This window comes from Salmonella sp. 2020_1459, from assembly GCF_043847915.1.
Classification (GTDB): Bacteria; Pseudomonadota; Gammaproteobacteria; order Enterobacterales; family Enterobacteriaceae; genus Salmonella; species Salmonella enterica.
Map to the genome: position 1 here is coordinate 56,817 of NZ_JBCMFA010000009.1, position 43,592 is coordinate 100,408.

The window sequence follows — 43,592 nt, forward strand, 5'->3', positions numbered from 1 at the left end:
AAATTCCAGGGCAAGGTGAAAAAACGCATTCGGCGCGTGCGCGATAACGTGGCGTATACCTCGCATGAGCAGGACTACCTCAATAGCGACAGCGGCGATATGGTAGATGGTTCTTATGAGGCTGTGGTTAAAGCTTATAACGAGCTCATCGATACCTATAATGGCTATCATCTTGAGCGTGAGTTCTAAGCTTTTCACGCTGCAAATCGCGTGCATATGACCGCTGAACTGAGCAAATAAGTCGTTAGCGACTGCCGAAAGAGCGCCCCAGGGGCGCTTTTTTCGTTCGAAGTATTACCGGGTAGCAAGCGCCTCGTGAATGGCTGGAATAAGCTGCGGTCCAGCATAAAAACGATTAAAACCTGTATGGCCTCGCCACTATACGTGATTCCGTTATCAAGAGAGGCTGTAAAATTGAGAAAATATATATTTTACGCAAATGTAGAGGGTACTATTTTAGTCTGCGATTAACCGCTGCGGATGGGTATAAATCGTCGCCCGACCCGGCTTACAGAACCCCACCAGCGTCAGATTGCAGCGTTCAGCCACCTCGACCGCCAGCGTCGTTGCGGCAGAGACGGCAAACAGAATTTCAACGCCGCACATCGCGGACTTCTGCACCATTTCGTAACTCGCGCGACTGGAAACCAGCGCCGCGCCTTGCCGCCATTCCTCACCTTCCGTAGCGCGGCGGCCGAGCAGTTTATCCAGCGCAACGTGGCGTCCGACATCTTCATGCCCCCCCGCCAGTTCACCCGACGGCATGACCCATGCCGCAGCGTGCGTACAACCCGTCAGCTTACCCGTCGGTTGAAAATCATTCAGATGTTTTAACGCGCGATCAAGGTTACCGAGATTAAACGTTTGGCTAAACGGCAGCGGTTGCACCGGCTTACCAATGTCATTGAGCTGTTCCACGCCACACACGCCGCAACCGGTGCGTCCGGCCAGCGCGCGACGACGCGCTTTCAGCCCCATAAATCGACGGCTGGAAAGATCAATCTGCACTTCAAGTCCGTTACAGGACGGCACAACGTCCATGCCATAGATTTCACGCGGGCTGTCAATGATCCCTTCCGACAGAGAAAACCCCATTGCGAAATGCGTCAGATCTTTCGGAGAGGCCATCATAACGACATGCGAAATACCGTTATACACCAGTGCCACTGGCACTTCCTCGGCAACATCATCAAGTTGGGGGGACTGCAAATCCTCGCGTTTCCAGAGAGTCAACTGGCGTGAGGTTGTGAAATCAGTCACATTTAGGACTTCTTCAGACAGTATATTGTTCACTTTCTTTTAACCATATAAGAACACACACACCAACATTATGGTATTCTGTTACAACTCCTCCCGGATGGAGGAAAATTTATCCAATTCTGAACCTTTGCGGGCCCGTCCGCAAAGAAAAATAACAACCACTCCCTGAGCGTTTCAGATAGAGAAATGTGAAAGAGAAGTGACAATGTCGAAACAAGGAGCAAACCATGCAGGTCAGCAGAAGGCAGTTCTTTAAGATCTGCGCTGGCGGTATGGCAGGCACCACGGCGGCGGCACTGGGCTTCGCGCCCGGCGTAGCGCTAGCGGAAACACGGCAATATAAACTGCTGCGCACCCGCGAAACCCGTAACACCTGCACCTACTGTTCCGTTGGCTGCGGGCTGTTGATGTACAGCCTCGGCGACGGTGCGAAAAACGCCAAAGCATCTATTTTCCATATCGAAGGGGACCCGGATCATCCGGTAAGCCGTGGCGCGCTGTGCCCGAAAGGGGCCGGTCTGGTGGACTTTATCCACTCTGAAAGCCGCCTGAAATTCCCGCAATACCGCGCGCCGGGTTCAGATAAGTGGCAACAGATCAGTTGGGAAGAAGCGTTTGACCGCATCGCTAAACTGATGAAGGAAGATCGCGACGCCAACTATCAGGCGCAGAACGCCGAAGGCGTTACCGTTAACCGCTGGCTCACCACCGGGATGCTGTGCGCTTCCGCATCCAGTAACGAGACGGGTTATTTAACGCAAAAATTCTCCCGCGCGCTGGGTATGCTCGCGGTCGACAACCAGGCGCGTGTCTGACACGGACCAACGGTAGCAAGTCTTGCTCCAACATTTGGTCGCGGTGCGATGACCAACCACTGGGTCGACATCAAGAACGCCAACCTCGTCGTGGTGATGGGCGGTAACGCCGCAGAAGCTCACCCGGTCGGGTTCCGCTGGGCGATGGAAGCCAAAATTCACAACGGCGCGAAGCTGATTGTGATCGATCCGCGCTTTACGCGTACCGCGTCGGTGGCCGATTTCTATGCGCCAATACGCTCTGGTACTGACATTGCCTTCTTGTCAGGCGTGATGCTGTATCTGCTGACCAACGAAAAATACAACCGTGAATACACCGAGGCCTATACCAATGCCAGCCTGATCGTGCGTGAAGATTTTGGCTTCGATGATGGTCTGTTCACCGGCTATGACGCCGACAAGCGGCAGTACGATAAAACCAGTTGGCACTATGAGCTGGACGAAAACGGTTTTGCCAAACGCGATACGACACTGCAACACCCGCGCTGTGTCTGGAATCTGTTGAAACAGCATGTCTCACGCTATACGCCGGACGTGGTAGAAAATATCTGCGGTACGCCGAAAGCGGACTTCCTGAAAGTGTGCGAGTACATTGCAGAAACCAGCGCAAAAGATAAAACCGCGTCGTTCCTGTACGCGCTGGGCTGGACGCAGCATTCCATCGGCGCGCAGAACATCCGTACTATGGCAATGATCCAGCTTCTGCTCGGTAACATGGGGATGGCGGGCGGCGGCGTTAACGCCCTGCGCGGTCACTCCAACATTCAGGGACTGACCGACTTAGGACTGCTGTCGCAAAGTCTGCCGGGCTACCTGACGCTGCCGAGCGAAAAACAGACCGACCTGCAAACCTATCTGGCTGCCAATACGCCGAAGCCATTGTTGAAGGATCAGGTCAACTACTGGGGCAACTATCCGAAATTCTTCGTCTCAATGATGAAGGCCTTCTTTGGTGATAAAGCGACAGCGGAAAATAGCTGGGGCTTTGACTGGCTACCGAAGTGGGACAAAGGGTACGACGTGTTGCAGTACTTCGAGATGATGAAACAGGGTAAGGTCAACGGCTATATCTGCCAGGGCTTTAACCCGGTGGCCTCATTCCCGAACAAAAACAAAGTGGTCGCGTCGCTTTCCAAACTGAAGTACCTGGTGACTATCGATCCGCTCAACACCGAAACGTCCACCTTCTGGCAAAACCACGGTGAGTCGAACGACGTTGATCCCGCAAAAATCCAGACCGAAGTGTTCCGTCTGCCTTCCACCTGTTTTGCCGAGGAAAATGGTTCCATCGTTAACTCCGGTCGCTGGTTACAGTGGCACTGGAAGGGCGCGGACGCCCCGGGAATTGCCATGACCGACGGCGAAATCCTCGCCGGTATCTTCTTACGCCTGCGTAAGATGTACTCTGAACAGGGCGGCGCCAACCCGGAACAGGTGCTGAATATGACCTGGAACTACACCAAACCATACGAACCCGCCTCTGAAGAAGTGGCGATGGAAAGTAACGGTAAAGCGCTGGCCGATCTTATCGACCCGGCAACCGGCGCGGTGGTGGTGAAGAAAGGTCAACAGCTCAGTTCGTTCGCGCAACTGCGCGATGACGGTACGACGTCCAGCGGCTGCTGGATTTTCGCCGGGAGCTGGACGCCGGAAGGCAACATGATGGCGCGTCGTGATAACGCCGACCCGTCTGGTCTCGGCAACACGCTGGGCTGGGCATGGGCATGGCCGCTTAACCGCCGCATCCTCTATAACCGCGCCTCCGCCGATCCGCAGGGTAATCCCTGGGACCCGAAACGTCAGCTACTGAAATGGGAAGGCGGAAAATGGGCCGGATGGGATATTCCGGACTACAGCGCCGCCGCGCCCGGCAGCGACGTCGGACCGTTTATCATGCAGCCGGAAGGGATGGGCCGCCTGTTTGCTATCGATAAGATGGCGGAAGGGCCGTTCCCGGAACACTACGAGCCGTTTGAAACGCCGCTGGGCACTAACCCGCTGCACCCGAACGTTATCTCTAACCCTGCCGCCCGTATCTTTAAAGACGATGCCGACGCGCTGGGTAAAGCGGATAAGTTCCCGTATGTCGGAACCACTTACCGTCTGACCGAGCACTTCCACTACTGGACCAAGCACGCGTTGCTTAACGCTATCGCCCAGCCGGAACAGTTTGTGGAAATTGGCGAGAAGCTGGCGAATAAGCTCGGTATCGCGCATGGCGATACCGTGAAGGTCTCCTCGAACCGCGGCTATATCAAAGCCAAAGCGGTGGTGACCAAGCGTATTCGCACGCTGAAAGCGGACGGCAAGGATATCGATACCATCGGTATTCCTATTCACTGGGGCTACGAAGGCGTGGCGAAAAAAGGTTTTATAGCCAATACGTTAACGCCTTTCGTCGGTGATGCGAACACGCAAACGCCGGAGTTTAAATCCTTCCTTGTGAACGTGGAAAAGGTGTAACGGAGACGACCTATGGCTTATCAATCGCAAGACATCATTCGTCGTTCCGCCACTAACGGTTTCACCCCCGCGCCCCAGGCGCGGGACCACCAGGAAGAGGTGGCGAAACTCATCGACGTCACCACCTGTATCGGCTGTAAAGCGTGTCAGGTGGCGTGCTCCGAGTGGAACGACATCCGTGATGAAGTGGGCAATAACGTCGGGGTGTATGACAACCCGGCTGATTTGACCGCGAAATCCTGGACGGTGATGCGCTTCTCGGAAGTGGAACAGAACGACAAACTGGAGTGGCTGATCCGTAAGGATGGCTGTATGCACTGCGCCGATCCCGGCTGCCTGAAGGCCTGTCCGGCGGAAGGGGCGATCATTCAGTACGCTAACGGTATTGTCGACTTCCAGTCCGAGCAGTGTATCGGCTGCGGCTACTGTATCGCTGGCTGCCCGTTCAACGTGCCGCGCCTCAACCCGGAAGACAACCGCGTCTATAAATGTACGCTGTGCGTTGACCGTGTGGTGGTCGGCCAGGAACCGGCCTGCGTGAAGACCTGTCCAACCGGCGCCATTCATTTTGGCTCGAAAGAGGATATGAAAACGCTGGCGGGCGAGCGGGTGGCGGAACTAAAAACCCGTGGTTATGACAACGCGGGTCTGTACGATCCGGCGGGCGTAGGCGGTACGCATGTCATGTACGTGCTGCATCATGCCGACAAGCCGAATCTGTATCACGGTCTGCCGGAGAACCCGGAAATCAGCGAAACCGTTAAGTTCTGGAAAGGCGTCTGGAAACCGCTCGCCGCGTTCGGTTTTGCCGCGACCTTTGCCGCCAGCGTCTTCCACTATGTCGGCGTCGGTCCGAATCGCGCGGAAGAGGAAGATGACAACCTGCATGAAGAGAAAGACGAGGTGCGCAAATGAAACGACGTGACACCATCGTGCGCTATACGGCGCCGGAACGCATCAACCACTGGATCGTCGCCTTCTGCTTCGTGCTGGCGGCGGTGAGCGGGCTGGGCTTTTTATTCCCATCCTTCAACTGGTTGATGCATATCCTGGGCACCCCACAACTGGCGCGAATTCTGCACCCGTTTGTGGGCGTGGTTATGTTTGCCTCGTTCATCATCATGTTTTTCCGTTATTGGCACCACAATCTAATCAATCGGGATGATATCTTTTGGGCGAAGAATATTCGTAAGATCGTCGTCAACGAGGAAGTGGGTGACACCGGGCGTTATAACTTCGGTCAGAAATGCGTATTCTGGGCGGCGATTATCTTCCTGGTGCTGCTGCTAGTGAGCGGGGTAATTATCTGGCGTCCGTACTTTGCGCCTGCTTTCTCAATCCCGGTGATCCGATTCGCGTTAATGTTGCATTCTTTTGCCGCAGTAGCGTTAATTGTGGTTATCATGGTGCATATCTACGCCGCCCTTTGGGTGAAAGGCACCATTACCGCGATGGTGGAAGGCTGGGTAACCCGGTCGTGGGCGAAGAAGCATCACCCACGCTGGTACCGAGAAGTCCGCAAGACAACGGAAAAAGAAACTGAATGAGTATTCGCATAATCCCGCAAGATGAGCTGGGGTCGAGCGAGAAACGTACGGCGGATATGATTCCGCCGTTATTGTTCCCCCGACTCAAAAACGTCTACAACCGCCGCGCCGAACGTCTGCGCGAGCTGGCTGAAAATAACCCGCTGGGCGATTACCTGCGCTTTGCCGCGCTTATCGCGCACGCGCAGGAAGTGGTGCTGTACGACCATCCGCTGGAGATGGATCTGACCGCACGTATTAAAGAAGCGAACGACCAGGGCAAGCCGCCGCTGGATATCCACGTGTTGCCGCGTGATAAGCACTGGCAAAAACTGCTGCATTCGTTGATTGCCGAGCTAAAACCCGAGATGAGCGGCCCCGCGCTGGCGGTGATTGAGAACCTGGAGAAAGCCTCAGAACAGGAGCTGGAGCAGATGGCCAGCGCGCTGTTTGCCTCGGATTTTGCCTCCGTCAGCAGCGATAAAGCCCCGTTTATCTGGGCCGCGCTCTCCCTTTACTGGGCGCAAATGGCCAGCTTGATTCCAGGCAAAGCCCGCGCGGAATACGGTGAAGCGCGCCAGTATTGCCCGGTGTGCGGTTCGATGCCGGTCTCCAGCATGGTGCAGATCGGCACCACGCAGGGGCTGCGTTATCTGCACTGTAACCTGTGCGAAACCGAATGGCATGTCGTGCGCGTAAAATGCAGTAACTGCGAACAGAGCCGCGACTTACACTACTGGTCGCTGGAAAATGAGCAGGCTGCGGTGAAAGCCGAAAGCTGCGGCGATTGCGGGACTTACCTGAAGATTCTCTATCAGGAAAAAGACCCGAAAGTGGAAGCAGTGGCCGACGACCTCGCCTCGCTGGTGCTGGACGCGCGCATGGAACAGGAGGGCTTCGCCCGCAGTACCATCAACCCGTTCCTGTTCCCGGGGGAAGGGGAATAAGTTCTCTGGTATACCGGCTAGCAATCTACGTTAGCCGGATCATTGCTCAATAACGCAATGCTTGTATAACGTTTCTCGGGTCGTTGGCAATGGCGCGAAGTAACGCTTTGGCTGGCCCTGTCGGTGAACGTCTTCCTTGCTCCCAGTTGCGCAGCGTATCCACGTTGACCGAAATCAGTTCTGCAAACTTAGATTGCGACAACCCAGATGCCTGCCGTATTTCTTTAATCTTCATTGCATCAATATGAAAGGTACGAGAAGGCTCACGGGTCCCTTCAATGATTTCATTCATTTGAGACATACTTTGAGTTAATCGCTCAAATAACACTTTATCCATCTACCACCTCTCATTCAGCATACGAAGCACCGCTTTTTCCTGCGGCGTGAGATCATCTTTAATGCCTTTTTGATAAATCAGAAGCAAGCGAATCTCATACCGTTGACTACGGTGAAAATAGATAATTCGCACGCCACTACGCTTTCCTTTGCCTCGCGCTCCCCAGCGCATTTTTCTCAGGCCGCCCGTTTCCTGAATGACATCACCACAATCTGGATACTGAGCCATAAAAACCTGAAGCTTATGGTATTCATCCTCATCGAGCAGTTTTTTAACATCTTCAGTAAAGAGTTCCGTTTCTATAAATTGCATATTCCATACGCCATTGGCTTATAGTAGTGAAAATAATCTATACGTCAATGGCGTATAGCATCATCATTTCACAGTACAAAAATTAAAAACCCAGCGCCAACCGCATTCCATTTTTTGCGAACCTCTATCCAGAATCATCATCCCCTCGTTTCACCACTTTCCATCCCCAACGAACCAGGTTATAAACTGTACATACATACAGTCAAAGGAGCGTTATATGCCACTGGAAAAAGGAATTGCCGAACTGGTCGCTGGGTTTATCGCCGCGGGACGCCCCTCTTCTCGCGAACAGAATATTGATGACCGGAGGGCGGGCTACATCGCCAGCACGACACTGGCAGGAGAAACAGAAACCCGCGTCCAGGTTGAAGATATTAAACTCAATGCCATGACGTTTCGCGTGGTTTCGCCGCTCAATGCCACAGGGAAATTACCCTGCATCATTTATTATCATGGTGGCTGCTTTGTCAGCGGCGGTTTTGCCACTCACGATAACCAGTTAAGGCAGTTAGCTTTTTACAGCCGTTGTCGCGTGATTGCGGCACAGTACCGACTTGCACCAGAGCACACCTTCCCGGCCGCACATAACGATGCCGAAACCGGAGCTAATACTATCTGGAAATATGCCCAGAAACTGGGGATAGATCGCGAGAACATTACGCTTGCCGGTGACAGCGCGGGTGGGCATCTGGCGCTGGTCACCGCGCTACGCCTGAAAGCCGCCCGTCAATGGCAACCTGCACAGCTGATTCTGATCTACCCCATGCTGGACGCAACCGCCAGGTTTGCGAGCTACACCTGTAATGGGCTGGATTACATTATCACGCGTGACACGCTGCTTTCAGGCTACGAGATGTATATGCCGCGAACCGATCCACTGCATCCTGAAGCCAGTCCGCTCTGGCGTGAGGACTTCGCCGGACTGCCATCCACGCACATCATTACTGCCGAATTCGACCCACTGCGCGATGAGGGCGAGGCCCTGTATCAACGGTTCCAGGAACAGGGTGTGGAATGCACTTGCCAGCGCTATCTCGGTGTCATCCATGGCTTTTTCCAGCTAGGAGGCGTGAGCCAGGCGGCACGAAGCGCCATGCGAGATGTGGCCTGGCGTGTTGTAAGCCCATCAACAGGCAAAATGACCTAAAATTCAATTTTGTTTTCAACTTGAAAACTGGATAACGTTGCGCTAAATTGTTTTCAGGTTGAAAACTTTGTAATGGAACTACATTGTGCATGTTATCAGCCGAAAACCGTTCAATGAAGCGATGCTCATGTATCCAAACCATGAGCTTGCCCTCACTGAGTTGCTGAATGTTCTGGAGAAAAAAACATTCACTCAGCCTGAAGAGATGAAGCGGTATATTCCTTCACTGGATAATTTTAAGTACAGAGATAAATGGTGGGTGATTGATGTTTCTGGTAACAGCCTGAGACTCATTTCCTACATAGATTTCAGGTTACATAAGATATTTGTGAAACATATCGTTTCCCATGCCGAATATGACAAACTGACCGCATATTATCGGGGTAATAAAGAATGAGAACTCATCGTCAGATGGATGCAACCAGCGCAAAAAAGATCGTTGATACCTTCAGCGATGCGGTAAAAAGCGTCCCACTGATGGGGGAAGACCGAAATGACAATGAGTATCGCAGGGCACTAGCGCTAGTGGAGTTTCTGGTCGACCACGACGATCTTGAAAACCCACTATTTGAATTGCTCTGTGCCCGAATCAGTGAATACGAAAAACATGCGCCGGAATTCAAAGCACTCAATCAACACCTGGAGAAAACGCCCCCTGGCGTTTCAGTATTGCGAACGCTCATGGATCAATACGGTCTCAAAGCAGCAGATCTTGCCAACGAACTTGGTTCTAAATCGAACGTCAGCAACATCTTAAATGGCCGCAGAGCACTAACGGTTAATCATATTAAAGCGCTTACACAACGCTTTAAACTACCAGCGGATGCCTTCATCGAGTAGTTGGATATGTCCAGCTACTCCTCCTCATTCCCGCCCTCTTCATACGGGCCGAACGGTTTCGCGGGTAGTACGATATAAATGCCTTCGAAAATTGCCCCAGCGGTCTCGCCGCCCAACAGTTCAACCTGCAACTGGACTCGCGCTTTTTTACCCCGCGCCAGCCTGTCCAAATCACCGCTTAGCGACCCCAAATCAGCCACGGCGTTTGGCTTTCCGCTAATGGGTTTACTGTAGCGAATATGGGCGTCAGCAAGAATAATCGTCCCGCCCAGGTGGCGTTCACGGAGCATCAGCCAGATAAGTCCCCATCCGGTCAACGTCGCCAGGGAGAACAGGCTGCCGGCAAACACCGTGTGATGCGGATTTTGATTACCGGTTTCCGGCATCGTGGTGATAAATTTTTGCCCGGTGTACTGCTGAATGCGCACCCCCATCTTTTCACTCAATGGAATGTGCTCATACCAGGCCTGCTGAAGCTGCCCGCACCAGTCGCCGCGATGCAGGATATCATCCAGCGATGCTACCGGTTTAATCATCAGAAAATGGCGGATTGGCGTGGTTGTGGGCGTAGTAATCTCCCCCTGATTGACAAACCCGAGTTTGGCAAAGAACTCAACCGCATCTTCGCGCGCACTGCAGGTGACGCGCTTAACGCCTTCCTGGCGGGCAACAGACTCCAGGGTCATCGCCATTAATGTCCCCAGCCCTTTATCCTGTACCGAGGGATGTACAGCCATAAAACGGATAGACGCCTCGTTATCTGCATTGATATAAAGGCGGCCCACTGCAACTAAATTTCCTTCTTCGTCCACCACCATTTGATGGTGCGCCAACGCATCCCAGCCATCCCGTTCCGACCCTTTCGGCTGGTGCAGCGGTTTACGCAGCATCTCCCAGCGAAACTGGTAGTAACGTTCTAATTCTTCTTCTGTTTGCGGAACTCGAAGGTGATACATAGCCGTACTCTCTCTTGTTATCCGCGGCCACGCCGGAAGCTGACTCATACCTGGAGCCAGAATGTCACGGGACCGTCATTAACCAGCTCAACCTGCATATCGGCAGCGAAGCGTCCGGTTTGCGTGTTTATCGCCTGCTGGCGGCAGCGTTCGACAAAATATTCATAAAGCGCCTGCGCGCGATCCGGCGCAGCCCCGCCGGAAAAGCTTGGCCGCATACCGCGCTCGGTATCTGCCGCCAGCGTAAACTGCGACACCACCAGCACGCTGCCGCCAGCCTGTTGTACATTCAGATTCATCTTGCCGTCAGCATCGCTGAAGATACGGTATCCCAGCACGCGCTCGCACAGACGATTCGCTTTTTGTTCGTCATCTTCTTTTTCGACACCCAATAACACCAAAAGTCCTGGGCCGATTTCACCCGTCACCTCGTCCTCCACGGTGACGCTGGCACGGGTTACGCGTTGAATTAATGCAATCATGGTTGGTCAGCTTCTTCTTGTTCTGCGGCTTGTTTGAGTTTTCGGTATTCCCCGAGAGTGACAGTTATTTCTGCGCCAAGCAAGACTATACACCAGGTCCAGTATACCCAGACAAACAGGATAGGGATCACTGCCAGTACGCCATAAATGAGCTGATATGACGGGAACATGGTGATATAAAGCGCGAAACCTTTCTTTCCGGCCTCGAACAGCAACGCTGCGACAAACGCGCCGACAAGGGCGTCACGGTTCGGTACGCGAGTCGTTGGGACAATACTGTAAAGTAACCAGAATGAGATCCACGAGAGCAGCAGCGGAAGGATGCGCAATACATTGTCGATGACCGTATTCAGATCGCTGGCCCAGCGTAAAGAAAGCAGGTAGGAGCTGATCGCCAGGCTGGCGCCAGCGAGAAGCGGGCCGAGCGTGAGGATCATCCAGTACACCGCAAAAGAGTACACTTTTGGCCGTGTGCGTTTGCTGCGCCAGATAGTGTTTAAGGCGCTATCAATGGCGTACATCAACAGCAATGCCGTCACAATCAGTCCACAGGCGCCCACCGCCGTCATTTTGTTGGAATTAGCGACAAACTGCTCAATATAGCGCTGAATCACGTCTCCGGTGGCTGGCATAAAGTTAGCAAAAATAAAATGGCGTAACTGAATGCTGACATCAGAAAACATCGGAAAAGCAGCGAAAAGGGCAAAAACGACGGCAATAAGCGGTACTAAGGAGAGTAATGAGACATAGGCGAGATTTCCCGCCAGAGTCGTCATATTATCCTCATCAATACGCTGCCATAATAGCTTGAGCCAGGCCCGAACAGGGCGCGTATGGCGTCCAGCTTTTTGGTGAACGGTTTTTAGCATAACAGCTTCGCGAAATAGTCAGGGATGGTGGCTTTATCCTTCACCAGAATGCTGGTGATCCCCAACTGGTTGGCCCCTTCTATATTATCGGCATTGTCGTCGAAAAAGACCGCATCGGCAGCGGAAAAACCTTCTTTCTGCAGGACGTGCTGATAAATACGCGCTTCCGGCTTACGCATTCCCAAATCCTGCGATAAATAGATATGGTCGGCGGCAGCGCGCACCTCCGGGTATTCCTCCGGCCAGAAGTGGGTATGCAGTCGGTTAGTATTGGATAGCACCACCACGCGATGCCCCTGCTCGCGCAGTTTATGCATGATAGCAATCACTTCGGGCCGTAATCCGACAAATACCGCCTGCCAGCCGTGCGCAAATTGTTCATAACTGAGCGATAACGCCATTTCATGACAGAAAGCTTCAGCAAACGCTTCGTCCGTTATCTCACCGCGTTCATGTTGGTGAAAAGTCTCGCCCATCGTAAATTTTTGCTTCAGCGAAGCCAGCGGTACTCGACTCAGATCGCTCCACACACCTAATACGCGGTTAAAGTCGATGTCGACAATCACATTACCTAAATCAAAGATGTAGAGCATGTCATTCTCCTTGCTAACCGGGGATGAATAACTGTAGCGGGAAAGGAGAAGTTTGACTATGTATCCCTTTATAAATCAATTAACAAAAAGACAATAGAAACGCAGGCGATGTTCAATATCGCCTGCATCACAGCGCCGTTTTATTGGCTGGATAAAGCGCTGACGCGACCATCCGGCGCAAGGGCGCTTGTCACGCTGAAACGGCGTCGTCCAGCGAAGGACTCACCTGAACCACTTCGATTTGCTGGGATTGAAGTAAATTCTGTAATGCCGGACCGGGATACTCGTCCGTAAACAGAGCGGTAATCTGTGACACATTGCCGATCTCAACCGCCGCAGAAGCATGGTATTTCGTATGATCGGCGGCCAGCAGAATATGTCGCGAGTGGGCCATCATGGTTTTCACTACGCTGGCTTCGTTGACATCAAACTCCAGTAACGCGCCATCGCTCTCTATCGCGCCTACGCTGGTGACGAGATAGTCCGCCCGGAACCCCGCGACAAACGCCGCCGCGGATGGCCCGATAATGCCGCTATTATGCGGGCGCAGCGTGCCGCCAGGCACCATCACTTCAAAGCGAGGGTTATTATAAAGAATGTGCGCGACGCGCAGGCTATTGGTGATAATGCGCAGATGATTATGGTTGAGCAGCGCGCGCGCCACCTGCTCAACCGTCGTTCCAATCGTGATAAATATCGTGGAGCCATCCGGAATATAGTCAGCCACGGCTTCCGCAATGGCTTTTTTCTCTTGCGTCCAGGAGACCTCTCGCTGCTCAAAGGCGGTATTGACCACACTGGACGCTCTGCCAGCGCCGCCGTGATGACGCGTAATCAGCCCCTGCTCGCTTAATTTACGAATATCGCGGCGAACCGTCTGGGTAGAGACCTCCAACAAACTGGCTAACTCATCGATATTCATATAGCCGCGCTCATCAATAAGCATTAACAGCCGATCGTGTCGCGGATTACCGGTCAGTTCGGTAAGACTCATGAGCATTCCTCTAAAAGCTTCCTACTGCTCATATTATACAAAAAGTGACAAGAAAGATCGGGTTTGCTCACAATCAGGGATACCCGCCCGGCCACCTGGGCGCGTACACTTCAGCGCGGCAACGCCGCTGGCGAATCTGACAGCCTCTTCGATGGCGTATCCGCTTGCCAGGCCAAATGCCAGTGCGCCATGAAAAACATCGCCCGCGCCGGTAGTATCCACCACCTCCACGGTAAAACCCGGTTGGTGGCGTACCGCCGCTTTTTCCAACCAGTTGCAGCCTTCACTGCCTCGCGTGACATAGACATGTCCATTTGTGAGCATTTGTGCTTTTTTTAGCGCATCAATGGCTTCGCTCATCCCCGTCAGGCGTGCCAGCCCTGGCTCGGAGAAGGCGGCGTGGTCGCTTAATGCCACCAGCTCGCTAATATCCTGCGGCGTAATATCGCCATCAAGAACAGTCATGACGCCAGCCTGACGCGCCAGCGTAAACGCCTGTTTTGCGCCGTCATGCCAGCGCACATCCGCCAACACCACATCCCACTGCGAAAAATCGATGTCGTTAAGCCAGTCGGCGTCAGGTAATAAATCCGGGCTGGGATAATTAACGATAATCCGCTCTCCTTTGGCATCCACCATAATCGCTGACTGCGACGACATGGCCTGCGTGTAGCGGCGGGTATAGCGGGTATTTACCCCCAGGGATTCCAGTTCCGCCAGCAGGCTGTTTCCGGTGTCGTCATCGCCCACACGGCCAATAAAGTCCACCTGCGCGCCCAATTTCGCCGCAGCCACGGCAGCGGTCGCCGCAGGCCCGCCGCCCACTTCCGTATAGCGCTTCGCCACATATTTACCCCCTTCTGTCGGTAATCCTTCCACGTAATAGATGCGATCCATCACGGTAATACCTACACAAGCAATACGAACCATGGTCATTCCTCAAGCATTTTCGATGTGCTCATTTTAATTTCACGAAATGTTTAAAAAGTGACGGCTGTCAATTTTTTGACTATAAATTACAAATACGATCACAAACAGACAGAAAAAGGCTCATTAATGACAAAAAATGACACCACCGTGTTCAGGAGAACGATATGGCAGTTATAGCATTTATCGGGTTGGGACAGATGGGCTCCCCTATGGCGAGCAATCTGCTAAAGCAGGGCCATCAACTCAGCGTCTTCGATGTTAATCCCGACGCCGTACAGCGTCTGGTAGACAAAGGCGCGCAACCTGCAAGCAGCCCGGCTCAGGCAACCATCGGCGCTGAATTTGTTATCACCATGCTCTCGAACGGCGATCTGGTTCGTTCCGTTTTGTTTGGCGAGCAAGGCGTTTGTGAAACTCTTTCCCGTGAAGCGCTGGTCATTGATATGTCCACTATTCATCCGTTGCAAACCGATAAGCTGATTGCCGACATGCAGAGCAAAGGGTTCAGCATGATGGATGTGCCGGTAGGCCGGACATCCGACAACGCGATTACCGGCACATTGTTGCTGCTGGCAGGCGGTACGGCGGAGCAAGTAGAGCGTGCTACCCCTGTTCTGATGGCGATGGGTAATGAGCTGGTCAACACCGGCGGCCCGGGAATGGGTATTCGCGTAAAACTGATCAACAACTACATGAGTATTGCGCTAAATGCGCTCTCCGCCGAAGCCGCCGTGCTGTGTGAAGCGCTGGGGCTTTCCTTCGACGTGGCTTTAAAAGTGATGAGCGGCACTGCCGCAGGCAAAGGGCATTTCACCACCACCTGGCCGAATAAAGTGATGAAAGGGGATCTGTCTCCCGCCTTCATGATCGATCTGGCGCACAAAGATCTTGGCATCGCGTTGGATGTCGCCAATCAACTGCACGTACCGATGCCGCTCGGCGCCGCCTCCCGTGAAGTTTATAACCTGGCGCGGGCCGCAGGCCGCGGTCGGGAAGACTGGAGCGCCATCCTGGAACAGGTGCGCATCAGCGCCGGGCTGACCGCCAACGTAAAAAAGTAACGACTGTATAAAGGAAAATTGAATGAACAACTACACCATCAAAGACATTACGCGAGCGTCCGGCGGGTTTGCCATGCTGGCTGTCGATCAGCGCGAGGCGATGCGTTTAATGTTTGCTGCTGCTGGTGCGAAAACACCCGTTGCCGATAGCGTGCTGACGGATTTCAAAGTGAATGCGGCGAAAATTCTTTCCCCGTATGCCTCTGCCGTTCTGCTGGATCAGCAGTTCTGTTATCGCCAGGCCGTAGAACAAAACGCGGTCGCTAAAAGCTGCGCCATGATCGTCGCGGCGGATGATTTCATCCCGGGCAACGGTATTCCCGTTGATAACGTGGTCATTGATAAAAAAATTAATGCGCAGGCGGTAAAACGGGATGGCGCGAAAGCCTTAAAACTGTTGGTGCTGTGGCGCAGCGATGAAGACGCGCAGCAGCGTCTGGATATAGTCAAAGAATTCAATGAATTATGTCACTCCAATGGTTTGCTGAGCATTATCGAACCGGTTGTTCGTCCGCCGCGCTGCGGCGACAAGTTCGATCGCGAGCAGGCGATTATCGATGCGGCCAAAGAGCTGGGCGACAGCGGCGCCGATCTTTACAAAGTTGAAATGCCGCTCTACGGCAAAGGCGCGCGTTCCGATCTTCTTACCGCCTCACAACGCCTGAATGGGCATATCAATATGCCGTGGGTCATCCTCTCTTCCGGTGTGGACGAAAAACTGTTCCCTCGCGCGGTCAGGGTCGCCATGGAAGCTGGCGCATCCGGGTTCCTGGCGGGACGCGCGGTCTGGTCATCAGTGATTGGTTTACCGGATACCGAGCTGATGCTACGTGATGTTTCCGCGCCTAAATTGCAACGTTTAGGTGACATTGTCGATGAAATGATGGCTTGTCGCCGCTAATACGAGGATGAAAGAATGAAATGGTTTAACACATTGAGCCACAACCGCTGGCTGGAGCAGGAAACCGACCGCATCTTTAATTTCGGTAAAAACGCCGTGGTGCCGACAGGCTTCGGCTGGCTGGGAAATAAAGGGCAAATCAAAGAAGAGATGGGCACCCATCTTTGGATCACGGCGCGTATGTTGCACGTTTATTCCGTGGCGGCGTCGATGGGCCGACCGGGCGCTTATGATCTGGTTGATCACGGCATCAACGCCATGAACGGCGCGCTGCGCGATAAAAAATACGGCGGCTGGTATGCCTGCGTTAACGATCAGGGCGTGGTGGATGCCTCTAAACAGGGTTATCAACACTTCTTCGCCTTGCTGGGCGCGGCCAGCGCCGTCACGACCGGGCACCCTGAAGCCAGGAAATTGCTGGATTACACCATAGAAGTGATTGAGAAATACTTCTGGAGTGAAGAAGAGCAGATGTGCCTGGAGTCCTGGGACGAAGCCTTTAGCAAAACCGAAGATTACCGTGGCGGTAACGCCAATATGCACGCCGTCGAAGCGTTCCTGATTGTTTATGACGTTACTCATGACAAAAAATGGCTGGATCGCGCTATCAGAATCGCATCAGTCATTATTCATGATGTAGCCAGAAATAATCATTACCGTGTTAATGAACATTTCGATTCACAGTGGAATCCTATCCGCGACTATAACAAAGAAAATCCAGCACACCGTTTCCGTGCATTTGGCGGTACTCCAGGTCACTGGATCGAATGGGGTCGTTTAATGCTGCATATCCACGCAGCACTGGAAGCCAGATGCGAACAACCCCCTGCATGGCTGCTGGAAGACGCGAAAGGTCTGTTCCACGCTACGGTACGTGATGCCTGGGCTCCGGATGGAGCAGACGGCATTGTGTATACCGTTGATTGGGAAGGGAAACCCGTTGTACGTGAACGTGTACGCTGGCCAATTGTAGAAGCGATGGGGACAGCCTATGCCCTCTATACCGTAACAGGAGATCGTCAATACGAAACCTGGTATCAAACATGGTGGGATTACTGCATTAAATACCTGATGGACTATGAAAATGGTTCCTGGTGGCAAGAATTGGATGCTGACAACAAGGTGACCACTAAAGTCTGGGACGGTAAGCAGGATATATACCATCTTCTGCACTGTCTGGTAATTCCACGCATCCCGCTCGCTCCAGGGCTGGCACCAGCCGTAGCAGCAGGTTTGTTAGATATCAATGCGAAATAAATAAGCCTGGTAACGACGGCATATCAGCAAATGAACGTTGCATATGCCGTTGTTTAGTAAGGGTATCTAATATTAAGGTGATATGTATGCATAGTGGTGGGAATACGATATTACTCGCTGCAGGTGATTACCGGGCGCAAATAGTTTCAGTGGGTGCCGGTCTTGCCGAATTAACCTGGCAGGGCAAGCATCTGGTTATACCTCATAAACCAGAAGAGATGCCTCTTGCTCATCTGGGTAAGGTATTAATCCCTTGGCCAAATCGTATTGCCAATGGTATCTATCAGCATGATGGGCATGAGTATCAGTTGCCGATTAATGAACATGGCTCTAACGCCGCTATTCACGGCTTGCTTGCATGGAGAGACTGGCAAGTCGATGAATTAACAGCCACAAAAGCCTCGTTCTCCATATTTTTACCGCCAAGCTATGGCTACCCATTCGCATTGATTTCGCAGGTTATTTACTCACTGGACGCAACAACAGGGCTGTCCGTTGAAATAATTAGCCAAAATATCGGCGATAAACCAGCACCTTATGGCGTCGGTGTTCACCCCTACTTAACCTGTGACTTAGCACCTGTTGATGATTATACGCTGCAACTTCCTGCAAAAGAGGTTTTTGCTTTCGATACACAGTCTAACTCATCAACGTTACTACGCGTCGATGAGCTGAATCTGGACTATTCCATCCAACAAAAAATTGGTGATAAACGGATTGATCATACTTTCAAAACTTACAGCGAGCGATGGGAGGCGAAAATTATTAACCATCAACAGGAACTGGCTGTTAGTTTATGTTCCGATCAACCGTGGCTTCAGGTCTATAGTGGCGAAAAGTTGAATCGCCGGGGATTAGCTATCGAACCGATGAGTTGTCCGCCGAATGCCTTTAATTCTGGGATCGACTTACTATTACTTAAACCAAAACAACAGCATATATTGTTTTTTAATATTTGTGGTGAATGCATATAGTTCATGTATTTATTTGTGCAGGATACCTATTACCCTGACTTAAAACAGTCAAAGTAATATTTTAGAATTTGATAATGAAGGAATTATAATGGATTTCTTTAATTTATTTACACCTGATGGCGTGATGTTGGAACCTGGTGTTATATACACCGTTATCGCCTTAATGTTTCTTTATACATTCGTAGGAATATGTGCTGGCTTTGGTGGTGGATTGACTACCATGCCGCTCATAACCCTAATGCTACCTGTAAAAATGGCAACACCACTTTCTGTTATTGTCGGAACAGCGACCGCCATTTATGCCACATGGTTATCTCGTAAAGAAACGGACTGGCGATCGGCTGCCGTTCTTATCGGCTTCTCTTTTCTTGGCATTCCGGTAGGTTTATATGCACTTTCCTATCTACCTGATCACATAATGAAAATAGGATTGGGTGGTTTTCTTATTCTCTACTCATTCTACAGTATGTTTATTCCCCGTCTACCCATCTATGACAGACGTTGGATTGCTGCACCGTTAGGGGCGATAGCTGGGGCGCTAGGAGCGGCCTTTTCCACAAATGGACCGCCAGTTGTGATGTATGGAATGCTACGTAACCTTGGCCCAGCCGCTTTTCGCGGTACGCTGAATGCATTCTTTACGGCAAACAACATTGCAGTTGTCGGCGGCCTGGCAACCAGTGGAATATTAACAATTTCAACATTTAAACTGGTTATTTTCTGTATCCCTACCATGATACTCGGTTCCTTAGTCGGGCAATATGTTCATAAGCGTATTTCGGTAAAAGTATTCCGCGTTTTAGTATTTTTATTATTAATTGCTTCGGGTGCAATGTTAATAAAAGGTGCATTAGGTGTTTCAGCGGCTACTGCGCTTCTACCACCATTTGTACTGTTGGCAATATTACAAATACTTTTAGGCAAAAAAATTGCTGAGATTCGTAAAGTGGATGCCAGCAAATAATAAGTGCTTACTTTGTTCAGGCGCTACTTCAAGAGTAGCGCATAACTATTTAAGGCTAATGAATAATAACGAATCATAAACAATCAGTATGCTCGCGTTCCTCAATTTCATGGAGAATATTTTATGAGCACGCAAAGTAAGCATTTATCCTCTGTCCTGATAGAAAAGAACATTGAGGGCTTTACGCTGACGTACCACCAGCGCCTGATTTTACGCCACAGCGCCGAAAACCCCTGTCTGTGGATTGGCGCGGGCGTTGCCGACATTGATATGTTCCGCGGCAACTTCAGCATCAAAGACAAACTTAACGAGAAGATTGCATTAACAGAGGCCACGGTCAGCGAGCTACCCGACGGCTGGCTGGTACAATTCAGCCGTGGCGCAACAATTAGCGCCACCCTTCGCATCTCCGCCGATGAGGCGGGACGCCTGAAGCTGGATCTGCAAAACGACGACCTACACCATAACCGTATCTGGTTACGCCTCGCGGCTAATCCAGACGACCATATCTACGGCTGCGGCGAACAGTTCTCTTATTTCGATTTGCGCGGCAAGCCGTTCCCGCTGTGGACCAGCGAACAGGGCGTTGGCCGTAATAAAACCAGCTATGTCACCTGGCAGGCAGACTGTAAAGAGAATGCCGGCGGCGACTATTACTGGACCTTCTTCCCGCAACCGACCTTTGTCAGCACGCAGAAGTATTACTGCCACGTCGATAATAGCTGCTATATGAATTTCGACTTCAGCGCGCCGGAGTATCACGAACTGGCGCTGTGGGAAGATAAAACTACGCTGCGTTTTGAGTGTGCCGCCACCTACATCGCCCTGCTGGAAAAACTGACTGCGCTGTTAGGCCGCCAGCCGGAGCTGCCGGACTGGGTTTACAACGGCGTCACGCTAGGCATTCAGGGCGGTACGGAAGTTTGCCAGCAAAAACTGGATACCATGCGCAACGCAGGCGTAAAAGTGAACGGTATTTGGGCGCAGGACTGGTCCGGTATCCGCATGACCTCCTTTGGCAAGCGCGTGATGTGGAACTGGAAGTGGAATAGCGACAACTATCCACAGCTGGATAGCCGGATCAAACAGTGGAAAGAACAAGGCGTCCAGTTCCTCTCTTATATCAACCCATACGTCGCCAGTGATAAAGACCTCTGCGCTGAGGCGGCGAAACACGGCTATCTGGCGAAAGACGCCACGGGCGGCGACTATCTGGTCGAGTTTGGCGAATTCTATGGCGGCGTGGTCGATCTGACCAATCCTGAAGCTTACGACTGGTTCAAAGACGTCATCAAAAAGAACATGATCGCGCTCGGCTGCAGCGGCTGGATGGCGGATTTCGGCGAATATCTGCCGACCGACACGTATCTGCACAACGGCGTCAGCGCCGAGATCATGCATAACGCCTGGCCTGCGCTGTGGGCGAAATGTAACTACGAAGCGCTACAGGAGACCGGCAAACTCGGCGAGATCCTGTTCTTTATGCGTGCGGGTTACACCGGCAGTCAGAAATATTCCACCATGATGTGGGCAGGCGACCAGAACGTTGACTGGAGCCTTGATGATGGTCTGGCCTCTGTAGTGCCTGCGGCATTGTCGCTGGCGATGACCGGCCATGGTCTGCATCACAGCGATATCGGCGGCTACACCACCCTGTTTGACATGAAACGCAGCAAAGAGTTGCTGCTGCGCTGGTGCGATTTCAGCGCCTTTACGCCGATGATGCGCACCCATGAAGGCAACCGCCCCGGCGATAACTGGCAGTTTGACGGCGACGCGGAAACTATTGCCCACTTTGCCCGCATGACCACCGTCTTTACCACGCTGAAACCGTATCTCAAGCAGGCGGTGGCGCAAAACACGGCTACCGGTCTGCCGGTCATGCGTCCGCTATTCCTGCACTACGAGAACGATGCCACAACCTACACCCTGAAATATCAATATCTGCTCGGTCAGGATCTGCTGGTCGCGCCGGTTCACGAGCAGGGGCGTTGCGACTGGACGCTGTACCTGCCGGAAGATCACTGGGTGAATATCTGGACCGGCGAAGTTCACCACGGCGGTGACATTACCGTGGATGCGCCCATTGGCAAACCGCCGGTCTTCTATCGCGCGAAGAGCGAGTGGGCTTCACTTTTTGCTTCTTTACGGAATATCTAATACGGCTCGCCCGCAGGGAAACCTGCGGGCAGATGGAGAAAAATAATGAGTCAGACCTCTGCTGATCCGGCAACGCTACGCCTGCCGCTTAAAGAAAAAATAGCTTATGGCATAGGCGATCTGGGTTCCAATATTCTGCTGGATATTGGCACACTCTATTTGTTGAAATTCTACACAGATGTCCTCGGTCTTCCGGGAACCTATGGTGGGATTATTTTCTTAATCGCTAAATTCTTTACCGCATTTGCCGATATGGGCACTGGTATTGTGCTCGACTCGCGGCGAAAAATAGGACCGAAAGGTAAATTTCGCCCGTTCGTTCTGTATGGCTCATTCCCAGTAGCACTGTTGGCTACAGCCAACTTTATAGGAACACCGTTAGAAATTACGGGCAAAACGGTCGTCGCAACGCTGCTGTTTATGCTGTATGGATTATGCTACAGCCTAATGAACTGCTCTTATGGCGCGATGGTGCCAGCTATAACCAAAAATCCAAATGAACGTGCCTCGCTGGCAGCCTGGCGCCAGGGCGGATCCACCTTAGGCCTTCTCATTGGCACCGTTGCTTTTGTACCAGTAATGAATTTGATTGAAGGCAATCAACAATTGCAATATGGCGTAACCGCTGCTCTTTTCTCGTTATGCGGGCTGCTATTTATGTGGCTTTGCTATGCGGGTGTCAAAGAGCGTTATGTCGAGGTCAAACAGGCTGATTCCGCACAAAAAGCAGGAATTTTGCAATCCTTTCGCGCCATCGCCGGTAACCGCCCGTTGTTTATTCTGTGCGTCGCCAACCTTTGCACCCTTGCGGCATTTAATGTCAAACTGGCGATTCAGGTCTACTACACCCAGTACGTGCTGAACGATCCGATTCTGTTGTCCTATATGGGATTCTTCAGTATGGGTTGTATCTTCATCGGCGTATTTTTAATGCCTACCGCTGTACGCCGTTTTGGTAAGAAAAAAGTCTATATCGGCGGACTGCTAATTTGGGCCGTGGGTGATTTGCTTAACTACAGCTTCGGCGACAGTTCGGTGAGCTTCGTGGCCTTCTCCTGTCTGGCATTCTTTGGTTCAGCATTCGTCAACAGCCTGAACTGGGCGCTAGTCTCGGACACAGTGGAATATGGTGAATGGCGTACAGGTGTTCGTTCCGAAGGGACGGTTTATACCGGGCTCACCTTCTTTCGCAAAATGTCCCAAGCGTTGGCTGGATTTTTTCCCGGATGGATGCTTACTCAAATTGGCTACATACCCAACGTGGTGCAATCAACCAGCACTGTTGAAGGATTACGTCAGTTGATCTTCATATATCCTTGTGCCCTCGCAGTGTTGGCCATGATTACAATGGGCTGTTTTTACAACCTCAACGAGAAAATGTACATACGTATCGTTGAGGAAATAGAAGCACGTAAACGTACTGCTTAACAATAATGATGACTGATGCCCTTCGGGGCGTTGTAAGGAGTGGTTATGCCTGACCATGATCCGCTAACGCTAAAACTAAGCTTGAGAGAAAAACTCGCTTACGGTGCGGGTGATATTGGCTCTAATCTAATGCTAAGCATTGGCACATTATATTTGCTCAAGTTTTACACAGATGAGCTAGGAATGCCTGCATATTATGGCGGGGTTATTTTCCTCATAGCAAAATTCTTTACTGCATTTACAGATATGCTAACCGGATTTCTTCTCGATTCTCAAAAAAACATTGGAATCAGAGGGAAATTTAGACCTTTCATTCTGTATGCAGCAGTACCATCAGCAATTATTGCGACAGTTCAGTTTATTGCTACAACATTTAGTCTGCCGATAAAGACCGCTATTGCTACCGGTCTATTTATGTTATTCGGACTGTTTTACAGTCTAATGAACTGTTCATATGGCGCTATGATCCCAGCAATAACAAAAAATCCAAATGAACGCGCACAACTGGCAGCTTTCCGGCAGGGAGGGGCAACAATAGGATTATTAATCTGTACGGTTGCTTTTATTCCACTTCAATCTTTATTCTCTACAACTACCATTGGTTATGGTTATGCAGCCTTAACTTTCTCTATCTTTGGTTTCATTTTTATTATGTTATGTTATAAAGGAACCAAAGAACATTACATTGAACCCCCATCGCCGGGACATAAGGCAAGCATCATCAAATCATTTTGTGCAATTTTTCACAACCCACCACTATTAGTTCTATGCATTGCAAATTTGTGTACACTAGCAGCATTTAATATCAAGCTCGCTATTCAGGTTTATTATACCCAATATGTACTAAATGACATTAACCTATTATCCTGGATGGGTTTTTTTAGTATGGGCTGTGTAATTATTGGTGTTTTGTTAGTTCCCTGGACCGTAAAATGCTTTGGCAAGAAACGCGTGTATTTAGCAGGTATGCTTTTATGGGCCGCGGGCGATGTTTTAAATTATTTTTGGGGTTATAACTCCTTTTATTTTGTCATTTTTTCTTGTATCGCCTTCTTCGGTACCGCTTTCGTCAACAGCCTGAACTGGGCGCTGGTTCCGGATACGGTTGACTATGGTGAATGGAAAACGGGTATTCGCGCTGAAGGCTCGGTGTATACGGGTTATACCTTTTCCCGAAAAATTTCCGCTGCGCTTGCTGGCTTTTTGCCAGGTATTATGCTGACGCAAATCGGTTATATCCCCAACATAGCTCAAAGTGACACCACGTTGCTTGGTTTGCGTCAGCTCATTTTTTTATGGCCTTGCGGTCTTGCCATTATCGCAGCACTAACGATGGGCTTTTTTTATAAGCTCAATGAACAACGTTTCGCTTTTATTATCGAGGAAATTGCCCAACGAAAGAAAACAGGTAATCAAATTGTCGCGACTAATAATAAACAAAGTATTTCTACTGTAAATAATTAAACGACGTTTGCCGCTTTATCCATCCCGATGGATGGCGGCTTCCCTATATTTGAAAAATGGATTTATTATGAAATCTCTGAATACTCTAGTGATATTAACTTCTGTAATATCCACCTCTGTTTTTGCTGGCGCTTATGTAGAAAACCGTGAGGCCTATAACCTGGCGTCTGACCAAATGGAGTTTATGCTGCGCGTCGGCTATAACTCCGATATGGGGGCCGGAATTATGTTGACCAATACCTATACGCTACAGCGTGATAATGAATTAAAGCACGGTTATAATGAGATTGAGGGCTGGTATCCGTTATTTAAACCTACAGATAAATTAACCATCCAGCCTGGCGGGTTAATAAACGACAAAAGCATTGGTTCCGGCGGCGCCGTCTATCTGGATGTTAACTATAAATTTACCCCGTGGTTTAATCTTACGGTACGTAACCGATATAATCACAATAATTATAGTTCAACCGATTTGAATGGCGAACTGGATAATAATGACAGCTATGAAATCGGTAACTATTGGAATTTTATCATTACCGATAAATTTTCTTATACCTTTGAACCACACTATTTTTATAACGTTAATGATTTTAATAGTAGTAATGGTACGAAGCATCATTGGGAAATCACCAATACCTTCCGTTATCGTATCAATGAACACTGGTTGCCCTATTTTGAATTACGCTGGTTAGATCGTAACGTGGGCCCCTACCATAGAGAGCAAAACCAGATTCGTATCGGGGCGAAGTATTTCTTCTGATATTATTGCCTCCATTTTCCGAATCTGCATCACAGCGGGTAGTTGTTCTGCCCGCTCATTCATCCTGAATCAGACTCCCGATATCCCGCCTCTAAGCGCCATGATAATATTCGCAAAGCGTTTTACCATATTCATGCTTATAGAGAAGGGAAACAAATGAATAAGCGATTTAATATTGATTGGGACAATGAATTAACCCAGGAACAGCTCATTAATTTGATTTTAACCGATGAAGATCTGCCAAAGCTTCGCTCACTGACCATTGTCATTGGTCGGCATAATACGCCAGCGATTGCTGATTTTTTGGCAACCTTATCCCTTTCTCAACGTGAATAAAAAAACCCCGCCGAGTTTTCATTTCGGCAGGGTTTTTATCCGTAAGAGCGTTAATTACTCTTCTTTCTGACCACGGTTCGCACGGCGGCGATCGTTTTCCGTCAGGTGACGTTTACGGATACGGATAGAGGTTGGGGTGACTTCTACCAGTTCGTCGTCATCAATGAACTCCAGCGCTTGCTCAAGGCTCATTTTAATTGGCGGAACCAGAATCACCGCTTCATCCGTACCAGACGCACGCATGTTGGTCAGTTTCTTACCGGTCAGGCAGTTTACCGTCAGGTCGTTGGAGCGACTGTGAATACCAATAATCTGGCCTTCATAAACTTCCGCGCCGTGACCCAGGAACAGCTTACCGCGATCCTGCAAACCGAACAGCGCAAACGCCACCGCTTTACCCTGACCGTTGGAGATCAGTACGCCGTTCTGACGCTGGCCCACTTCACCCGGACGAATATCGTCGTAATGGCTGAAGGTGGAGTACAGCAGACCCGTGCCGGAAGTCATGGTCATGAATTCTGAACGGAAACCAATCAGCCCGCGGCTTGGGATCACGTAGTCGAGACGTACGCGGCCTTTACCGTCCGGATTCATGTTTTTCAGATCGCCTTTACGCTCGCCCAGCGCCTGCATGACAGACCCCTGGTGCTGCTCTTCGACGTCCAGCGTCACGTTTTCGTACGGCTCTTGTTTACGACCGTCGATTTCACGGAAGATAACTTTCGGACGGGAAACCGCCAGTTCGAAACCTTCACGACGCATATTTTCAATCAGCACGGACAGGTGCAGTTCGCCACGACCGGATACACGGAACGCATCCGCATCTTCGGTTTCTTCAACGCGCAGCGCCACGTTATGCACCAGCTCTTTGTTCAGACGGTCAAGAATCTGACGAGAAGTCACAAACTTACCTTCTTTACCGCAGAACGGCGAGGTGTTAACGCAGAAGAACATAGACACGGTCGGCTCATCAACGGACAGCGCCGGCAGCGCTTCAACGTTCTGCGGGTCGCAGATGGTGTCGGAAATGTTCAGCTCGCCCAGACCGGTGATCGCAATGATATCGCCCGCTTCGGCGATATCGCTGTCGATACGCTCCAGACCCAGATGCGTCAGCACTTTACCTACTTTCGCGTTACGGGTTTTCCCTTCACTATCGATGATAGTGACCTGCTGGTTCGGCTTCACTTTGCCGCGTTTGATACGGCCGATGCCGATAACGCCAACGTAGTTGTTGTAGTCCAGCTGGGAGATCTGCATCTGCAACGGACCATCGAGGTCAACGTCCGGCGCCGGAACATGATCAACGATCGCCTGATACAGCGGGGTCATGTCTTCCGCCATATCTTCGTGGTCCAGACCCGCGATACCGTTCAGCGCCGAAGCGTAGATGATCGGGAAGTCCAACTGTTCGTCGGTCGCGTCGAGGTTAACAAACAGGTCGAATACCTGGTCAACAACCCAGTCAGGGCGCGCGCCAGGACGGTCAACTTTGTTGATAACCACAATGGGTTTCAGGCCATGAGCAAAGGCTTTTTTGGTCACGAAGCGCGTTTGCGGCATCGGGCCGTCAAATGCGTCAACCACCAGCAGCACAGAGTCAACCATGGACATGACGCGCTCTACTTCACCACCGAAGTCAGCGTGCCCGGGAGTATCAACGATGTTGATACGGTAATCATTCCATTTAATAGCGGTGTTTTTAGCGAGGATAGTAATACCACGCTCTTTCTCCAAATCGTTGGAGTCCATCACTCGCTCTTGAGTTTCGGCACGCGCGTCGAACGTACCGGATTGCTGGAGCAGCTTATCAACCAGGGTAGTTTTACCATGGTCAACGTGCGCGATGATGGCGATGTTACGCAAATTTTCGATCACAACTTTGCCTCAGGCATTAGAAATAGCGCGTTATTGTACACGGATTAATCGCACTACAAAACAGGATCACAAACATCCTCCGCAAACAAGTATTGCAGAGTCTCTTTGTGATCGCTTTCACGGAGCGTTAAAAGGGTGGCTTGCGTTCTATTGCACCAATGTGGTGCTTAATGTTCACATTGAAGCACTATTTTGGTGCAACATAGTCACCGTGGTGCAGCCCTTTTGCACGATGGTGCGCATGATAACGCCTTTTGGGGGCAATGTGAAAGTTGGCACAGATTTCGCTTTATATTTTTACGGCGACACGGCCAGCAGAATTGAAGATCTCGTTACCACGACGACCGACCATGACCAATCCGGGAGAGTACAAGTATGTCCGCTGAACACGTTTTGACGATGCTGAACGAGCACGAAGTGAAGTTTGTCGATCTGCGCTTCACCGATACCAAAGGCAAAGAACAGCACGTCACGATTCCTGCTCATCAGGTAAATGCCGAATTCTTTGAAGAAGGCAAAATGTTTGACGGCTCCTCTATCGGCGGCTGGAAAGGCATTAACGAATCCGACATGGTGCTGATGCCAGACGCATCCACCGCAGTGATTGACCCGTTCTTCGCGGACTCTACCCTGATTATCCGTTGCGACATCCTGGAGCCTGGCACTCTGCAAGGTTATGACCGTGACCCACGTTCCATCGCAAAACGTGCGGAAGACTACCTGCGCGCGACCGGTATCGCCGATACCGTCCTGTTTGGGCCGGAACCTGAATTCTTCCTGTTCGACGACATCCGCTTCGGCGCATCTATCTCCGGCTCACATGTGGCGATTGACGATATTGAAGGCGCCTGGAACTCCTCTACCAAGTACGAAGGCGGCAACAAAGGCCATCGTCCGGGCGTGAAAGGCGGTTATTTCCCGGTTCCGCCAGTTGACTCCGCGCAGGATATCCGTTCTGAAATGTGTCTGGTCATGGAGCAGATGGGCCTGGTCGTTGAAGCGCACCACCACGAAGTAGCGACCGCAGGTCAGAACGAAGTGGCGACCCGCTTTAACACCATGACCAAAAAAGCCGACGAAATTCAGATTTACAAATATGTCGTGCATAACGTGGCTCACCGCTTCGGTAAGACCGCGACCTTTATGCCAAAACCGATGTTCGGCGATAACGGTTCCGGTATGCACTGCCACATGTCGCTGGCGAAGAACGGCACCAACCTATTCTCTGGCGACAAATATGCCGGCCTGTCTGAACAAGCGCTGTACTACATCGGCGGCGTCATCAAACACGCCAAAGCCATCAACGCCCTGGCGAACCCGACCACCAACTCCTACAAGCGTCTGGTCCCGGGTTACGAAGCGCCGGTGATGCTGGCCTACTCCGCCCGTAACCGTTCCGCCTCCATCCGTATTCCGGTGGTGGCGTCTCCGAAAGCGCGCCGTATCGAAGTTCGCTTCCCGGACCCGGCGGCTAACCCGTATCTGTGCTTTGCCGCCCTGCTGATGGCCGGTCTGGACGGGATTAAGAATAAGATTCACCCGGGCGAAGCCATGGACAAAAACCTGTATGACCTGCCGCCGGAAGAAGCGAAAGAGATCCCACAGGTAGCGGGTTCTCTGGAAGAAGCGCTGAACGCGCTGGACCTGGACCGCGAGTTCCTGAAAGCAGGCGGCGTGTTCACTGATGAAGCGATCGATGCGTATATTGCGCTGCGTCGCGAAGAAGATGACCGCGTGCGTATGACCCCGCACCCGGTAGAGTTTGAGCTGTACTACAGCGTTTAATCGTATATTAAAAATCCGACGAATTTCGCGTTGCTGCAAGGCGGCAACTGAGCACATGCCCAGGAGCATAGATAGCGATGTGACTGGGGTAAGCGAAGGCAGCCAACGCAGCAGCAGCGTGAAAGGCGTCAGGAGTTTTTGAGTTGCCGTGGAAACTTTCAGCCCATCCCAGGATGGGCTTTTTTCTCCACCAACAATCTGATCTCACGCGCTTTTTAGTGGTAAAAAGCTATAATGCACTAAAATGGTGCAACCTTTTCCAGGAGACTGCTGAATGGCAAGCGGCATACAGCCCGATGCTGGGCAGATCCTCAATTCGTTAATCAACAGCGTGCTGGTGGTCGACGACGCGCTGGCAATCCATTACGCCAATCCTGCCGCGCAGCAGTTGCTCGCGCAAAGCTCACGCAAACTGTTCGGGACGCCGTTACCTGAACTGTTGAGCTATTTTTCGTTAAACATTGACCTGATGCGCGAAAGTTTAGCGGCAGGGCAAGGCTTTACCGATAACGAAGTGACGCTGGTGATTGATAGTCGCTCGCATATTCTCTCTTTGACCGCCCAACGTCTGCCCGACGATTTTATACTGCTCGAAATGGCGCCGATGGATAACCAGCGTCGTCTGAGTCAGGAGCAGTTGCAGCACGCGCAGCAAATCGCCGCCCGCGATCTGGTGCGCGGTCTGGCGCACGAAATCAAAAATCCGCTCGGCGGCCTGCGCGGCGCGGCGCAGCTACTCAGCAAGGCGCTGCCCGACCCGGCGCTAATGGAATATACCAAAGTCATCATTGAACAGGCCGACAGGCTACGCAACCTTGTCGATCGTTTGCTGGGGCCGCAGCACCCGGGAATGCACATTACCGAGAGCATACATAAAGTCGCGGAGCGCGTGGTGGCGCTGGTGTCGATGGAACTGCCGGATAATGTCCGGCTTATCCGCGATTATGACCCCAGTCTGCCAGAACTGCCGCACGACCCGGAACAAATTGAGCAAGTACTGCTGAATATTGTCCGCAATGCCTTGCAGGCGCTGGGGCCGGAAGGCGGCGAAATTACGCTGCGTACGCGTACCGCCTTCCAGTTAACGCTGCATGGCGAACGCTATCGCCTGGCGGCGCGTATAGACGTTGAAGACAATGGGCCGGGCATTCCTCCCCATTTACAGGATACGCTGTTCTACCCGATGGTCAGCGGTCGCGAAGGCGGCACCGGGCTTGGGTTATCTATCGCCCGCAATCTTATCGATCAACACGCCGGCAAAATTGAATTTACCAGTTGGCCGGGGCATACCGAGTTTTCGGTTTACCTGCCGATTCGGAAATAGAGGTGTTTATGCAACGAGGAATAGTCTGGGTCGTCGATGATGATAGTTCCATCCGTTGGGTGCTTGAACGTGCTCTCGCCGGGGCAGGGTTGACCTGTACCACCTTTGAGAATGGTAATGAAGTACTGGCTGCGCTGGCCAGTAAAACGCCGGACGTCTTGCTGTCGGATATCCGAATGCCGGGAATGGACGGGCTGGCGCTATTAAAGCAGATTAAACAGCGTCACCCGATGCTTCCGGTCATCATTATGACCGCGCATTCCGATTTAGATGCCGCCGTGAGCGCCTATCAGCAGGGGGCGTTTGATTATCTGCCTAAACCGTTTGATATTGATGAAGCCGTCGCTCTGGTCGAGCGCGCGATTAGCCACTATCAGGAGCAGCAGCAGCCGCGTAATATCGAGGTTAACGGCCCGACAACAGACATGATAGGCGAAGCGCCCGCCATGCAGGATGTGTTTCGCATTATTGGTCGGCTGTCGCGTTCTTCGATTAGCGTGCTGATTAACGGCGAATCAGGAACCGGGAAAGAACTGGTCGCCCATGCGCTTCACCGCCATAGCCCACGCGCCAAAGCGCCGTTTATCGCACTCAATATGGCGGCCATCCCGAAAGATTTGATTGAATCCGAACTGTTTGGCCATGAGAAAGGCGCTTTTACCGGGGCGAATACCATCCGGCAGGGCCGTTTCGAGCAGGCTGACGGCGGCACGCTGTTTCTGGACGAAATTGGCGATATGCCGCTGGATGTCCAGACTCGTCTGTTACGCGTGCTGGCTGACGGACAGTTCTACCGCGTGGGCGGGTACGCGCCGGTAAAAGTCGATGTGCGCATTATCGCCGCCACCCACCAGAACCTCGAACGACGCGTTCAGGAAGGGAAATTCCGCGAAGACCTGTTCCACCGCCTGAACGTGATTCGTATCCATCTTCCGCCGTTGCGCGAGCGCCGTGAGGATATTCCGCGCCTGGCGCGCCATTTTTTGCAGGTCGCCGCCCGTGAATTAGGTGTGGAAGCCAAATTATTACATCCGGAAACCGAAACGGCGTTAACGCGCCTGGCATGGCCTGGTAACGTGCGTCAGTTAGAAAATACCTGCCGCTGGCTCACCGTCATGGCCGCCGGACAGGAGGTATTGATCCAGGATTTACCGGGCGAACTGTTTGAAGCCTCGGCGCCGGATAGCCCGTCCCACCTGCCGCCGGATAGCTGGGCTACATTACTGGCGCAATGGGCGGACCGCGCCTTGCGATCCGGTCATCAAAACCTGCTTTCTGAAGCGCAGCCAGAACTGGAGAGAACGCTACTGACCACGGCGTTACGCCATACGCAGGGTCATAAACAGGAAGCCGCCAGGCTGCTCGGTTGGGGGCGAAACACCCTAACGCGGAAGTTGAAAGAGCTGGGAATGGAGTAAACATTACCCGCGAGTGTAAAGATTAATAATTGAGCGCAAAACGCTGCTATTTTGCGCTTTACTGTTCCGATGAGTTCAGTATGATCATGCCCGGCAAACGGGGGGATTCATTATGTTAGAATCTATTATTAATCTGGTATCGAGTGGAGCGGTCGACAGCCACACGCCACAAACTGCGCTAGCCGCCGTGTTGTGTGCCGCGCTGGTGGGACTGTTCAGCTGACAATGTGCCGGATGGCGCTAATGCTTATCCGGCCTACAGGTTGTCGCAACGTGTAGGCCCGGTAAGCGCAGCGCCACCGGGCAACCCGGCTAAATGACGCGCGAGAACTGCTGCATCCGCGCTTTCTGGCGCAGATACGCGTCAAAGCACATGCAGATATTGCGGATCAGCAAACGACCTTTCGCCGTCACCTGAATTCCCTTCTCGCTAATATCCACCAGCCCATCTTTCGCCAGCGGCGACAGTAACTGCAAATCTTCGGCAAAATACTCAGCGAAATGCAAACCCCACTGCTGTTCGACAGCGTTAAAATCCAGGCGGAAGTTACAAATCAGCGCCTTGATAACATCGCGACGAATGCAATCATCACGGGTCAGCGTAATACCACGCCATAGCGCATTGCCCCGCTCATCCACTTGCTGGTAATAACGCTTCAGCTCTTTCTGGTTCTGCATGTAGCCATCGCCAATCATGCTGATAGCAGAAACCCCCATCCCCAGCAGATCGGTATCGCCCTGGGTCGTATAGCCCTGAAAATTACGGTGCAGCACGCCTTCGCGCTGCGCGACGGCCAGTTCGTCGTCCGGACGGGCAAAATGGTCCATCCCGATAAACTGATAACCAGCCTGAGTAAGCGATACGATGGTCTCCTGCAAAATATCCAGTTTCTGCTGCGCGCTGGGTAAATCGGCATCTTTAATTTTACGCTGGGCGGCAAAAAGCGTTGGCAGATGCGCATAGTTAAAGACGCTCAAACGATCGGGGTTCAGTTCCGTCACACGCTTCAGCGTGAAAGCGAAGCTTTCCGGCGTCTGTTTCGGTAGACCGTAGATCAAATCGATATTGGTCGAGGTAAAGCCGATATCGCGGGCGTGATTAAGCAGCGCAAAGATGAATTCTTCATCCTGCTCGCGGTTAACCAGGCGCTGCACCTCTTTATTAAAGTCCTGCACGCCCATACTCAGGCGGTTAAAACCTTCCGCACGTAAATGATCGAGCACATCCAGCTCAATTTCACGGGGATCGACTTCGATCGAGATTTCCGCGTCGGTATTAAAGTGGAAATTTTCACGCAACAGCGTCATTAAGCGGCTGATTTGCGCTTTATTCAGGTAAGTAGGCGTACCGCCGCCCCAGTGAAGCTGGCTGACATGACGGTTTGCAAACAGCGGCGCGCGATGACGAATTTCCTGCTCAAGCGCGTCAAGATACTGGTCAGCTTTATGCTGTTGGCGGGTGACAATCTTGTTGCAGCCGCAGAAATAACACAACTTGTGACAAAACGGGATATGCACATACAGCGAGAGCGGACGTTCAGGATAACGCGCCACAGCCTGCAAGAATGCGGCGTCCTCGAAGTCTTCAGAAAACTCCAGCGCGGTTGGGTACGAGGTATATCGTGGCCCGGAATAGTTATATTTCTGGATCAGGGCCAGATCCCAGTCTATTTGCTGTTCAGACATGCTCACTCCTTCCGATGGCGTCTCTGGCGGGTACGGCGTACCGGCTTCACGCCATGACGGGCGGCAAGCCGGCTGCGCAGCCATTTCTGTCGCCGCGACAATCGCTGTAGTTTAACGAATAACCACACCAGATAACATATAACCGGAAGGGTTATAAGCAGGACGGGCAAGCCCACGGTGTAAACCCGTTAGTTGCCGCCTCTTAGCAGGCGCATCATATCTTCCTGCTTCTCGTCCTCTTCGTCGTCTTCTTCGTCGTCATCGTAAGACAGACCAAGCTTCTGCATCAGTTCATCAATACGATCCAGTTTGGCATCTACCCAGGCTTGATCTTCCGCACTCAGGGTTTCGCCCGCTTCCAGACGTTCTAACAGCGCATCCAGGCGCTCATCCGTTTCCAGTAAATCCAACTCCGTCTGCGGTGAAAGCATAGGTTTCTCACTTTTCGGTTTATGCTGTTGGGTCACTTTTTCAGTCACGCCCAATGGAACAGGTGTTTTACTGCCAATACGTGGATCTTTTTGTTGATTCTGATTGCCGCCGCCCGAAGCGGAATTGCCGCCCGCCGCGCGACTTCCCGGCGCATGACCGCGATGTTTTTTCAGGCGTTTACGGTCGCGCGCCTCCTGGTTTAACTCTTCACGCGTTTTACGACGCTGTTTGCCAAAGGCTTTACTGCGCGGTGCAGAGGTTGGTTTTTTCATGATGTCAGATCTTTAAGCCGTTTTATTCAGTATAGAATTGAGGCGGAATCTAGCAGAAAGCAAGCAAAGAAAAAAGGCGACAGAGTAATCTGCCGCCTTTTTTCTTGACTCACGACCCTTAACGGGTTCCACCATCCCTGTTGGCTATCAACACGCCCTGTTTTTCCCTTAGCCTGGAACATTCCATGTTGTTTCCATTTCCTTTTACTAACGTCTCCGGACGTTTGTCTTCCTGACAATCCTGTGTCTTCGCCTCCTGGCGCTCCTGACCCTCATCCTGAGTCGTTGATCCTGTTAGCGTCCTCGCTATGTGCATTACTTTACTCTTTTGGGGTAAACTCACAAGATACCGACACGGCAAATCCCTTTTTTTCAGACAATTACCTTTCTATAAATTCATGATTTAACTATATTAACTGGCTTTGAGCCTGACAACGACTCTGTCATGTCGCATAAGTGCAATGGTCAATGTCTCACAAAGCGTATGGCTTTTACTTACAGCACCGCCGCGCCGAAAAATCCGTCTTTTGCTGGCGTTCAGGTATAATCGCCACAATGCTTTGACTGACGGAGACGACCGCTTTGACTAACCTGAATTATCAACAGACGCATTTTGTGATGAGTGCGCCTGATATTCGCCATTTACCTTCCGATTGCGGAATTGAAGTGGCTTTTGCTGGCCGTTCCAATGCAGGCAAATCCAGCGCCCTGAACACATTGACCAACCAAAAAAGCCTGGCGCGCACCTCTAAAACGCCGGGCCGTACCCAATTGATTAACCTATTTGAAGTCGTAGATGGCAAACGGTTGGTCGACCTGCCGGGCTATGGCTACGCGGAAGTCCCGGAAGAGATGAAACGCAAGTGGCAACGCGCGCTGGGGGAATATCTGGAGAAACGTCAAAGCCTACAGGGCTTAGTCGTTTTAATGGATATCCGCCATCCGTTGAAAGACCTCGATCAGCAGATGATCCAGTGGGCTGTAGAGAGCAATATCCAGGTTCTGGTTCTGCTGACCAAAGCGGACAAACTGGCCAGCGGCGCGCGCAAGGCGCAGTTGAATATGGTACGTGAAGCCGTGCTGGCTTTTAATGGCGATGTGCAGGTAGAAGCGTTTTCCTCGCTGAAAAAGCAGGGAGTGGATAAGTTACGTCAGAAACTGGATAGCTGGTTTAGCGAACTGGCACCGGTCGAAGAGATTCAGGACGGGGAATAATCACCCGCTATGCCGGATGGCGCCGCTGCGCGTCTTATCCGGCCTACGGTGTGAGCGAAATTTTTCTTACGCCCAATAAAAAACGCCCCAGTCATAAACTGACTGGGGCGGCTAAAATATTCAGCCAAATCCGATTACGTGAAGTAAAAGGTCTGAAAGATAGAACATCTTACCTCTGTACCCTACGTGAATAACTTTACTCTTTTTTGAGCAACACAGAAAGACCTTTTCGTAATTTTTTTTCATTCTTTACATAGGGAATTCTAATACCCATCACAAAACCCCCGTGCTTATGTTGCTTAATTACGAAAAAAGCGCGTTATTCCTTAAATGCTTAGTGCGCTTGATCCCAATTTTCCCCGCTACCGACTTCCACCAGCAACGGCACATCAATACGCGTGCAGTTTTCCATCAACTGATGGATACGTTTTGCTACCGCATCTAAGTCGTCTTTATGCACCTCGAACACTAATTCATCGTGTACCTGCATAATCATCCGCACACGTGGCTGCTCGGCCTGTAGCCAGGCATCGACGGCAATCATGGCGCGCTTGATGATATCGGCAGCCGTTCCTTGCATGGGAGCATTGATCGCCGCGCGTTCCGCCCCCGCGCGCCGCGCCGCGTTGCTGGATTTAATATCCGGCAGGTAAAGGCGGCGCCCCTCCAGAGTTTCCACATAGCCTTGTTCTTTTGCCTGAGCGCGGGTGCGCTCCATATATTCCAGCACGCCAGGATAGCGTTCGAAGTAGAGATCCATATACTTCTGCGCCTCTTTACGCGGAATATTAAGCTGGCGAGAAAGACCGAAGGCGCTCATCCCGTAAATCAGGCCAAAGTTAATGGCTTTCGCACTTCGGCGCTGTTCCCCGGTCACGCTATCCAGCGGCAAGCCAAAGACTTCCGCCGCCGTTGCGCGGTGAATATCTTTCCCTTCGGCGAACGCCGTGAGCAGCCCTTTATCACGGGAAAGATGCGCCATAATACGCAGCTCAATCTGTGAATAGTCCGCAGATACGATGAGATAATCCTCAGGCGCAATAAATGCCTGACGAATGCGGCGGCCTTCTTCATTGCGCACCGGAATATTTTGCAGGTTCGGATCGGTGGACGATAAACGTCCCGTCGCCGTTACCGCCTGATGATAGGACGTATGGACGCGCCCGGTTTTCGGGTTAATCATCAGCGGCAGCTTATCGGTATAGGTGGATTTTAGCTTCGCCAGACCACGATACTCCAGAATCACTTTCGGCAGCGGATAGTCCAGCGCCAGCTCTTCCAGCACCTCTTCCGACGTTGACGGCGCGCCGCCAGGCGTTTTCTTCAGCGGCTTAATACCCTGCTTTTCAAACAGGATAGTCTGCAACTGCTTCGTCGAGGACAGGTTGAACGCCTCGCCCGCAATGTCATGCGCTTTCTTTTCCAGTTCCGCCAGACGTAGCGTGATTTCTTCCGAATGTTTGTGCAGGACGGCAGGATCGATTTTTACGCCATTGCGCTCAACGCGTGACAGTACAGGCACCAACGGCATTTCGATGTTTTCGAAAACATTCAGCGGGCCTTTGTGCTGCTGGAGCTCAGGCCACATTTTGAGATGCAACTGTAACGTGACATCCGCATCTTCTGCCGCATAGCGCCCCGCTTCCTCCAGTGCGATCTGGTTAAAGGTGAGCTGGTTTTTACCTTTACCGGCAATGTCTTCAAAGGTGATAGTTTTGTGCTTCAGCCAACGATCGGACAAACTGTCCATATCATGGCGTCCGGCGACGCTGTTCAGAATGTAAGACTCAAGCATGGTATCGAAGGCGATACCGCGCAGCTCAATACCGTAATTTTGCAAGACGCCGCGATCGTACTTGAGGTTTTGCCCCACTTTGCGCACTTTTTCATCTTCCAGCAGCGGCTTCAGCAGTTCCAGAGCACGCTGGCGGGAGATTTGATCCGGAGCGTCCAGATAATCATGTGCGACAGGTACATACGCGGCAACGCCAGGTTCGATGGCAAACGAGAGGCCCACCAGGTTGGCGGCGATATTATCCAGACTGTCGGTCTCCGTATCGAAAGCAAAAACGGGCGCTTTTTTCAGCTTTTCAATCCAGCTTTCCAGCGTAACGTCGTCCAGAATCGTGACATAATTTTCATAAGAGAGCGCCGCTGCCGGTTCGCTGGGCGATTCATCAATAACGACCGTTTCCTGCGGTTTGGCCGCCGGTTTCGCGCCCTTTGCCTGTAGCCACTTGCCTGACTCGACGTCCGCCGTCCAGCGCTTAAACTCATATTTTTTAAACAGGCCCAGCAGTTCATCCGCAATCGGCTGCTGCACTTCAAGCTGTTCGCAGGTCAGCTCCAGTTCAACATCCGTTTTAATGGTGGCGAGTTTATAAGACAGGTACGCTACGTCTTTATTCTGCGCTAATTTAGCGGCCATCGTTTTGGCGCCGCGGAAAGTGAGGCCGGCAATTTTTTCCGGCTCGGCGTACAGCGTATCCAGGCCGCCCAATCCCTGAAGCAAGGCTTGCGCCGTCTTCTCACCCACGCCTGGTACGCCTGGAATATTATCCGAGGAGTCCCCCATCAGCGCCAGAAAGTCGATAATCAGCTCAGGCGGCACACCGTACTTATTAACGACTTCATCCGGGCCGAGGATGGTGTTAGTCATGGTGTTGATCAGCGTAATATTCGGCGTCACCAACTGTGCCATATCTTTATCGCCGGTGCTGATTAATACCGGACGCCCCACCTTCTCCGCTTCTCGCGCCAGTGTACCGATAACGTCATCCGCTTCTACGCCAGAGACTGCCAGCAGAGGTAACCCCATGGCTTTAACCATGGCATGTAACGGCTCTATTTGCGCTCGCAGATCATCCGGCATCGGAGGACGATGCGATTTGTAGTGTTCAAAGAGCTCATCACGGAAGGTTTTTCCTTTGGCGTCAAACACCACCGCAGCATGTGTCGGCTGATACTGCATGATCAGGCTGCGCAACATGTTGAGGACACCATACATTGCGCCCGTAGGTTCTCCCGCGCTGTTGGTTAACGGCGGAAACGCATGATAGGCGCGATAGAGATAGGATGAGCCATCTACGAGAATAAGTGGGTTTTCTGGGATCTGAACCATAATGTCCGTGCCTGTTTAACAGATTATGGTTAAAGGATGCCACATACAGGAGGAAAACTTGAGTTTTTCGCCGCATTTGCGGAAAAGTTTTGTCGATCTTCAGGATCGCTCGCAAAACAACCTGTGGATAACTTTGTGTGTAAATTCTTACCATTACTTTAAAATCAGCGCGATAGCCTTCTCATCTTAATAATTAACCATTATTTTCAATGAGTTGTTAACATCACGTTTTTCTGATTATCTGATTCATGCCGTTATCATAATGTGGATAGTTGTTACGAGTGTTTCTATTTCACTCAGCGCCATCATTAGCATCGTTTTCTGATAGAATCAGCCTCTTGCGCCCTTTTCGCGCACCGTTTATGGCTAACTTTTGAATAATTTATTATGACGAGAATACTCGCGGCTATCACGCTCCCATTGAGTATCGTATTGACCATCCTGGTCACTATTGTTTGCTCAGTACCGATCATCATTGCCGGTATGGTAAAGCTTCTTTTGCCTGTTCCCGGTATCTGGCGCAAGGTCTCCATTTTCTGCAATTTCATGATGTATTGCTGGTGTGCTGGTCTTGCAGCGCTGTTACGCCTTAATCCGCACTTGCAATGGGATGTAGAAGGGTTAGAAGGGCTGAGCAAGAAAAATTGGTATTTACTGATTTGTAATCATCGCAGCTGGGCCGATATCGTTGTGCTTTGCGTTCTGTTCCGCAAGCATATCCCAATGAATAAGTACTTTCTTAAACAGCAATTGGCCTGGGTGCCGTTCATCGGCCTGGCGTGCTGGGCATTAGATATGCCGTTTATGAAGCGCTACTCCCGTAGCTACCTGCTCCGCCACCCCGATCGACGCGGCAAAGATGTTGAAACAACTCGTCGCTCTTGCGAAAAGTTTCGTCGGTATCCCACCACTATCGTTAACTTTGTTGAAGGCTCGCGATTTACGCATGAGAAACGTCAGCAAACGCATTCACCTTATCAACATCTGTTGCCGCCAAAAGCAGCCGGTATTGCAATGGCGATTAACGTTTTAGGCTCACAGTTCGATAAGCTGCTTAATATTACGTTGTGTTACCCAAACAACGATCGCCACCCTTTCTACGATATGCTAAGCGGTAGGCTGACGCGTATTGTTGTTCGGGTGCAACTGGAACCCATAAATGAAGAACTGCACGGCGATTACGTGAACGACAAAACATTCAAACGCCGTTTTCAACGTTGGCTTAATACGCTGTGGGATAAGAAAGATATACAGATAGAAGAGATTAAAACATCTTATAAAAACGCCGGTCAGTGACCGGCGTTCTTTTTATTTTTTATCAACCAAATATTTCACAGTATCAGCATACTGCTGAACAAAAACATCCATGCTGCTGGTATCCATGCCTTGTGGGTTAATCTGGTATTTGCCATTGACGAACATCGCCGGAACGCCCTGCAGTTGCAGGTCAGCCGCGGCTTTCTCCTGTTGCGCAACCAGTGATTTCACCACGAAGCTGTTCCATGCCGCATCGTAATCTTCGCCCTTGACGCCCGCATCAACGAACACTTTACGGATATCCGCGGCAGATTGTACTGTCTGGGTTTTCTGTACGGCTTCAAACAGCGGGACCGTGACTTTATCTTCTACACCCAACGCCATCGCCACCGCCCATGCCTGGGTGAGCTCCTTGCCCAACGGCCCCAGGAACTCAACGTGGTACTTGGTCATTTTGGTGCCTTCCGGCAGCTTTTTCTTCACATTGTCAGACACATGAAGCACTTCTTCAAACTGATAACAATGTGGGCAGTAGAAGGAGAAAAACTCCAGTACCTGGGGTTCGCCAGCGACCGGTTTATCCAGCGTGATATACTGTTTACCGTCGCTGATCTGTGCTGCCGAGGCGCTAAAAGCTAAAACCATACCAGCCAGCGCCAGCCAAATCTTTTTCATGATCAACTCTCTCCGATTAATACATTGGCGTTAATTGTAAAGGGGGTTCGTGCAAAATTTTAGTCTGCTCAATAAAAGTCGTTGTCTGTCGCTGCCAGTAATCTTCCCCTGTTAACCAGGGAAAGTTTTTTGGAAACGCAGGATCGCCCCAACGACGAATCAACCAGGCAAGATAATAAACTAAACGCATGGCGCGTAAAGGTTCAATGAGACCAATTTCAGCCGTATCGAACTCACTAACTTCTTCATAAGCTTCAATAATGGTTTCAAGCTGCATTCGCTGTTCGGCTTTGTCGCCGTTCAGCAGCATCCATAAATCCTGTATCGCCGGACCGTTACGGGCATCATCTAAATCGACAAACAGCGGTCCATCACGCCATAGAATGTTGCCGGCATGACAATCGCCGTGCAATCGCAGCGTGGCGAAATCGGTGCGCCAGCATTCGGTAACTGCAGACAGTAGAGTATCAGTGGCTTTCAGGAAAGCCGCTTTTTGCCCGGAGGGAATCAGTGCGGCATCTTCGAATACCTGGCGAGGTTCAAAAAGATACTCTGCAAGCCCAATGTCAGGCCGGAAAGTGAAAGGACGTTTTCGCCCCGTCTGATGCAATCGGCCAAGATAACGCCCTACCGCCTCCATCTGATCGATATTGTCTGCTTCAAACTGACGACCGCCTACGCTGGGGAAAATGGCATAATGATAGCCCTGATGCGCTAACAGTGTCTGGCCATTAAACGCGAGCGGAGCAGCAACCGGAACCTCATCCTTCACCAGTTCAAGCGCGAATTGGTGTTCTTCCCGAATTTGATCAACAGACCAGCGTTCAGGTCGATAAAACTTAACGACAAAACGTCGACGGTCTTCATCCTGAAACTGATAGACGCGGTTTTCATAACTGTTTAGTGGAGTCAGCCCGGAATCCACCCTGATCCCCTGTTCAAACAGCGCATCCATGATGGTTTCCGGGTGTAGCGTCTGGAAAGTAAAAGCGTTGTCGTTCATCCCATCATCCGGAAAATACTACGAATGATTCAGGATATCATTTCGTGGCGATTTCGGTGGCGCCGCTTACAAGGTTTTACTCTTTAATAACGCCGCGGGCGCGTAAAAGCGCCGTTTTAAAGTCCTCTTCATAGTCTTTTTGAATCCCTGGAATGGCGGCGTCTTTGGCGGAATCGCGCATTTTCAGATGGTAGATCAGGATATCATCAGTTAAATCTTCCAGTTTGCCGTCAAAACCTGACTCTTTCGCCAGTTTCTGCAAAAATTGCGTCAGATTAAGATCAGGCTCTTTCTGCCAGGCTGGCTGGAGGAGTTCAATGACTTCATTCAGGCGTTTACATTTCATAGCTGTGCTCCTTATTCTTGATACAGACACGGTAGCAGGGTCAATCCCACAATAAAAGAGGCGATATCGGTGAATCTGGATGAAGTAATAACCGGCGTGGTGCTGGCAGGCGGTAAAGCCCGGCGGATGGGAGGTGCGGATAAAGGTCTGCTTGAACTGGACGGGAAACCGCTCTGGCGGCACGTTGCCGATGCGCTCGCGCCGCAACTGGCTACGGTCGTCATTAGTGCTAATCGCCATCTGGATATCTACCAGGCCAGCGGCCTGAAAGTCATTCCGGATTCAATCGCTGACTTTCCCGGTCCTCTGGCGGGTATGCTTTCCGTTTTTCAGCAGGTAGCAGGCGACTGGTTTCTGTTTTGCCCCTGTGACAATCCCTGTATCCCCCACACCCTGGTCGATCGTTTAGCAACGCAGCGTCATGGCGCACCCGTGGTTTGGGTTCATGATGGAGAGCGCGATCATCCAACGATCGCGTTGATTAATCGTGCCGTTGAGCCCCAGTTGACAGCTTATTTGCAAGCAGGCGAACGGCGAGTAATGATTTTTATGCGCCAGGTAGGCGGACACGCCGTTGATTTCAGCGATTGTAAAGAGGCATTTGTGAACGTCAACACGCCGGAGGAACTCGCGCAATGGCAAAAGAGACCATGATACCGCTACTCGCCATTGCCGCGTGGAGCGGCACGGGAAAAACAACACTGCTGAAAAAACTGATCCCAGCACTTTGTGCGCACGGTATTCGGCCAGGGCTGATTAAGCATACCCATCATGATATGGATGTTGATAAACCGGGTAAAGATAGCTACGAATTACGTAAGGCCGGGGCGACACAGACGCTGGTTGCCAGTCAGCAGCGCTGGGCGTTAATGACTGAAACGCCGGGGCAAGAAGAGTTGGATCTGGCATGGCTGGTGAGCCGGATGGATGCATCAAAGCTGGATATGGTGCTGGTAGAAGGGTTTAAACACGAGGCAGTTGCGAAGATCTTACTTTTTCGTCAGGGATGTGGGCACAGCGAGGAAGAATTAATTCTTGATGAGCATGTTATTGCAGTTGCCAGTGATATTCCACTTGCCGTAGCGGTACCCGTTTTGGATCTTAATGATGTATCGCAGATTTCTGCCTTCATTTTGCGGTGGTTAGAGAAAGCACGTTCCTTGTAGGCCGAATAAGGCGGAGCCGCCATCCGGCGGTGCCGGTTGCCTGATGGCGCTGCGCTTATCAGGCCTACATTTTTACAGTTACCACACACGCAAAGAAGCCCGTCCGTCAGAACGGGCTTCTTCACTTGTCTGATGCCTGGCAGTTTATGGCGGGCGTCCTGCCCGCCACCCTACGGGCCGTTGCTGCGCAACGAGTGCTCACCGACAGACCACAGATAAAACAAAAGGCCCAGTCTTT

General features: G+C 51.4%; 42 protein-coding genes and 2 pseudogenes (1 of these 44 only partly in view). 27 read left to right on the forward strand and 17 right to left on the reverse strand.

The window, feature by feature from the left end; translation table 11 throughout:
- On the forward strand, window positions 1–189 hold the 3' end of the coding sequence (locus ACH0VJ_RS20860; RefSeq protein WP_001536211.1) for a YiiG family protein. Its footprint begins 843 nt before the window's first position; the window shows 189 of its 1,032 coding nt (coding positions 844–1,032); the start codon falls outside the window, past its left edge; the stop codon is at window positions 187–189.
- A gap of 267 nt (window positions 190–456) precedes the next feature.
- On the opposite strand, the gene fdhD is transcribed toward ACH0VJ_RS20860, so the two are convergent.
- On the reverse strand, window positions 457–1,293 hold the full coding sequence (gene fdhD / locus ACH0VJ_RS20865; RefSeq protein WP_001059744.1) for a formate dehydrogenase accessory sulfurtransferase FdhD: 837 nt from the start codon (window positions 1,291–1,293) through the stop codon (window positions 457–459).
- 194 nt (window positions 1,294–1,487) lie between these two features.
- Here fdhD and fdnG point away from each other — a divergent pair, with 194 nt between their 5' ends.
- The 4 genes from fdnG to fdhE are packed head-to-tail and all read left to right on the forward strand — an operon-like array spanning window position 1,488 to window position 7,011.
- Window positions 1,488–4,538, forward strand: coding sequence for a formate dehydrogenase-N subunit alpha (gene fdnG, locus ACH0VJ_RS20870; RefSeq protein WP_077248424.1), 3,051 nt, complete (start codon window positions 1,488–1,490; stop codon window positions 4,536–4,538).
- 12 nt (window positions 4,539–4,550) lie between these two features.
- Window positions 4,551–5,453 carry a formate dehydrogenase subunit beta gene (fdxH, locus tag ACH0VJ_RS20875; protein ID WP_000331364.1) on the forward strand — a complete coding sequence of 301 codons (903 nt, stop codon included), beginning with the start codon at window positions 4,551–4,553 and terminating at the stop codon, window positions 5,451–5,453.
- Window positions 5,450–6,085, forward strand: coding sequence for a formate dehydrogenase cytochrome b556 subunit (fdoI, locus tag ACH0VJ_RS20880; protein WP_000829025.1), 636 nt, complete (start codon window positions 5,450–5,452; stop codon window positions 6,083–6,085). The genes fdxH and fdoI overlap by 4 nt, the downstream gene beginning before the upstream one ends.
- Window positions 6,082–7,011 (forward strand): formate dehydrogenase accessory protein FdhE, encoded by a 930-nt coding sequence (gene fdhE / locus ACH0VJ_RS20885; RefSeq protein ID WP_000027732.1) that lies wholly within the window; start codon window positions 6,082–6,084, stop codon window positions 7,009–7,011. The genes fdoI and fdhE overlap by 4 nt, the downstream gene beginning before the upstream one ends.
- A 46-nt stretch (window positions 7,012–7,057) precedes the next feature.
- Here fdhE and ACH0VJ_RS20890 read toward each other — a convergent pair whose 3' ends face one another.
- A complete protein-coding gene (locus ACH0VJ_RS20890; protein WP_000362050.1) occupies window positions 7,058–7,348 on the reverse strand; it encodes a DNA-binding transcriptional regulator in 291 nt (96 codons plus the stop codon).
- Window positions 7,349–7,660 (reverse strand): hypothetical protein, encoded by a 312-nt coding sequence (locus ACH0VJ_RS20895; RefSeq protein WP_001159637.1) that lies wholly within the window; start codon window positions 7,658–7,660, stop codon window positions 7,349–7,351.
- 217 nt (window positions 7,661–7,877) lie between these two features.
- On the opposite strand from ACH0VJ_RS20895, the gene ACH0VJ_RS20900 reads away from it, so the two are divergent.
- The 3 genes from ACH0VJ_RS20900 to ACH0VJ_RS20910 all read left to right on the forward strand — a co-directional run bounded on the left by ACH0VJ_RS20900 (window position 7,878) and on the right by ACH0VJ_RS20910 (window position 9,647).
- On the forward strand, window positions 7,878–8,807 hold the full coding sequence (locus tag ACH0VJ_RS20900) for an alpha/beta hydrolase (RefSeq protein ID WP_001127708.1): 930 nt from the start codon (window positions 7,878–7,880) through the stop codon (window positions 8,805–8,807).
- 85 nt (window positions 8,808–8,892) lie between these two features.
- Window positions 8,893–9,204, forward strand: coding sequence for a type II toxin-antitoxin system HigB family toxin (locus tag ACH0VJ_RS20905; RefSeq protein WP_000558166.1), 312 nt, complete (start codon window positions 8,893–8,895; stop codon window positions 9,202–9,204).
- The gene (locus tag ACH0VJ_RS20910) at window positions 9,201–9,647 is read left to right on the forward strand and encodes a type II toxin-antitoxin system HigA family antitoxin (RefSeq protein WP_001259009.1); all 447 of its coding nucleotides are present in this window, start codon (window positions 9,201–9,203) and stop codon (window positions 9,645–9,647) included. The genes ACH0VJ_RS20905 and ACH0VJ_RS20910 overlap by 4 nt, the downstream gene beginning before the upstream one ends.
- A gap of 14 nt (window positions 9,648–9,661) precedes the next feature.
- Here ACH0VJ_RS20910 and fabY read toward each other — a convergent pair whose 3' ends face one another.
- The 6 genes from fabY to ACH0VJ_RS20940 form a co-directional block, all read right to left on the reverse strand.
- On the reverse strand, window positions 9,662–10,603 hold the full coding sequence (gene fabY, locus ACH0VJ_RS20915) for a fatty acid biosynthesis protein FabY (RefSeq protein ID WP_001518251.1): 942 nt from the start codon (window positions 10,601–10,603) through the stop codon (window positions 9,662–9,664).
- A gap of 44 nt (window positions 10,604–10,647) precedes the next feature.
- Window positions 10,648–11,085, reverse strand: a complete 438-nt coding sequence (gene dtd, locus ACH0VJ_RS20920; RefSeq protein ID WP_000560969.1) for a D-aminoacyl-tRNA deacylase — start codon at window positions 11,083–11,085, stop codon at window positions 10,648–10,650.
- Entirely contained in the window at window positions 11,082–11,954 is an 873-nt protein-coding gene (locus ACH0VJ_RS20925; protein WP_000921423.1) for a virulence factor BrkB family protein, read from the reverse strand. Before ACH0VJ_RS20925 ends, dtd begins: the two co-directional genes overlap by 4 nt.
- Window positions 11,948–12,547, reverse strand: a complete 600-nt coding sequence (gene yihX, locus ACH0VJ_RS20930; RefSeq protein ID WP_000965695.1) for a glucose-1-phosphatase — start codon at window positions 12,545–12,547, stop codon at window positions 11,948–11,950. Before yihX ends, ACH0VJ_RS20925 begins: the two co-directional genes overlap by 7 nt.
- A gap of 190 nt (window positions 12,548–12,737) precedes the next feature.
- Window positions 12,738–13,541: a DeoR/GlpR family DNA-binding transcription regulator gene (locus ACH0VJ_RS20935; RefSeq protein ID WP_000059693.1), complete on the reverse strand. Its 804-nt coding sequence runs from the start codon at window positions 13,539–13,541 to the stop codon at window positions 12,738–12,740.
- A gap of 33 nt (window positions 13,542–13,574) precedes the next feature.
- Window positions 13,575–14,471: a sugar kinase gene (locus ACH0VJ_RS20940; protein WP_001520529.1), complete on the reverse strand. Its 897-nt coding sequence runs from the start codon at window positions 14,469–14,471 to the stop codon at window positions 13,575–13,577.
- A 164-nt stretch (window positions 14,472–14,635) separates the two neighbouring features.
- Between ACH0VJ_RS20940 and yihU the strand changes: the two genes are divergently transcribed.
- The 11 genes and pseudogenes from yihU to ACH0VJ_RS20995 all read left to right on the forward strand — a co-directional run.
- Window positions 14,636–15,532 carry a sulfolactaldehyde 3-reductase gene (yihU, locus tag ACH0VJ_RS20945; RefSeq protein WP_000268255.1) on the forward strand — a complete coding sequence of 299 codons (897 nt, stop codon included), beginning with the start codon at window positions 14,636–14,638 and terminating at the stop codon, window positions 15,530–15,532.
- A gap of 22 nt (window positions 15,533–15,554) precedes the next feature.
- Entirely contained in the window at window positions 15,555–16,433 is an 879-nt protein-coding gene (gene yihT, locus ACH0VJ_RS20950) for a sulfofructosephosphate aldolase (protein WP_001067410.1), read from the forward strand.
- A gap of 15 nt (window positions 16,434–16,448) precedes the next feature.
- Window positions 16,449–17,690, forward strand: coding sequence for a sulfoquinovose isomerase (yihS, locus tag ACH0VJ_RS20955; protein ID WP_000870949.1), 1,242 nt, complete (start codon window positions 16,449–16,451; stop codon window positions 17,688–17,690).
- Window positions 17,691–17,761: 71 nt separating this feature from the next.
- Window positions 17,762–18,664, forward strand: a complete 903-nt coding sequence (locus ACH0VJ_RS20960; RefSeq protein ID WP_024131638.1) for an aldose-1-epimerase — start codon at window positions 17,762–17,764, stop codon at window positions 18,662–18,664.
- 88 nt (window positions 18,665–18,752) lie between these two features.
- Window positions 18,753–19,628 carry a sulfite exporter TauE/SafE family protein gene (locus ACH0VJ_RS20965; RefSeq protein WP_000345334.1) on the forward strand — a complete coding sequence of 292 codons (876 nt, stop codon included), beginning with the start codon at window positions 18,753–18,755 and terminating at the stop codon, window positions 19,626–19,628.
- A 123-nt stretch (window positions 19,629–19,751) separates the two neighbouring features.
- Window positions 19,752–21,788 (forward strand): alpha-glucosidase, encoded by a 2,037-nt coding sequence (locus ACH0VJ_RS20970; RefSeq protein ID WP_000107276.1) that lies wholly within the window; start codon window positions 19,752–19,754, stop codon window positions 21,786–21,788.
- A gap of 45 nt (window positions 21,789–21,833) precedes the next feature.
- Window positions 21,834–23,216: an MFS transporter gene (locus ACH0VJ_RS20975; RefSeq protein WP_000084233.1), complete on the forward strand. Its 1,383-nt coding sequence runs from the start codon at window positions 21,834–21,836 to the stop codon at window positions 23,214–23,216.
- A gap of 45 nt (window positions 23,217–23,261) precedes the next feature.
- Window positions 23,262–24,680: an MFS transporter gene (locus tag ACH0VJ_RS20980; protein ID WP_001112785.1), complete on the forward strand. Its 1,419-nt coding sequence runs from the start codon at window positions 23,262–23,264 to the stop codon at window positions 24,678–24,680.
- Between the two features lie 67 nt (window positions 24,681–24,747).
- Complete coding sequence (gene ompL, locus ACH0VJ_RS20985; RefSeq protein WP_000838831.1) at window positions 24,748–25,440, forward strand: porin OmpL; 693 nt, start codon at window positions 24,748–24,750, stop codon at window positions 25,438–25,440.
- A gap of 156 nt (window positions 25,441–25,596) precedes the next feature.
- Window positions 25,597–25,704: pseudogene (locus ACH0VJ_RS20990) on the forward strand (cytoplasmic protein); the annotation flags it as partial.
- Window positions 25,705–25,776: pseudogene (locus ACH0VJ_RS20995) on the forward strand (hypothetical protein); the annotation flags it as partial.
- A gap of 54 nt (window positions 25,777–25,830) precedes the next feature.
- Here the strand turns inward: ACH0VJ_RS20995 and typA are convergent.
- A complete protein-coding gene (gene typA, locus ACH0VJ_RS21000) occupies window positions 25,831–27,654 on the reverse strand; it encodes a ribosome-dependent GTPase TypA (RefSeq protein WP_000572064.1) in 1,824 nt (607 codons plus the stop codon).
- A gap of 375 nt (window positions 27,655–28,029) precedes the next feature.
- On the opposite strand from typA, the gene glnA reads away from it, so the two are divergent.
- From glnA to ACH0VJ_RS21020, 4 genes are all read left to right on the forward strand, one after another.
- Window positions 28,030–29,439 (forward strand): glutamate--ammonia ligase, encoded by a 1,410-nt coding sequence (glnA, locus tag ACH0VJ_RS21005; protein WP_001271699.1) that lies wholly within the window; start codon window positions 28,030–28,032, stop codon window positions 29,437–29,439.
- Window positions 29,440–29,713: 274 nt separating this feature from the next.
- Window positions 29,714–30,763: a nitrogen regulation protein NR(II) gene (gene glnL, locus ACH0VJ_RS21010; RefSeq protein WP_000146190.1), complete on the forward strand. Its 1,050-nt coding sequence runs from the start codon at window positions 29,714–29,716 to the stop codon at window positions 30,761–30,763.
- Window positions 30,764–30,771: 8 nt separating this feature from the next.
- Window positions 30,772–32,181: a nitrogen regulation protein NR(I) gene (glnG, locus tag ACH0VJ_RS21015; protein WP_001188782.1), complete on the forward strand. Its 1,410-nt coding sequence runs from the start codon at window positions 30,772–30,774 to the stop codon at window positions 32,179–32,181.
- 112 nt (window positions 32,182–32,293) lie between these two features.
- Window positions 32,294–32,404: a YshB family small membrane protein gene (locus ACH0VJ_RS21020; RefSeq protein ID WP_001578131.1), complete on the forward strand. Its 111-nt coding sequence runs from the start codon at window positions 32,294–32,296 to the stop codon at window positions 32,402–32,404.
- Window positions 32,405–32,493: 89 nt separating this feature from the next.
- On the opposite strand, the gene hemN is transcribed toward ACH0VJ_RS21020, so the two are convergent.
- From hemN to ACH0VJ_RS21035, 3 genes are all read right to left on the reverse strand, one after another.
- A complete protein-coding gene (gene hemN, locus ACH0VJ_RS21025; protein WP_000003528.1) occupies window positions 32,494–33,867 on the reverse strand; it encodes an oxygen-independent coproporphyrinogen III oxidase in 1,374 nt (457 codons plus the stop codon).
- Window positions 33,868–34,055: 188 nt separating this feature from the next.
- Complete coding sequence (gene yihI / locus ACH0VJ_RS21030; RefSeq protein WP_000743296.1) at window positions 34,056–34,571, reverse strand: Der GTPase-activating protein YihI; 516 nt, start codon at window positions 34,569–34,571, stop codon at window positions 34,056–34,058.
- A 118-nt stretch (window positions 34,572–34,689) separates the two neighbouring features.
- Window positions 34,690–34,914 (reverse strand): hypothetical protein, encoded by a 225-nt coding sequence (locus tag ACH0VJ_RS21035; RefSeq protein ID WP_001541209.1) that lies wholly within the window; start codon window positions 34,912–34,914, stop codon window positions 34,690–34,692.
- Window positions 34,915–35,153: 239 nt separating this feature from the next.
- Between ACH0VJ_RS21035 and yihA the strand changes: the two genes are divergently transcribed.
- Window positions 35,154–35,786, forward strand: a complete 633-nt coding sequence (gene yihA / locus ACH0VJ_RS21040; protein WP_000183327.1) for a ribosome biogenesis GTP-binding protein YihA/YsxC — start codon at window positions 35,154–35,156, stop codon at window positions 35,784–35,786.
- Between the two features lie 334 nt (window positions 35,787–36,120).
- Here the strand turns inward: yihA and polA are convergent, their stop codons facing one another.
- Complete coding sequence (gene polA / locus ACH0VJ_RS21045; protein ID WP_000249960.1) at window positions 36,121–38,907, reverse strand: DNA polymerase I; 2,787 nt, start codon at window positions 38,905–38,907, stop codon at window positions 36,121–36,123.
- Window positions 38,908–39,294: 387 nt separating this feature from the next.
- Here polA and ACH0VJ_RS21050 point away from each other — a divergent pair, with 387 nt between their 5' ends.
- Window positions 39,295–40,203: an acyltransferase gene (locus ACH0VJ_RS21050; protein ID WP_000196890.1), complete on the forward strand. Its 909-nt coding sequence runs from the start codon at window positions 39,295–39,297 to the stop codon at window positions 40,201–40,203.
- A 12-nt stretch (window positions 40,204–40,215) separates the two neighbouring features.
- On the opposite strand, the gene dsbA is transcribed toward ACH0VJ_RS21050, so the two are convergent.
- From dsbA to ACH0VJ_RS21065, 3 genes are all read right to left on the reverse strand, one after another.
- Window positions 40,216–40,839, reverse strand: a complete 624-nt coding sequence (gene dsbA, locus ACH0VJ_RS21055; protein WP_000725364.1) for a thiol:disulfide interchange protein DsbA — start codon at window positions 40,837–40,839, stop codon at window positions 40,216–40,218.
- A gap of 16 nt (window positions 40,840–40,855) precedes the next feature.
- On the reverse strand, window positions 40,856–41,842 hold the full coding sequence (locus tag ACH0VJ_RS21060; RefSeq protein WP_000999264.1) for a serine/threonine protein kinase: 987 nt from the start codon (window positions 41,840–41,842) through the stop codon (window positions 40,856–40,858).
- Window positions 41,843–41,918: 76 nt separating this feature from the next.
- The gene (locus tag ACH0VJ_RS21065; RefSeq protein ID WP_000649858.1) at window positions 41,919–42,188 is read right to left on the reverse strand and encodes a YihD family protein; all 270 of its coding nucleotides are present in this window, start codon (window positions 42,186–42,188) and stop codon (window positions 41,919–41,921) included.
- A gap of 69 nt (window positions 42,189–42,257) precedes the next feature.
- Between ACH0VJ_RS21065 and mobA the strand changes: the two genes are divergently transcribed.
- Entirely contained in the window at window positions 42,258–42,842 is a 585-nt protein-coding gene (gene mobA, locus ACH0VJ_RS21070) for a molybdenum cofactor guanylyltransferase MobA (protein WP_001046884.1), read from the forward strand.
- The gene (gene mobB, locus ACH0VJ_RS21075) at window positions 42,839–43,354 is read left to right on the forward strand and encodes a molybdopterin-guanine dinucleotide biosynthesis protein MobB (RefSeq protein WP_072208510.1); all 516 of its coding nucleotides are present in this window, start codon (window positions 42,839–42,841) and stop codon (window positions 43,352–43,354) included. The genes mobA and mobB overlap by 4 nt, the downstream gene beginning before the upstream one ends.
- The last annotated feature ends 238 nt before the right edge of the window (window positions 43,355–43,592 follow it).

What these genes read in the sequence shown, in the direction of transcription:
- fdxH (WP_000331364.1), top strand. Translation starts at nt 4,551, where the DNA reads ATGGCTTATCAATCGCAAGACATCATTCGTCGTTCCGCCACTAACGGT.
- fdoI (WP_000829025.1), top strand. Translation starts at nt 5,450, where the DNA reads ATGAAACGACGTGACACCATCGTGCGCTATACGGCGCCGGAACGCATC.
- fdhE (WP_000027732.1), top strand. Translation starts at nt 6,082, where the DNA reads ATGAGTATTCGCATAATCCCGCAAGATGAGCTGGGGTCGAGCGAGAAA.
- ACH0VJ_RS20890 (WP_000362050.1), bottom strand. Translation starts at nt 7,348, where the DNA reads ATGGATAAAGTGTTATTTGAGCGATTAACTCAAAGTATGTCTCAAATG.
- ACH0VJ_RS20895 (WP_001159637.1), bottom strand. Translation starts at nt 7,660, where the DNA reads ATGCAATTTATAGAAACGGAACTCTTTACTGAAGATGTTAAAAAACTG.
- ACH0VJ_RS20900 (WP_001127708.1), top strand. Translation starts at nt 7,878, where the DNA reads ATGCCACTGGAAAAAGGAATTGCCGAACTGGTCGCTGGGTTTATCGCC.
- ACH0VJ_RS20910 (WP_001259009.1), top strand. Translation starts at nt 9,201, where the DNA reads ATGAGAACTCATCGTCAGATGGATGCAACCAGCGCAAAAAAGATCGTT.
- fabY (WP_001518251.1), bottom strand. Translation starts at nt 10,603, where the DNA reads ATGTATCACCTTCGAGTTCCGCAAACAGAAGAAGAATTAGAACGTTAC.
- dtd (WP_000560969.1), bottom strand. Translation starts at nt 11,085, where the DNA reads ATGATTGCATTAATTCAACGCGTAACCCGTGCCAGCGTCACCGTGGAG.
- ACH0VJ_RS20925 (WP_000921423.1), bottom strand. Translation starts at nt 11,954, where the DNA reads ATGCTAAAAACCGTTCACCAAAAAGCTGGACGCCATACGCGCCCTGTT.
- yihX (WP_000965695.1), bottom strand. Translation starts at nt 12,547, where the DNA reads ATGCTCTACATCTTTGATTTAGGTAATGTGATTGTCGACATCGACTTT.
- ACH0VJ_RS20935 (WP_000059693.1), bottom strand. Translation starts at nt 13,541, where the DNA reads ATGAGTCTTACCGAACTGACCGGTAATCCGCGACACGATCGGCTGTTA.
- ACH0VJ_RS20940 (WP_001520529.1), bottom strand. Translation starts at nt 14,471, where the DNA reads ATGGTTCGTATTGCTTGTGTAGGTATTACCGTGATGGATCGCATCTAT.
- yihU (WP_000268255.1), top strand. Translation starts at nt 14,636, where the DNA reads ATGGCAGTTATAGCATTTATCGGGTTGGGACAGATGGGCTCCCCTATG.
- yihT (WP_001067410.1), top strand. Translation starts at nt 15,555, where the DNA reads ATGAACAACTACACCATCAAAGACATTACGCGAGCGTCCGGCGGGTTT.
- yihS (WP_000870949.1), top strand. Translation starts at nt 16,449, where the DNA reads ATGAAATGGTTTAACACATTGAGCCACAACCGCTGGCTGGAGCAGGAA.
- ACH0VJ_RS20965 (WP_000345334.1), top strand. Translation starts at nt 18,753, where the DNA reads ATGGATTTCTTTAATTTATTTACACCTGATGGCGTGATGTTGGAACCT.
- ACH0VJ_RS20970 (WP_000107276.1), top strand. Translation starts at nt 19,752, where the DNA reads ATGAGCACGCAAAGTAAGCATTTATCCTCTGTCCTGATAGAAAAGAAC.
- ACH0VJ_RS20975 (WP_000084233.1), top strand. Translation starts at nt 21,834, where the DNA reads ATGAGTCAGACCTCTGCTGATCCGGCAACGCTACGCCTGCCGCTTAAA.
- ACH0VJ_RS20980 (WP_001112785.1), top strand. Translation starts at nt 23,262, where the DNA reads ATGCCTGACCATGATCCGCTAACGCTAAAACTAAGCTTGAGAGAAAAA.
- ompL (WP_000838831.1), top strand. Translation starts at nt 24,748, where the DNA reads ATGAAATCTCTGAATACTCTAGTGATATTAACTTCTGTAATATCCACC.
- glnA (WP_001271699.1), top strand. Translation starts at nt 28,030, where the DNA reads ATGTCCGCTGAACACGTTTTGACGATGCTGAACGAGCACGAAGTGAAG.
- glnL (WP_000146190.1), top strand. Translation starts at nt 29,714, where the DNA reads ATGGCAAGCGGCATACAGCCCGATGCTGGGCAGATCCTCAATTCGTTA.
- glnG (WP_001188782.1), top strand. Translation starts at nt 30,772, where the DNA reads ATGCAACGAGGAATAGTCTGGGTCGTCGATGATGATAGTTCCATCCGT.
- ACH0VJ_RS21020 (WP_001578131.1), top strand. Translation starts at nt 32,294, where the DNA reads ATGTTAGAATCTATTATTAATCTGGTATCGAGTGGAGCGGTCGACAGC.
- hemN (WP_000003528.1), bottom strand. Translation starts at nt 33,867, where the DNA reads ATGTCTGAACAGCAAATAGACTGGGATCTGGCCCTGATCCAGAAATAT.
- yihI (WP_000743296.1), bottom strand. Translation starts at nt 34,571, where the DNA reads ATGAAAAAACCAACCTCTGCACCGCGCAGTAAAGCCTTTGGCAAACAG.
- polA (WP_000249960.1), bottom strand. Translation starts at nt 38,907, where the DNA reads ATGGTTCAGATCCCAGAAAACCCACTTATTCTCGTAGATGGCTCATCC.
- ACH0VJ_RS21050 (WP_000196890.1), top strand. Translation starts at nt 39,295, where the DNA reads ATGACGAGAATACTCGCGGCTATCACGCTCCCATTGAGTATCGTATTG.
- dsbA (WP_000725364.1), bottom strand. Translation starts at nt 40,839, where the DNA reads ATGAAAAAGATTTGGCTGGCGCTGGCTGGTATGGTTTTAGCTTTTAGC.
- ACH0VJ_RS21060 (WP_000999264.1), bottom strand. Translation starts at nt 41,842, where the DNA reads ATGAACGACAACGCTTTTACTTTCCAGACGCTACACCCGGAAACCATC.
- ACH0VJ_RS21065 (WP_000649858.1), bottom strand. Translation starts at nt 42,188, where the DNA reads ATGAAATGTAAACGCCTGAATGAAGTCATTGAACTCCTCCAGCCAGCC.
- mobB (WP_072208510.1), top strand. Translation starts at nt 42,839, where the DNA reads ATGATACCGCTACTCGCCATTGCCGCGTGGAGCGGCACGGGAAAAACA.